The organism is Blautia sp. AM47-4 (genome assembly GCF_003479865.1).
GTDB lineage: Bacteria > Bacillota > Clostridia > Lachnospirales > Lachnospiraceae > Fusicatenibacter > Fusicatenibacter saccharivorans.
Map to the genome: position 1 here is coordinate 115343 of NZ_QUHY01000007.1, position 57328 is coordinate 172670.

Below are 57328 nucleotides of genomic sequence, written 5' to 3' on the forward strand. Positions count from 1 at the left end.
GGCATCCGCCGCTACGGCGACAAAATCCTTCCGATGGACGAGACACTGGTGCTCTCGGCCGTTGACCTCTGCGGCAGACCGTATCTCTCTTTCCAGGCAGAATTTACGCGGGAGAAAGTAGGAGAGATGGAGACCGAGATGGTAAAAGAATTCTTCTACGCCGTTTCCTATGCGGCGCAGATGAATCTGCATATCAAAGTGCTTGACGGCGGAAATAACCACCACATCATCGAGGCGATGTTCAAAGCATTTGCGAAGGCACTCGATGAGGCAACTTCCTTCGATCCGAGAATTGCCGGCGTGCTCTCGACCAAGGGCAGCCTGTAAGAGCAGAAAAAGAGGAGAACAAGAGATGAAACAAGCATTAAAATGTGATTTTACCTGGGCGGATTTTAAGACAAACAGCGACGGCATGGTTCCGGTTGTTGTACAGGATGCGGAAAATGACGAAGTGCTGATGCTCGCCTACATGAATGAAGAAGCGTTTGAGACGACACTGCGCCTTGGAAAAATGACGTACTGGAGCAGAAGCCGCAATGAGCTCTGGACGAAAGGACTGAGCTCCGGCCATGTGCAGTATGTAAAACAGCTTCTGATCGACTGCGACAACGATACAATTCTTGCCAAAGTAGAACAGGTCGGCGCAGCGTGCCACACCGGAAACCGCACCTGCTTTTACCGGACCCTGGCAGAATAAAAATTTTTGATTCAGAGCATAAAAAGAGCTCCTGTTTCACAGAATAAAATCTGTGGGACAGGAGCCTTTTTATGCAGTTCTGTATCGTTAAAAAGCCATTACAGAAGAAGGTATTTTAAGATAAACAGAACAGCCAGGATGTACATGATCACGCTGATCTTTTTTTCTTTTGCTTTTCCGCTCAGGATCTGGATTGCAACGTAGGAGATAACTCCCATGGCAATACCTTCGGAAATGCTGTAGAAGAATGGCATTGCTCCGATGCAGATGTAGCACGGAATCGCCTCGGAAAGATCGCTGAAATCAATGTTGACTACGTTGGTCAGCATGTAGAAGCCTACCACGATCAGTGCCGGAGCCGTTGCAAAGGACGGGATGGCAAGGAAGATCGGGGAGAGGAACAGAGCGAGGCCGAAGAGGATTGCAGTGGTAACAGCGGTAAGACCGGTACGGCCGCCTTCGGAAACGCCGGAAGCACTCTCAACGAAAGTCGTTGTGGTAGAAGTACCAAGAACAGCACCTGCGCAGGTAGCAACAGCATCTGCCATCAGCGCGCCCTTGATGCGCGGAAGTTTTCCGTTTTTGTCGAGCATGTTTGCCTTGGAAGATACACCGATCAGAGTTCCGATGGTATCAAACATATCGACAAACAGGAATGCAAACATGATCACGAAGAACTCGCCTGTTTTCAGAATGGAGAAATCCAGTTTTCCGAAAATCGGGGCAAGGCTTGGAATGGAAAGTCCGTTGGAAAAATCCGGGAACAGGCTGTAGAAGCCGTTTGCCGGGTTCGGAACGTAGAGACCGCATGCCTGGCAGATCATGCCGAGGATCCAGGTTGCAAGAATTCCCCAGAGGATGTTTCCTTTTACATTGCGTACGACAAGAACAGCGGTGAGGATAACACCGATGACTGCGAGCAGAACGGTGATTCCGACATCGTTAAACGTTCCTGCCACATACTCCGTTCCGTTTAATGTGGCTGCAGACTGCAGGTTGGCATTGTAGGAAGACAGGGAATAGAGGCCTGCCACGGTTGAAGAGTTCGGCAGTACAATTTTTGCATTCTGAAGTCCGATGAATGCGATGAACAGACCGATGCCGACGCTGACTGCAGATTTCAGGCTGACCGGAATGGAGTTGAAGATCGCCTCACGGACGTTGGTCAGAGAAAGTACAATAAAGATGATACCTTCTGCAAAAACGGCGGTCAGGGCTGCCTGCCAGCTATATCCGTATCCGAGAACAACGGTGTAGGCGAAATAGGCGTTGAGGCCCATTCCAGGTGCCAGAGCGAATGGATAATTGGCAAAAAGTGCCATGAGCAGGGTGCCAAGGAAGGCTGCCAGAGCCGTTGCGGTAAAGACAGCGCCGTGGTCCATGCCGGTGGAGGAAAGGATGTTCGGGTTGACGGCAAGAATGTACGCCATCGTCATGAACGTGGTGACACCGGCGATGATCTCGGTTTTGACCGTTGTTCCATTTTCCCGCAGCTTGAATGTGTTTTCCATCAGCTTGCTAAACTTTTCCATAGTTTTCTCTCCTTTTGAATTTTGTAGGCGGAAATGTCGCCTCATAATATGGAAACATCCTAAATGTTACAATATTATCAAGTAGAATGCAAGAAAGAAACGAAAAGAATCTGAAAATTTCTTGTCGAAATTTTTAATTTTTCTATAGACAAATGTCATGATTTCTTTTATGATAAAAAAGGTGTCTTGTAAAATCTGCGTTAAGGAAATGTAAAATATTGAGACCAAAACATGAAAATGCTTTGACAGGGATTTTGAAAAGACATCAGAAAAAGACAAGGAAGAAAAAAGAATATGAGTGTAATAGTGTCTTTGATGGGCGGTCTGGGCTTCTTCTTATATGGAATGAAGCTGATGAGTGAAGGACTGCAGAAGGTTGCCGGATCCAAGATGAGAAGCATTCTGGAGGTATTTACGAAGAACCGTGTGATCGGTCTTCTGGTCGGTATTTTCTTTACCGCGCTGATTCAGTCCTCCAACGCTACAACCGTTATGGTGGTCAGCTTCGTAAACTCCGGTCTGATGAAACTGGCACAGGCTCCTGGAATTATCCTCGGAGCAAACATCGGTACGACAGTTACCGGACAGCTGATTGCGTTTGACCTTGCGGATATCGCGCCGCTGTTTGTCATCATCGGTGTTCTGATGGTTATGTTCGTAAAGAACAATCTGACGATCAGCCGTCTCGGCGAGGTTATCTTGGGATTTGGTATTCTGTTTATGGGTATCTCCGGTATCTCAGGAGCCCTGAACGAAGCAAAAGAGATCCCGGCAGTCGTTAACGCCCTCGGATCCCTGACGAATCCGTTTCTTGCGTTCTTAGTCGGCTGGGTGGCTACCGCGATTCTGCAGAGTAACTCTGCAACGGTCGGAATCATCATGCTTCTTGCAAGAGAGGGCTTGATGGGACTTCCGATCTGTCTGTTTATGATGCTTGGATGCAACATCGGATGTACGATGTCCGCTATTCTTGCCAGCTTCGGCTGCAAAAAAGATGCAAAACGTGCGGCATGTGTCCACCTGCTGTTCAACATCTCCGGAACGATTGTCTGCTCCATTATTTTCCTGCTGTTTGGAAATCAGGTAGTTGACTTCTTTATGGGTATTTCCGGAAACGAAGCAGGCCGTATGATCGCAAATGCAAACTCGATCATCAAAGTATGCCAGGTACTCCTGATGCTGCCGTTTACCCCGCTTCTGGTGAAGGCAACGTACTTTATCATCCGCGGAAATGACGAGGAAGACAAAAAGTTCGAGCTTGCCTACATCAGCTCGAAACACGCGATGTCCCCGACGACTGCAGTTCTGCAGGCTGTCCGTGAGATGGAGCGTATGGCACAGATGGCAGAGACCAACCTGATTCGCGCGATGAATACGCTGGTGACCCGCGATCAGAAAGAAATCGATGAGGTCTACCGTGTCGAGGAAAATATTAATTTCCTGAACAAAGAGATTACGAACTATCTGGTTCACTTAAATCAGGCATCGCTGCCGACATCAGACGTTATGCGCATCGGAGCGCTGTTCCATGTGGTCAATGATATCGAGCGGATTGGTGATCATGCCGAGAATGTCGCAGATTCTGCTGTGCAGATGACGAATGACAATGTGACCTTCAGCAAACAGGGCGAACTGGATCTTTCCGAGATGCTGGATATGGTATTAAAAATTCTCGATGAGTCGATCGAAATGTTTGCAAAGAATGATCTGCAGCACCTGCAGGAGATCATTGATATTGAAAATTCCATTGATCAGGAGGAGCGGGATCTGCAGCAGAAGCATGTAGAGCGTCTGACCCGCAACGAATGTACGCCGGAAGCCGGCATGATCTTCTCCGATCTTGTATCCGGACTCGAGCGTGTCGCGGACCATGCAACCAATATTGCATTCTCCATTCTGGATGAAGATCCGGAAGAGAAAGCAGCCCGCGAGGCAGTTGCAGGAGCAGAAAAATAAGAAATGGATTAAGAGAATAGGAGAAAGGCCCCGAAACATTGGAGTTATGTTTCGGGGCCTTTCTTTCATGCTTATGATGTTTTTTATTTATGGATTTCTTTCACGGGAGAGCGGGCAGTCAGATCGAAGGAGTAGCGGAGGTCAGGGTATTTCCACCCTCTGCAGAGCGGGATGAACCCGCATTCTGCTGGGAATCGCTCTGCTGATCATCTGAAGAGCTGGTGCTCGTTCCGAGGGTCAGTGAGAAGGTCTTTGTCTCATAGGATCCGTTGTCTGGAACCTGTACTTCCACCTCAACGGTTTCGCCGGCAGAGTAATACTGCAGCAGGGATTTCAGCTCGCTGGTGGAGGTGATGGAATGTCCGTCAAAGCTGGTCAGAACGTATCCGGATTTCAGACCTGCATTTTCAGCGGCACCGCCGGAGGTTACTTCGGAGATATAGATGCCGGCCGGCATATTGTATGCCTGCTGGATCTGGCTGCTGACATCGAGGCATTTGATGCCGATCGTTCCCTGATCTTCTGCGGCAACCTTTGTTCTGGTCTGCTCATTCATCAGATTTTCAATGATATCGGAAACACGGGAGACCGGGATTGCATAGCCCATGCCCTCTACCTCTGTAGAAGCAAGTTTTGCGGAGTTGATACCGATGACCTCTCCGTTCATGTTCAGAAGAGCGCCGCCGCTGTTGCCAGGGTTGATGGCTGCATCGGTCTGTAAGTAGGTCTTTCCGGTTGTATCAGTGGAAGAAGTATCTGCCGTTGTTCCATCGGAGCTTCCGTCAGAAGAGGAATCGCTGTCGATCACACGGTTTGCAGCACTGATGATACCGGTCGTAACGGACTGGCCGTAGCCGAGTGCGTTGCCGATCGCAACGACCTGCTCGCCGACCTCAACGGAATCAGAATCGCCCATCGTGGCAACAGCGATGCTGCTCATCGTGTCATCCGGGATCTCGGAGAGCGGAACGGCGATGACGGCAAGATCGTTATCGGCATCGGTACCTTTGATATTTGCCTTGCAGACCTGATTGTTTACAAAACTAACAGAAAGAGTATCGGCATCTTCTACTACATGGTTATTGGTGACGATCAGAAGCTCGGTGTCATTCTTTCCGATGATGATACCGGAACCGCAGCTTGTGGTCTCCTCGGTCTGCGGAGTCTGGGCACCGTAACCGAACATGCTGAAGTAGTTCTGTACTTCCTGTACGGACTGGTTTGTGATGGAGACGATCGACGGCATTGCGTTTTTCGCAATCGTGGAAACATCCATCGTTCCGGTGGAAGTGGAGCTTGAGGATGTGGCAGCGGCTTTTAAGAGGCTGCTGTTGGAAGTCGTCTGCTGTGCAGTGGTTGTTGTTGCAGTGGCTGTCGTGCTTCCGGCAAAGTGGTTGACTGCCTGGAAGGTACCGCCGGCAACACCGCCGAACAGAACTGCGCTTAAGGCGATGGCTCCGATTTTTTTTGCAAGCTTAGCAGCTTTTTTGTTTTTGGAAGAAGGTTTCTTTCCGTTGAAGCTGTTCTGCTCTGCTGCCATCATGTTCTCATTATTGGTTTCGTTTTCGTTATTGTAGTTGTTTCTGTAGTCCATCATAATAAATGCTTCCTTTCTGGTATCTGTATTTTAAACTGTGTTCCGGAATCGGCTTCCGGTTTTGTTTGCTTCCTTTTTTGTTTCTATGCTTTGCAGTATAATGGGAATCTGTGATGGAAATGTAGTAAAAATGTGAAAAAAATAAGTTCTCTGGAAAAGAGAAAAGTGCTACAATAAGAAACAGAAAAATGATCAGGAAATGAGGAAGTAATAATGAATAGAGGAATAACACAGAAACAGTATCTGGGGTTGGTCCCGCCGACGGAGGAGGACGCCCGCTCCAGCCAGATGCGGATACTGGATGCATTAAAAGAGAAAGGAATCACCGCATCATTTACCCTTCCAGCGCTGCAGAAACTGTATCCCATCTGCGATGAGGCAGACTATAACATAACGGTTTCCCTCGCATGGAATGGAAGCATCTGGCAGGTGGTTGATCTGGAAGCGGGCGATACAGCAGCAGAGCATTACGGCTATGCCGCTGATCTTGGAAGTACGACCGTCGTTGTGCGCCTGGTAAACTGCAGCGACGGTACTGTGCTTGCCGAGGAGAGCGAATACAACCGCCAGACTGCCTATGGAACCGATATTCTGACGAGAATCTTTGCCTGTAAGGATAAACCGGAGGTACTGCAGGACATCCGTGCGTGTACGATGGAGACATTTACACTGCTCTTTGAAAAACTTCGCCAAAAGACAGGAATTGCGCCGTCGGATGTTCTCTCAATGGTCGTATCCGGCAACACAACGATGATCCATTTCCTGCTGGGACTGGATCCGTTCTGCGTCTTTTCATCCCCGTACGCCGTGCGCGCAGACCGCGTCGGATTCCTTCCGGCGAAAGAGATGGGATTTCCCATGAAGGGATGTGTCTACTGCGTGCCGGGAAAATCCAATTACCTGGGCGGTGATATATTAAGCGGTATGATCGCAACGGAACTCTATAAAAAAGAAACGATCAGCGTTTTTTTTGATATCGGAACGAACGGCGAGCTTGTCGTCGGAAACCGGGAATTTCTGCTCTGCGGCGCAGGCGCTGCCGGTCCGGCGCTCGAGGGCGGCGTGGTCAAAACCGGCATGCGAGCTGCAGAAGGCGCTGTTGATACGGTAAAAATAGAAGACGGGAAAATCCAGTGCCATGTAATCGGAGAGGGTAAGCCAAAGGGCATCTGCGGTTCCGGCATTATCGATCTGCTCGCGGAATTATTCCTAAATGGCTGGATCAACCTGTTCGGTACCCTGCAGCCGGAGCGGTCCGAAAAGATCAAGGAAGACCCGGAGACGGGAGAGTGGTGCGTTGAATATAGTGAAGGGCTGTGCTTCTATCAGAGTGATATCGCCGAATTCCTTCGTACAAAGTCAGCGGCCTACACGATGGTTGAGTACATGATGCGTGAATCCGGCATTTCCATGGAAGAAATTGACCGGTTTTACGCGGCTGGTGCATTTGGAAAGCACGTTTCAAAGGAATCCGCCATCACGATCGGCATGTACCCGGATATGGACCGCAGCCGCCTGATCTGCGCCGGAAATACGTCGCTTGCGGGAGCAGAAAAAATCCTGCTGGATCGGACCTGCATCGACGATATTGACCGCATTCTGGACGAGATGGTCTACATCCAGTTCGGCCAGGTCGCCGCTTTCATCTCTATGATGAAAGCGGCCCAGGCAATCCCACACACGGATCTGGAGCTGTTTCCGAGTGTACAGAAGAAGCTCGAAGAAAAACAAAAAGAGAAATAATGGCAATTGCTTGACCGCAGTCGAATTGTGTCATATACTTACTATTGATAATGAGAATCAATAAGGAGTGAAATATATGACACTGAAAGAACTGCCGATCGGCAAAACAGCGACCGTCCGCACGGTAGGAGGAGAGGGCGCGCTGCGGCAGCACTTCCTAGATATGGGAATCATTCCGGGGGCGGAAGTGACGATGGTAAAGTATGCACCGATGGGAGACCCTGTGGAAGTGCGGATTCACAGCTATGAACTGACACTCCGCCTCGCCGATGCCGGACGGATTGCCATTGATGAGATGCGGGACGCTGTAAAAGAAAAAGAGCAGCCGGATGCGAAAGCAATTCCGCATCCCGGCTTTGGAGAGGGCGGAAAGTACCACAATAAGGCAGAGGAGCATCCGCTGCCGGAAGGAGAGCTGTTGTCCTTTGCGCTGGCCGGAAACCAGAACTGCGGCAAGACCACCCTGTTCAACCAATTAACGGGATCCAACCAGCACGTCGGAAACTTCCCCGGCGTGACCGTAGACCGGAAGGACGGTGAAATCCGCGGCCAGAAAAACACGCTGGTCACCGATCTTCCCGGCATTTATTCGATGTCGCCGTATTCAAGCGAAGAGATCGTCACCCGGAATTTCGTTCTGAACGAGCATCCGCGCGGCATCATCAATATTGTAGATGCGACAAATATCGAACGAAACCTGTATCTGACGATGCAGCTGATGGAACTCGACGTTCCGATGGTACTGGCCCTCAACATGATGGATGAGGTACGCGAAAACGGCGGTTCTGTGCTCGTGAACCAGATGGAAGAGAGACTTGGCATCCCGGTTATCCCGATTTCCGCTGCAAAAAACGAGGGAATCGATGAACTGGTTGCCCATGCTGTCCATGTGGCCAAATACCAGGAAAAACCGGGCAGAAAGGACTTCTGTGAGGCGAATGACCACGGCGGTGCCGTCCACCGTGCGTTGCATGCGATCATGCATCTGATCGAGGATCACGCCGCAAGGGCGGATATTCCGGTGCGGTTTGCGGCGAGCAAGCTGGCAGAGGGCGATGCGCTGATCCTGGAGCAGCTGGCCCTCGATGAAAACGAGAAAGAGATGCTCGAGCATATCGTCTGTCAGATGGAGACGGAGCGCGGCCTGGACCGCGCGGCGGCGATTGCGGATATGCGTTTTAATTTTATTGAAAAAGTCTGCCGTGAGACCGTGGTAAAACCAAAAGAGAGCCGCGAGCATGTGCGGAGCACAAAAATTGACCGTGTGCTGACCGGAAAATATACGGCTCTGCCATGTTTTGCCGGGATTATGGCGGCTGTCTTTTTCCTGACCTTCCATGTGATCGGAGCATCGCTGCAGAGTGTGCTGGAGGTTCTGATCGGAAAACTGACCGAGCTCGTGGACAGCGCCATGACAGCATGGGGCGTCAATCCGGTGCTTCATTCCCTTGTGATTGACGGTATTTTTAACGGCGTCGGAAGTGTCTTAAGCTTCCTTCCGATCATCGTCACCCTGTTTTTCTTCCTGTCCATTCTGGAAGACAGCGGCTATATGGCGCGCGTGGCATTTGTGATGGATAAGCTGCTCCGGAAAATCGGCCTCTCCGGCCGCAGTATCGTGCCGATGCTGGTCGGTTTTGGCTGTACCGTGCCGGGCGTCATGGCGAGCCGCACCCTGCCTTCCGAGCGTGACCGGAAAATGACGATCCTATTAACTCCGTTTATGAGCTGTTCGGCAAAACTTCCGATTTACGCGTTCTTTACCGCCGCATTCTTCCCGAAATACAGTGCCCTTGTGATGGTTCTTCTGTATTTCGGTGGTATCTTCATGGCTGTCCTGATGGCGATGCTGATGCAGGGAACTTTATTCCAGGGGGAAGCCGTTCCGTTTGTCATGGAGCTTCCAAACTACCGCATGCCGGGGGCAAAAAATGTCGGACAGCTTTTGTGGGATAAGGCAAAAGACTTCCTGCAGCGGGCATTCACCGTCATTTTTGTTGCCACGATTGTGATCTGGTTTTTACAGACCTTTGGAACGCATCTCAATGTCGTGGAGGACTCCAAGGACAGCATTCTCGCCGTTGTCTCCGGCCGTCTCGCCCCGGTTTTTCGGCCGCTTGGATTTGGAGACTGGAGAGTATCGACCGCCCTTCTAACCGGATTTATGGCAAAGGAGAGTGTCGTCTCCACACTTTCCGTACTGTTCGGCACGACCGCGCAGCTGACCGAAATTCTGACACCGGTTTCCGCATTAAGCCTTCTGGTTTTCTGCCTCCTCTATACGCCGTGTGTGGCGGCAGTCGCTTCCATCAAGCGGGAGCTTGGCGGCAGATGGGCAGCCGGTGTTGTCGTTTCCCAGTGTGTGATCGCCTGGCTGGCAGCTTTTGTCGTACATGGCTTTGCACTGCTGTTTGGCATGTAAAAAAGAACATTAAATAAGAAAAGCTCTGCAGAACAGAAAATGCAAAATTCTGATCTGCAGAGCTTTTGATATATGGCTGGTAAAAAAATGCCGGTTTTAAATTTTTCGTATCACATGCTTTAAAATTCCTGTCTTGTGGAGCAGAAAGATCGAGCAGTCCATAAACAGATGGGCAAGAAAGGTGCTCAAAATGACGCCATTTGATTTCAGCAGAAAGCCAACATGGAACCCATACCAGCACACGAAACCGGAGTAGGCGCTCATGATGACAAGAAGCGGTAGATTTTCCAACACGCCCCGCATCGTTTCAAGAAAACTCTTGACCGTAAAGTCGAAATACAGGAAGCGGCCGACCGTCAGCGTCAGGAAATAGAGAATCAGCCCGTCATAATTCGTGTCCTCGTAGATAAAGCGGATGTACAGGAGAATCAGTACAATATAGAAGACCGAAATCAGCCGCACCGATGCTTTCTGCTCCGGCTCAAGATGCGTGAGCTTTACGAGAACCACATCGAGCCAGCTTGTCAGAAAGACGGAGAGCACGATAAAGACAAGAAGCACCACATCCTGATACTTCTCCCAGTACATCGAAATCTGCGGCAGACGCTCGTCGATAATGTAGTAGAGGGAGAGGAAGAGAAGAATCGAAGTGCCGGAGAAAACCAGCTCATAAAAGCTTTCCACAATCTGATACTGCCTGCGCTGGTGTTTCTTCCGGCGTATTTTTTTCGCTTTTTCCTCTGTCTCCTCTTTTAGCTGCCGCTGAATCTGCAATTTTGCAATCAGAAGCACAAGGGCAAGCACCAGAATCAGGCCGAGCAGTGAGACAAGCAGAAAACTGCCCACATTGGCGGGATCAAAATAGTGAAGAATATAGTATCGTTTCAAATAAAATCACCTCTTCTGGAAATTCTTTTTTTGATTTCTCTTCACTTTAGTACCAAATCCGGAAAAAGTAAAGTACAAAAATGAGAACAGAAAGAAAGTGTCTGATAAAAAATGACCGAAATGGAGAGAATAAAGTGATCAATGCGTGACAGGGAAGAAAAGATGACGATCAGTCAAAGTCGGTCAAAACAGGGCGATAAACCGGGAAAATCCGTCACAAAACTCTAAACTTATGCAAATGTGATAAAAAGAGAAGGGAAAATTCATGAAATATTAATGATTGATTTTGAATGAATATGACGATATGATAATCTTATCAAAGCAAACACGATCAAAATAAAGCAGGAGGGAAATATGATTTACACAGTGACATTCAATCCGTCTCTGGACTACATTGTATCGGTGGAAGACTTCAAGCTCGGCCTTACCAACCGCACAAGCTCCGAGCTGATGCTTCCGGGCGGAAAAGGAATCAACGTATCGACCGTACTTGGAAACCTTGGAATTGAGAGCACAGCGCTCGGATTTCTGGCAGGCTTTACCGGAAAAGAAATCGCGGGACGGCTCGACCAGATGGGAATTAAAAACGGCTGCATCTGGCTGGAAGAAGGATATTCCCGCATCAACGTCAAATTAAAGAGCATTGACGGAACTGAGATCAACGGACAGGGACCCGAAATCCCGGAGAAAAAAGTGGAAGAGCTGATGAAACAGCTTTCCGCACTCGGCGAGGGCGACGTTCTCTTCCTCGCAGGCAGCATCCCGTCATCCATGGCAGATGATGCCTATCAGAAAATTATGGAAATGCTCGACAGCAAGGGCATCCGCATCGTCGTAGACGCGACCCGTGATCTGCTGATGAAGGTTCTGCCGTACCACCCGTTCCTCATCAAACCGAACAATCACGAACTCGGCGAGATTTTCGGTGTGGAATTAAAGACAAGAGAGTCGGTTGTTCCGTATGCAAAACAGCTGCAGAAAAAGGGCGCACAGAACGTTCTGGTTTCCATGGCAGGCGAAGGAGCCGTTCTCGTTGCCGCATCCGGTGAGGTCTTTGAAGCTCCGGCCCCGAAAGGAAAGCTTATCAACGGCGTCGGCGCAGGAGACTCGATGGTAGCCGGATTCATGGCAGGCTACATGGAAAAAGAAGATTACCTCCATGCGTTCCATATGGGAATCGCAGCGGGAAGTGCAAGTGCTTTTTCTGAAAACCTTGCAACCCGGGAGGAAATTGCATCTGTCTACGAACAGATTACAAAATAAAAGGGAGGACGTCTCATGAGAATCACAGAGTTGCTGGACATCCGCAGTATTGCGCTGGATGCCGCACCGAAAAGCAAACAGGAAACGCTTGATGCAGCCGTAGCGCTGATGGTCAAAAGCGGAAAGATCACAGACGAAGATGCGTACCGTGCACAGGTTTACGCAAGAGAAGAAGAGAGCACCACAGGAATCGGAGAGGGAATTGCGATTCCGCACGGAAAATGTGATGCAGTAAACAAACCGGGCCTTGCAGCCATGGTGATCCCGAACGGCGTTGATTTTGATTCTCTCGATGGAGAGCCGGTCACCCTGCTGTTCCTCATCGCAGCGCCGAACACAAAAGACAACGTTCACCTCGATGTCTTAAGTAAACTTTCCATGATGCTGATGGATGAAGAGTTCACCAAGAGCCTTCGAAACGCAAGGACACCGGAAGAGTTCCTTGCCATTATCGACCGCGCCGATGAAGAGAAAAAGAGCGTAGATGAGCGTCTTGCAGAGCCGGTGGAAGCAAAAGAAAATCAGGTGAAGATTCTCGCCGTTACTTCCTGCCCGACCGGTATTGCCCACACTTACATGGCAGCCGAGGGAATCGAGAAAGCAGCGAAAGCAAAAGGATGCTTCGTAAAAGTCGAGACACGAGGCTCCGGCGGAGCGAAAAACGTGCTGACTGCACAGGAAATCGCCGATGCGGACTGCATCATCGTTGCAGCCGACGCACAGGTTCCGATGGATCGTTTCGACGGAAAGAAAGTCATTCAGCGCCAGGTATCCGACGGTATCAGCAAAGCAGATGAGCTGATCGAGCTTGCGATGTCCGGAAACGCACCGGTTTACAAGAGCGGCAATGCGCAGACAGCCGCAGCAAGCACGAAGAAGAACAGCGGCGGTATCGGCCACCAGCTGTACACCCAGCTGATGAATGGTGTTTCCCATATGCTTCCGTTCGTTGTCGGCGGCGGTATTCTGATCGCAATCGCATTCCTGATCGACGGACTTCTTGTTGATATGAACTCCCTTGATGCCGCAGCCAGATCAAACTTCGGTACGATTACCCCGGCTGCAGCGATGTTCAAACAGATCGGCGGCGTGGCATTCGGCTTCATGCTCCCGGTTCTTGCAGGCTACATCGCCATGGCAATCGGCGACCGGCCGGCACTTGCCCTTGGTTTTGTCGGCGGTATGATGGCATCGAGCGGAACCTCCGGTTTCCTTGGAGCACTCGTTGCCGGTTTTGCAGCAGGCTACATTATCCTTGGCCTCCGCAAAGCATGTGAGAAACTTCCGGAAGCACTCGAAAAGATTGCGCCGGTTCTGATTTACCCGGTAGTCGGCATCCTTGCGATGGGACTTCTGATGCTCTTCATTGTAGAGCCGATCATGGGAACCGTCAACACGGTACTGAACAATGGTCTTGCTTCCATGGGCGGATCCAGCAAGCTGATCCTTGGCATGATCCTCGGCGGCATGATGGCCATCGACATGGGCGGCCCGTTCAACAAAGCAGCTTACGTATTCGGAACAGCAGCCATCGCAGCAGGAAACTACGACATTATGGCATCCGTTATGATCGGCGGTATGGTTCCTCCGTGTGCGATTGCACTTGCAACCCTGCTGTTCAAAGATAAATTTACAAAAGAAGAAAGAGAATCCGGTCCGACCAACTTCATCATGGGACTCGCCTTCATCACTGAGGGTGCGATTCCATTCGCAGCAGCAGACCCGATCCACGTTCTTCCGGCCTGCATCATCGGCTCTGGCCTCGCAGGTGCGCTCTCCATGGCATTTGGCTGTACCTTAATGGCACCGCACGGCGGCATCTTCGTTGTACCGGTTATGGGAAATGCGCTGCTTTATCTGGTGGCAGTTGTCATCGGAACAGTGGTATCCGCAGTTCTGCTTGGAGTTTTAAAGAAAAAAGTTGCATAAAAGAGTAGAAAAAAGGCAGAAAACAAAGTAAAAATAAAAATATCAAAGATCCTATGGGAGGAAAAAATCATGAAAGAATTTAAGTATGTTGTAACAGATCCAGAAGGAATCCACGCTCGTCCGGCAGGAATGCTGGTAAAAGCAGTCAAAGAATTTTCCTGTGATATCAAGATCGCAAAAGACGGAAAAGCCATGAACTGCAAAGCCATCTTCGGCATCATGGGACTGGCTGTAAAACAGGGCGAAGAAGTTACCCTGACCTTCGATGGAGCAGATGAAGATGCTGCATACGAAGCAATCAGCAATTTCATGAAAGAGAACTTGTAATTCTACAGAGCCATGCGGAATGGAAGAAAAAAGTGCGAATCATGCTTGCATGAATGAGTGCTTTTTCTGGAATTCCATATGGCGAGAAGCCACATCGAAATGGAGCGTAAGCGGAATTGAGATGGGGCTCTGGAGAATTACAATATAGTAATCGGCAGGAGCGTGTTTGAAAAACTTTCTGAAACTAAGAAATCCTTTTTAAACACGCTCCGGCTGTCTGGACAGAAAATTCGGATATCGAGAACAAAGGTGGAGAAAACTTATGCAGATTTATCAGGGAAAAAGCGTATTTTCCGGCATTGCGATCGGAAAGATCCGCGTATACAAAAAGAATGAGCGTCAGGTAAAACGTGTGAAAGTAGAAAATCCGGATGCGGAGATGGCACGGTTTGAGGAAGCAAAGGCAAAAGGAATCGCACAGCTTGGCGTTCTGTATGAAAAAGCATGCAAAGAGGTTGGCGAGGCCAATGCAGCGATCTTCGAGGTACATCAGATGATGATGGAGGACGACGGCTACAACGAGTCCGTCGAGAATATTATCAAGAGCCAGGGCGTCAACGCTGAGTATGCCGTTGCAACGACAGGCGACAACTTTGCGCAGATGTTTTCTGCCATGGACGATGATTACATGAGAGAGCGCGCGGCAGACGTAAAGGATATTTCCGAGCGTCTGATCTCCATCTTAAACGGAGACGACACCGACGCATCCTTAAACGACGAACCGGCGATCATCGTGGCAGATGACCTTGCGCCGTCTGAGACGGTACAGATGGATAAGGACAAAGTTCTTTCTTTTGTTACCGTACACGGTTCTTTAAATTCCCACACCGCTATCCTTGCAAGAACCATGGCGATTCCGGCACTGGTCGGAACACCGCTTCCGCTGGATGAGAGCGTAGACGGAAAGCTCGGCATCGTGGACGGATCCGATGGAACCATCTATGTTGATCCGGACGAGGAGACTCTTGCTGCCATGCAGAAGCGTCGCACCGAGGAGGAGGAAAAGAAAAAACTGCTCCTCACCTTAAAGGGAAAAGAAAATATTACACTGGACGGACAGAAAATTCTGCTGTATGCTAATATTGGAAACATCAAAGACCTTGCGGCTGTCATGCAGAACGACGCGGGCGGCATCGGCCTGTTCCGAAGCGAGTTATCTATCTTGAGCAGGATCACTATCCAACAGAGGAGGAGCAGTTCCGTATCTACAAACAGGCAGCAGAGACGATGGCGGGAAAACGCGTCATCATCCGTACCCTCGATATCGGTGCCGATAAACAGTGCGATTATTTCGAGATGGAAAAAGAGGAGAACCCGGCACTTGGCTGCCGTGCGATCCGCATCTGCCTGACGCGGCCGGAGATCTTCAAGACACAGCTTCGCGCGCTGTTCCGCGCAAGCGCATATGGAAAAATTGCCATTATGTATCCAATGATCACAAGTGTCGGCGAGGTTCGCCAGATCAAAGCGATTGTGGAGGAAGTAAAAGCTTCTCTCGCTGAGCAGGGCATTGAGTACGGAAATCCAGAGCAGGGTATCATGATCGAGACCCCGGCGGCTGCCATCATCAGCGATGAGCTGGCAAAAGAGGTTGATTTCTTCAGTATCGGAACGAACGACCTCAGTCAGTACACCCTCGCGATCGACCGCCAGAACACAAAGCTGGATCCGTTCTTTGATCCGCATCACCCGGCGATCCTGCGCATGATTCAGATGGTTGTGGAGAATGCACACAAAGCCGGCATCTGGGCCGGTATCTGCGGCGAACTCGGCGCTGACCAGGAGCTGACAAAAGAGTTCCTTGCGATGGGCGTAGATGAACTTTCCGTTTCTCCGGGAAGCATCCTTCCGCTCCGCAAGATCATTCTGGAAACAAACGTGGCAGAATATAAGGCAGGAAAGAAATGTTAACACAGCAGAGACATGAGATAATTTTGAAACTGTTAAAAGAAAAGGGAAGCATCACCGTGACGGAAGTCCGGGATCTTCTCGATACATCGGAGTCCACGGTACGCCGCGATATCACAGCGCTCGACAAGGAGGGCAAGCTGGAAAAGGTATTCGGCGGCGCCGTGGAAGCCGGCCAGAAGGTGACGGCACACGAGTACACCGTTGCACAGAAAAATGAGCTGAACTGCGATGCCAAACGGAAAATCGCAGAATATGCGGCATCCCTCATCGAGCCGGACGATTTCGTCTTTCTCGACGCGGGAACGACAACGGCGCATATGATCGATTTCATCCGGGCAACCTCCGCCGTTTTCGTGACAAACGCCGTTGACCACGCACGGCGGCTGGCATCACGCGGGTTTAAGGTCATTCTGGTAGGCGGCGAGCTCAAAAGCTCCACAGAAGCCGTCGTCGGAAACCAGGCAATCCGCACGATTCAGGAATACCACTTCACCAAAGGCTTTTTCGGCACCAACGGTGTCACAAGAAGAAGCGGCTGCACAACGCCGGATGTCAATGAAGCAGTAATCAAAAAGACCGCCATGGAGCAGTGCCGCCAGTGCTACGTCCTCTGTGACGCAAGCAAATTTAACAGCATCAGTTCCGTTACCTTCGCAGACTTTGAAAAACCGATTTTTATCACGGACCGGAAAGTTCCCGGGTATGAGAAGAGCAAACATATCATCGTATGCGAGACGGAGCGAAAATAAAAAGCCAACATCTTACACGCACATAAATTGCAAAGCGCCCCGGCCCTGCAGATCATTTGGATGCAGGACCGGGGGCGCCGTTTACAGACTTATTCTTTGATTTCCGCCAGCGTTACATCTGGATGATGATACTGCGGACGATGTTTCAAAAATGGAACTTTAAGCAGGGTAGCATTCTTGGGACACCAGTGAAGACAGGCATAACAGGCTGCACAGGAATGTCCTCCATAAAAATACGATGCAGTAACAAAATCTTCTTTTGGCAGACTTCCGTCAGATGTAAAGTTTGTTTTTTGTTCTTTTATAAAAGATATGATAGATTTTAACCGTTCCGGTGCTTTTTTCAGTCGTTCCAGATTTTCCTGCTCTGAGCTGATTAAACAGTTGCCTGGCATCTGCAGATCAAAGACAGCCGACAGGTTTGCACCGCTGCGGGAAAGTGCCTGACTTAGGCTGACAAAAGAATTTCCGCTTTTTCCATTGTTAGAAGTCATGACGACAAAAGTATAGCAGTCAGGATTGACCGTTAACTTCAATAAAAATTCTTTTACAATCCATGGCAGATCGCTCATGTAGGTAGGAAAGACAAAACCGATTATATCGTTTTTGCAGAAAAAATTGCTTTCTGTTTTATAATATTCTCAACAGGCTGATTCAGCTCTTTTCCAATTTCTTTTGCAGCCCAAAGCGAATTACCAGTTCCGGTAAAATAAAAAATCATAAGTTTTTCCCTCTCTTTTTGAAGTTTATGACGGAGAAAATATTTTTATCCGTTTGCTTTATATTATTTTAAAACTATGATGTTGGGGTCAAAAGCCCCTCTATAGTACCTTGAAAAGTTCATATATTTTGTAGTAAATACAAGCCTAAATGGTTTACTTGCTGTATAATAGAGATATCTTAGTAGGAAAGAAGGCAATCTCTATGTCATTCAAAGAAAATACTTACCAGCAAATGTCATTTACAGATAGTTTTTCTGGATTAACTGCCAGAGAACAAAAAGCATTGGAAAAATCCTGGGCAAAAGTCTTTGCCGATGAAATATTTCCTGCCATTGATGAAAAGCGTTTTTCTGTCTTATACAGCGATAAGGCATCCAGACCGAATACTCCGGTCAACGTGATTGTTGGTGCGCTCATTATCAAAGAGCTTTTTGATTATTCCGATGACGAGATGGTCGAAAATCTTATGCTGGATTTTCGAATTCAGTACGCACTGCACACAACAAGTTTTGAAGAACAGTCTTTGAGTGACAAGACCTTAAGCCGTTTCCCCAAGAGGTGCTATGATTATGAAACACTTCACAACAAGGATCTTTATCATGATTGTGTGAAAGATTTAAGTGCTTCCATTGCAAAACTGGTGGGAATCAGCGGTAAAGTCAGGCGTATGGATTCCATGATGATCGAATCCAACGTCCGCAGGCTCAGCCGAATGGAACTGATATACACCTGCATTGCAAAGCTGGTGATGTATGTGAATAAAATCAATGGTTCCGCTCTGTCTGACGATTTAAAACATTATATCGATCCTAACGATTTTAACAGAGTGATTTATCATCAGCGCAGTACCGATGCAGATGAGCGCATGAAGCAGCTCTTAACGGATGCGGATAAACTTCTTGCCCTGTGTGAGTCTGATTACAATGATTCAACAGAGTATGATCTGTTTGTCAGATGCCTGTCAGAACAGACCATTGTTGAAAATGAAAACCGAAGACTCCGCACGAAAGAAGACGGCGGCATGAAATCAACCATGCTGCAGAATCCTTCTGACCCTGAAGCGACATTCCGGAATAAAGCAGGAAAAGAGCATCGAGGATATGCTGCTAATCTTGAAGAATCCGTTGGAGCCAATGGTTCTGTTGTAACAGAGTACCAGTATGAGCAAAACAACCATAGTGACAGTCAGTTTATCCAGGAGCACCTTGCGCAGATGGATAACCAGGAAGAACGGACTGTTATAGTCACGGATGGAGCATATAGTGGAACAGAAAACACACAACTTGCAGCTCATAAAAACGTAGAACTGATTACCACAAGTCTGACGGAGAAACCGGCTCCGGATATCCTTGCTGATTTTGAATTCAACGAAGAGGGAACAAAAGTCCTCCGATGTCCAGCCGGCCATGCACCGAAAAGCTGTTCTTATATGAAACCAAGCAATCAGTGTGCCGTTTCCTCTCTGCATGAGCAGTGTGCCAACTGTCCGTAGCAGGATCAATGCAAGCCGAAGATCTTTAAGAAGGTTGCAAAAATAGTAACATCCAAAGCAGCGCATGAACGTGCGAAAATCCAACGGAACATGAATAGCAAAGAATTCAAAAATTATACAAGGCTGCGTAATGGAGTGGAAACTGTTCCATCGAATATACGCAAGAATTACCACTTGGAAAAGATACCTCGTGGGAAACAGCGGGGCAAGTTCTTTTTCGGTTCCAAGATAGCAGCATTGAATTTCAGAAAACTCTTTATAGAAATAGAGGACAAAGTTATTTATGGTTTTGACCCCAACATCAAAACTATTGTAGTATAACATAGAAAGAAAAACTTACGGTAAACGACGCAGATAAATCAATTTTTATATATTGTACGAGGAGCACGAATATGGAAAAAGAAACCGTCATTTTGACTTGCAGTTCGCTGGAACGTTATGTGAAACGGGCACAGGAGAAGATGCATACCAATTATCCGATTATAGTCATTGACCGGATCTATCACGTAGAGCCGGCGACTATGAAAACGGTGATCTGGCAGGAACTGGAAAAAAGAAAAAGGAAGCCGGATACGATTCTGGCTGCCATGGGATTTTGCGGAGGAGTTTGGGACCAGGTGCGGGCACAGGTAAGGACTGTGATTCCAAGAGTAGATGATTGTGTGTCCCTGCTTTTAGCCACAGATGACCGGTACATCCCCAACCGCAAGGAGAGCGGGCATCTGTATCTTTATGAGGATGAGCCCGAAAAATTTTCTGTGTTATCACTATTGAAAGATTATCGGAAAGCATCCAAGGAATTTCAGGGACTAGATGAAGAAACGTTGTTCCACATGTGGTTTGACCAGTATTATTTTCTGGATATCATTGATACCGGGTATAATGATTGTTATGAACTTGCGTATGCGGAGCAGGCGCAGAAAAATGCAGATATGATTCATGCAGCGTTGGACTATGTGCAGGGAAGTAACCGAATCCTGGAAAAACTGGTGTCGGGAGAATGGGATGAGCAGTTTCTGGTAGCTGAACCCGGGCATTTGATCCGGCATGGGGATTTTTTCTGAGTGGAAAAGGATGTTCCAGCCCAGAGATCTGGCATTTTTGGAAGGTCTTGTACTATTTTTATGTAAAATGGAAAGATGCTGAGAAATTAGTTTGGCATTGACAGATCAGCAAATCTGTGATATTGTCCAACTATGCATAGAGCATATTTGAAAAATGCTTTTCGAAGACGCTTTAAAGCATGAATAGAAAAAAGAAAGAACATGAACGTGTAAAGGTGAGGGAATGTATCTGAAATAATTTAAGCTGGAAAACACAATTGTATTTTGGTAAGACCTGTTTGAAACGGGTTATTTTGTGTACGCTTAAATTAGATACTTAGACGATTCGTTATGTTCCGACACCAGTGCCATGCACGCTGTGTCTGTTTAGGATGCGGGTCTGTTTTGCGTACGCAAAGCGGGCTCGCTTTTTAAATACTCTAGGCAGAATTTTTTATGCCGTGAGAAAAAGAAAAACAGGCAGAAGGGAGTTTTTATGGCACAGATCAATGTCAGTAATCTAACCTTTGGGTATGAAGGAAGTTATGATACAATCTTTGAAAATGTATCGTTTTCAATCGACACTAGCTGGAAGCTTGGTTTTGTGGGAAGAAACGGAAAGGGAAAGACAACGTTTCTTCAGTTACTCCTGGGAAAATACGAATACCAGGGAGCGATCACCCGATCGGTTGTCTTCGATTATTTTCCGTATCCGGTGAAACAAAAAGATCTGGAACGGACAGCAGCGGAGCTGATGGAAGACTGGAAAGCGGGAGTAGAGAGCTGGAGAGTTCTTTGTGAATTGGAAAAAGTGGATATGGACGCAGAACTTTTGTACAGACCATTTGGTACGTTAAGCTTTGGGGAGCGGACCAGGGTCATGCTTGCAGTCCTTTTTTCCGGTGAAAATGATTTTCTGCTGATCGATGAACCCACCAACCATTTGGATCAGGACGCCAGAGAGATTATCAAAAAATATCTGGCGTCAAAAAAAGGATTTATTCTGGTATCCCACGACAGGGATCTGCTGGACGCCTGTATCGATCATGTGCTGGTTTTAAACCGGGCCTCGATCGAAGTGCAGAGCGGCAATTTTTCCAGCTGGTGGGAAAATAAGGAAAAAGCAGACAACTTCGCCAGAATGGAACATGAAAAACATGTAAAAGAAATTGGAAAACTAAAGGCAGCCGCCGACCGTTCTTCGCGCTGGGCAGAAAAAAATGAAAATACCAAGATTGGGTATGATCCAGCCAAAGAACATGACAGATCGATATCGACACGATCGTATATCGGAGCAAAGACGAAGAAAATGCAGTCGCGCGTCAAAGCGTACGAGGAGAGAATGGACCGGGAGATCGAGAAAAAGGAAGGGCTGTTAAAAGATATCGAAACGGTAAAAGATTTAAAGATTATGCCGCTTTCCCATTACAAAGAACGGCTGATCGAATGCAGGGATTTTTCCTTAAAATATCGGGATGGAAAAGAACATGTGATCACCGGATTGAATTTTGAACTGAAACAAGGAGACCGTGTTTTTCTGAAAGGAAAAAATGGCTGTGGAAAATCCAGCCTGATCAAGTATATTCTGACGCAGAACCTGCAAAATTCTTCCAATGGCGGAATCGAAAAGCGGAAAATTACGATGTCCGGATGCGAAAATCTTTCCGGCGAAAATATAATGGCAACGGGTACCTGTTCGATTGCCTCAAATCTCGTTATTTCCTATATCAACCAGGATACCTCGCATCTGTCCGGAACGCTGAAAGAATTTGCCAAAAAGCAGGAAATTGATGAGCCAATGCTCCTTTCCATGTTGCGCAGCCTGGATCTGGACAGAGAACAGTTTGTAAAAAACATGGAGGAATTTTCCGAGGGACAGAAGAAAAAAGTATTGATTGCTGCCAGCCTTTTAACACCTGCGTATCTCTATCTGTGGGATGAACCGCTGAATTATATTGATGTATTTTCACGGATGCAGATTGAGAAACTGATTGCGCAGTTCCAGCCAACGATGCTGATCGTGGAGCATGATGCAAGGTTTGCCAAAAAGCTGGCAACGAAAGTGGTAGAGCTTTGACCAGAAGAATAAACGGAAAGGTTATGACTGAAAAAAAACGAGACTTCTTATGGAGGTCTCGTTTTGCTATGATTAAAAATAGTAAAAAAAGGAGGAATTCACATTATGACAAAAAGAAAAATAATGCTGATTACGGTTTGCTTTGCTATTTTTGCTATATCGCTTCTGCTATCCAGACAGTTTTTTAAAAGCGCTGGAAAAAGGAATATGGATGTTCCGGCAGCGGGATCTGAACAGATAGAGGATTCAAAGGATACAGAAGAAATGACAGAGCTGGAAGAAACAGAAAGAACAGCAGCATCAGAAGGGGCAGCAGAACCGGAAAAAGTGGAAAATGTTACCATAGGAAGTGAGAAATACCGGGGATTTATCCTGGATTGTGTCCTGCATTCGGAGCAGGAGGGGGATATTCATTATAATGTATATATTCCGGATTCTTATGACGGAACAAAAGAATATGCATTATATGTAACACTGCCCGGCTATCAGGGACTGTACTTTCAAGGTGTGGGGGAAAATATCAGGACAGAGGATTTTGGTTTTGAGGCACAAAAATACAATTCGGAGATAATTATCGTAGCACCGCAGTTAAATGACTGGGGTGAGACATCCGCGGATCAGGCAATCGAGCTGACGTAGTATCTTCTTGAGAATTATAAGATCAATCCGGAAAAGTATATAGTAACGGCTATTCCGGCGGAGGAGAAACGCTGGCGCTGATCCTGGGAAAAAAGCCGGAACTGTTTACTGCAGCGCTCATGTGCAGCTCCAAATGGGATGGAGTATATGAACCGGTGACAGAGGCAAAAACACCGGTCTATTTTGTGATTGGCGAAAGTGATGAATATTATGGATCAGAACCGTTTAAAGAAGCGTATCAGATTTTATATGAGCTGTATGCAGAGCAGGGTTTAGCAAAATCCGAAATAGACAATTTGCTGGTACTGGATATAAAAGAGAAAAATTACTTTGCAGGAACGAAAGTGACTTATCAGCACGGAGGCGGTTATCTGTTCTGTCGGGATGAAAAAATTATGGGATGGCTGTTTGGACATTAAGAGTCATGGAAAAATATATTGCAAAATTCCAAAGAAGTCTATAGTATGATAGTAGAGCGCGTTTGAAAAATCATTTCCGCATTCTGTGCGTTCCATTTTGCGGTATGTTTCACTCTTTTGCCGGCATGATGGCAGCAAAAAGATAAAATAAAAAAGGAGTCGACATGGAAAGAAAAAATCGTGGCATCTTAAAAAACAAGTTATTTTTGTATCTGACAGAATTTTTTTCCGGAATGTCTGTGATGGCGGTAGAACTTGGTGCGAGCAGGCTGCTTGCCCCGTATTTTAGTTCTTCACAGATTGTATGGACGATCATCATCGGAACCATCATGATTGCTATGGCACTGGGAAATATCTATGGAGGCAGAACGGCGGACAAGTCGCCCAATCCGGACAAGCTCTATGGACGTATCATCGTAGCTGCTTTATGGATTGCGTTAATTCCCGTGGTCGGAAAATATATCATTGTTGGCATTTCTGCGGTTCTGATTTTTTCCGTAAATAACAATTTTCTGATCCTGGCTGCGTTTGTGGCCTGTATGGTAATTTTTGTGTTCCCGTTATTTTTACTGGGTACGGTAACTCCGTCGCTGGTCAAATATTCGGTGAGCAATCTGGATGATAACGGAAAAACGGTGGGAACACTGGGAGCATTCAATACGATCGGCAGCATTATTGGTACCTTTGTGCCGACGTTTGTTACGATCCCTGCGGTTGGAACATCGATCACTTTTCTGATCTTTGCGGGAATTTTACTTGCGTTATCCATCGTGTATTTTGTGATGGAAAAGCAGGGAAAAAGAAAGTGATTGCATCGGTACTTATTTTCGCGTTCTGCTGTGGAACAGGTTATTCCGATTCCTTCGCATTCTGGGAAAACAACCTGACATATGAGGGAGAGTCTGTATACAACTATCTTCAGGTGTACGAAAATGATGAGAGAGTAGCATTGTCTACCAATGTTCTGTTTGGCGTACAGTCTGTCTATATGAAGCAGGATGAACTGACCGGAATGTACTATGATTATGCGATGGCGGCGCCGCTTATGCTCAAAGACAAGCCGACAGATCAGATGGATGTGCTGATCCTTGGCATGGGTACGGGAACCTACGCCACACAGTGCAGGAAATATTTTGGGGACATGAATATCGAGGCGTAGAAATTGATGAGAAGATCACGGATCTCTCTCGGAAATATTTCTCACTCTCAGAGGATGTTCCGGTGACTACTTACGATGGAAGAGCGTTTTTAAACGCCTCGCAGAAAGCATATGATGTGATTATGGTTGATGCATATCAGGACATCACAATTCCATTCCAGATGTCCTCGAAAGAGTTCTTTGCGCTGGTGAAATCGCATCTGAAGGACGATGGCGTCATGGTGGTAAATATGAATATGCGAGGAACGAAAGAGGGAAACATCAATCAGTACCTTTCAGATACGATTGGAAGTGTCTTTACTACCGAGGTTATCGTCGATGTGGCGGGATCATCCAACCGGGAACTCTTTGCGTCGGACGATCCGGACATCGGAAAGAATCTGACGAAGCATACAGGCGAACTTACAAATGCAAATCTGAAAAATATGATGCAGGAAGTTGCTTCAAATCTTACAGAATATCAAAAAGGAAATTATATCCTCACAGATGACCAGGCGCCGGTGGAACTGCTTGGCATGCAGGTGATCGATGAATTGATTAAAGATGAGGTCCAATACTATAAAGATATCTATAAAGAACGGGGAATCAAAGGGTTGATGGAGTCTCTCTGATATTTGGGCGCAACATGGAAAAGCGTAAATCATGAAAATCTGGCTTGCGCTTACAAATGGGATTTCGATTTTGGTTATGAGCAAGTAGCGAAAGCGGATTGCGAATATCCGCTTGACTAAAGGAAGAAAGGGAAGGTAAATATAATGAAATTACAATCTATTTTTGACCAGACAGATTTTGTGCATGCAAGCGGCACAAAAGAAGAATTGCAGGTTGCAAATTATTTAAAGGAGCAGTGCGAGACATTAGGAGTCCCGGCAGAACTGGAAAGTTTCCGCGTTGCAATGGGCGAAATCGAAGAGGCACATTTGTATGCAGACGGGATGGGAATTCCATGCAAAGCGCTCACATGCTGCGGAAGCGGAAGCGTGGAAGGCGAACTCTACTATATGCCGGGAACCGATCCGGTTTCCGTTGCCGGTGCAAAAGATAAAATTGTGCTGATGGATACGCAGGGAATCGGATTTTTTGCGTACCAGGATTTGATGAAAGCAGGCGCGAAAGCGATTCTGTTCCAATATGGAAACAGCTATTACCCACATACAGACATTGATCAGAGAGATCTTCGGGAAGCCGTTGTCGGAGAGGAAAAGAAAGTGCTCTGCGCTATGATTCACTCCGCACAGGCAGTAGAACTTGTGAAAAATAAAGTAAAACAGATCCGTCTGGAAATCCGGCAGAAGGAATACGATGGAGAATCCCATAATGTGATTGCAGAATTGCCGGGAAAAAGAGAAGAATGGATCGTTTTAAGCGCGCATTATGATACGACATCGCTTTCGCATGGTGCATATGACAACATGAGCGGATGCGCAGGGCTTCTTGGAATCATGGAGCAGATGAAAGGGAAAGAGCTGAATTATGGTCTTCGGTTTGTATTCTGCGGAAGCGAAGAAAGAGGACTTTTAGGATCAAAAGCGTATGTCAGAGATCATGAAAAAGAACTGAGACAAACAGTACTGAACATCAATCTGGACATGATCGGAACGTATATGGGAAAATTTATCGCCTGTGTATCGGCAGAAGAAAAGCTTACCCATTACATCAGCTATATGGCTGCAGAAGTTGGATTTCCAATTGCGGCAGAAAACGGCGTCTATTCCAGTGATTCCACACCATTTGCCGATCATGGGGTTCCGGCTGTTTCGTTTGCGCGTATTGCCAACGGAAATGTCGCCCCGATTCACTGCCGCTACGATGTCAAAGATGTGATGTCGATGGAGCAGCTGCAAAAAGATATTGATTTCCTGACAGTATTTACCGGAAGATTCGCAAACGCAGCGGTCTGCCCGGTGGCAAGAGAAATACCGGAAACGATTCGGAAACAATTGGATGAATATTTGTTTCGCAAGAGAAAAGAAGCCTGATATACTTCGATCACGGATATGAGCAGCGAGACGAATTGCAAATAGGAAAAAGAACGACAGTGGCAGGAGAGAGAAACCATGAAAAAAATAGAACTGGTAGAAATCAGGCAGGTAAACGATGCCCTTGCAGAAATGGTTGCGCTGTTTCGAGTAGAACTGCGTTCCTATAAAGGAATTGCATCAAAACCGAACGTGGAAGACGGACGGGAAGAAATGAAGGAATACCTTTTAGCAGGATTTCCAGTGTTTGCCGCCACGGTGCATGGCGAATACGCAGGTTATGTTGTCTGTCGTATTGAGAGCGAGGTGGTGTGGGTGGAATCCATCTTTGTCAGAGAAGAGTACCGCCGGCAGGGAGTTGCTGCCGCACTGCATGGCAAGGCAGAAGAAATTGCAGCTTCTTATGGAAACGATACGGTTTACAACTATGTCCATCCCAATAACCACAGGATGATTGAATTTTTGGGAAAGCGTGGTTACACCGTTCTGAATCTAATTGAGATTCGTAAACCGTATCTGAATGAAAAACTGACGCAGACGATTACGGTTGGGGAACATGAATTTGATTATTGAGGGAGTCATTTTCATCCCACAATTCCAGAAAAGCCCGAAGTTCAGACGGAAGGCGCCCCTTGCGCCAGGCAAGCAGGATTTCGGTTGTAAGGTCTGCATCTGTGATGGTGCAGGCCTTTAATTTATGGGTAAGATTCAGCATGGAGGCCGGCAGAAGAGCGATGCCAAGGCCTTTTTCTGCCATTGTCATTGCCGTGCGGGCGTCCTCGCAGGTGAGATAGATATCGCAGAACAGACCCGCCTGCTCGAAAGCGGAGAGCATGTATTTCCGGTAGCGGTTCGACAGAATCAGCGGCTGCTCGGCAAGTTCCGTAAGCGAAAGGGTTTCACGCCCGGCAAAAAGCGGGTGAGAAGGGAGTGCCATGGCGGTGATGCTCTCTTTTAAAAGGGTCTTCGTCTCGCAACCATTTAAAACGATTGGCGTGCGGAGCGTGGTGAGATCCACCATGTGATTTTCGAGCTGGTCTTTTAAAGCAAAGGTAGAACTCGTGGACATCAAAATGGATGTGCGGGTATTTCCGGGAAAATCGCAGGAGATAGTCGGCGAGCAGCGAAACGGTGGATGGCGTCATGCCGATGTGGAGTGTCGCAGACTGACTGGATTTTACGACTTCGCGCCTGGTGAGATCCGCAAGCATCAGAAGCGTTCCTGCCTGTTCATACAGTGTTTTTCCTGCCTCGGTCAGGGTGATTTTCTTTGTACCGCGGATGAGAAGAGGCACCTGAAGCTCTTCCTCCAGCATTTTGATCTGATAACTTAACGGCGGCTGTGTCATATGCAGCACCCGTGCCGCCCCGCTGATGGTTCCCGCGTCCACGATGGCGCGGAAGTATTCGAGTTGTCGAAGTTCCATAAAAATCCTCCTGAAAAAACTATATAAAAATTATTCAATTTCAATATAAAAACAATAATTTACATATAGAATACGCCATGCTATACTGAAAAGCAAGTGAAAAAGAAGGGAATGAGGGAACAAATGAAACGAATTGATTTCGAACATGGAACCGTAACCGGAAACATCTTCGGGGCAGCGCTCCCGATGCTGGTTGCTCAGATTTTGAGTCTGCTGTACAATATTGTAGACCGCGTCTACATCGCGCGGATCCCGGAGGTAGGAACGGCGGCACTCGGTGCAGTCGGTCTGTGCTTTCCGCTGATCGTTATCATCACAGCATTCAGCAACTTGTTTGGAAGCGGCGGCGCTCCGCTGTTTTCGATTGAGAGTGGAAAGAATGATCAAAAAAAGGCGGAACGTATTATGAATACGTCGTATTCCATGGTATGTGTCTGTGCTGTCATACTGATGGTGATCGGCTTTTTGTTTGCTCGTCCACTGCTGTCGCTGTTCGGTGCATCGGCAGATGCGATGGTATACGCGTATCCTTATATGATGATTTATCTGATCGGAACTTTGCCGTCGATGGTGGCAACCGGCATGAACCCGTTCATCAACGCGCAGGGCTATTCGACCGTTGGCATGCTTTCCGTCACGATCGGAGCGGTCGCAAACCTGCTGCTTGACCCGCTGTTTATCTTTGTATTTGGTTTTGGTGTGCAGGGGGCTGCGATTGCAACTGTGATTTCCCAGACACTTTCCGCCGTGTTCGTTCTGTATTTCCTGACCCGGAAATCGGAACTGAAAGTGCGCTTTGTGCGGAAAGATGAAATTTCTGAGTGTGCAGGCTATGCGAAAAATATTGTCAGTCTCGGTACCGCCGGATTTATCATGCAGCTGACCAACAGCCTTGTCACGATCTGCTGCAACAATGTACTTTCTGTGACCGGCGGTGATATTTACATCTCTGTTATGACGATCGTATCGAGCGTGCGTCAGCTCGTCGAGACACCGATCTATGCAATGAATGAGGGAACTTCTCCAATTTTGAGCTATAATTACGGTGCACGCCGTCCGGCCCGCGTGCGCAAGGCGATGTGTGTCATGAGTGCGATGATCCTCGGCTATACCGCAGTGATGTGGAGCGTGATTGTTCTGGCGCCGCATGCGCTGATCGGTATTTTCAGTTCGGATGCGGTACTGACCGCAGATGCGGTTCCGGCTCTGAAGCAGTACTTTGCAGCATTCATTTTCATGGATCTGCAGTACATTGGACAGACCGTATTCAAATCTCTGAATAAAAAGAAACAGGCGATCTTTTTCTCCCTGCTCCGAAAAGTCTTCATTGTTGTACCGCTCACCTATCTGATGCCGTACGTACTCCACATGGGAACGGACGGTGTCTTCCTTGCCGAACCGGTATCAAACGTAATCGGCGGAAGTCTCTGCTTTATCACCATGCTGATTCTGGTTCTGCCGGAATTGAAGCGAATGGAGCAGCAGAAGTAATGTTTTTGAAAAGTTTCTGAAAAAAGGACAGGAAGATCTTTACCGAAACGGTTTTGGCAGATATCTTCCTGTTTTTTATTGCCATACATACAATATGATGCCTCGGACAATCTGATGCGCATTGGAGTCCCGGCGCTCCGCATTCTGGCAGTGGCCTATCTGCTTTCGATTCCAGGCCTGATCTATCAGGCGGCGTTGCAGGGACTTTCCCTTGGAAAAGAAAGTATGTACATATCCATGACACGCCAGGCGATTCTGCCGCTGGTGTTTGCATTTCTTCTCAAAGGATTTGGAAACCTGAATCTGATATGGGGCGCCTTTGTCCTGGCTGAGCTCTGCGGCATCCCGCTTGCAGCAGCTCTCTGGAAACGGAAAGGGGAAAAGCAGATTCAGTTTTAAGTATAGAAAAGAAAAACAAAAAGGCTGTTCTTTGCGAAAGGCAGCCTTTTTTGCATACCATAAGATAAGAATACACAGGGGCTTATGGATGAAAGAGCAGGAAAATCTGACAGGAAAAGGAATTACAGCCGCCGTGCTGGATACAGGGATTTTTCCCCATATGGATTTTGACGGCCGGATTGTAGCCTTCCGGGATCTTGTGTACGGGCGGGAGACGCCTTACGATGACAATGGACACGGAACGCATGTCTGTGGTATCCTTGGCGGAAGTGGAAGAGCGTCCGGCGGAAAATACCAGGGTGCGGCACCGGGATGCCGGTTTGTCGTAGTGAAGATTCTGGACCGAAGGGGAAATGGAAGAAAGCAGGATATCCTCGCGGCGATTGACTGGGTGTGCAAAGAGCGAATAAGACTTAATATCCGCATTTTAAATATTTCAGTGGGAACAACAGAGCAGGAAAAAACGGTGGATGATCTGCTAGTACAGGCGGTGGAGCGCGCCTGGGATGACGGGATCACTGTTGTGACAGCGGCCGGAAATCTGGGGCCCGCTCCGGGCAGTATTACGGCGCCGGGGAACAGCAGAAAAGTGATCACCGTGGGAGCGGGCGATCTGCTGGAGCCAAGAAGAGGAATCTCCGGATGCGGCCCGACACGGGACTGCGTCTGCAAACCGGATCTTGTCGCGCCTGGAAAACGTCTCATTTCCTGCGCGCCTGGAAGAAGCAGGAAGGAATATGTGGTGAAGAGCGGCACCTCGATGGCGGCACCGCGGGTGTCCGGAGCCGTGGCTTTGGCACTTGAACGGGTTCCGGATCTTACAAATGTCCAGGCGAAAATGCTGCTTTGCGAATCGGCGAGAGACCTTGGCCTTCCGCGCAACCGTCAGGGGCATGGGATGCTTCAAACAGACCGTTTTCTGTCTCTTCTGTGAGACACTGTGCGGCAGCATAAAAAAAGAAAAATGAAGGAAAACACCTCTCATCCTGCAAAAATTGTGTGAATTTATGGGAAAATGCCAAAAAATCAGGCGAATTTTGACTTGACAAGCTATAGGATACTTTATACAATAAACGTGAATAGAAAAAGGAGGCCTACTATGGAAAAAATTCAGATGACCACTCCTCTGGTAGAGATGGATGGAGATGAGATGACCAGAATTCTCTGGAAAATGATCAAAGATGAGCTGCTTCTCCCGTTTATTGACCTGAAAACGGAATATTACGATCTGGGACTGGAACACAGAAACGAGACGAACGATCAGGTAACCGTAGATTCCGCAAACGCTACCAAGAAATACGGTGTAGCAGTCAAATGTGCCACCATTACGCCGAATGCAGCGCGTATGACCGAGTACAATCTGAAAGAAATGTGGAAGAGCCCGAACGGAACGATCCGTGCCATGCTCGACGGAACCGTTTTCCGTACCCCGATTGTCGTAAAAGGCATCGAGCCGTGCGTGCGCAACTGGAAAAAACCGATCACGATTGCCCGTCATGCATACGGAGATGTCTATAAAAATGCAGAAATGCGCATTCCGGGACCGGGAAAAGCAGAGCTGGTTTATACGGCTGAGGACGGCACCGAGACAAGAGAGCTGATCCACAACTTCACCGGCGCCGGTGTCATTCAGGGCATGCACAATCTGGATAACTCCATAGAAAGCTTTGCGAGAAGCTGTTTCGAGTACGCACTGTCCACGAAACAGGATCTGTGGTTTGCAAGCAAGGATACGATTTCCAAGAAGTATGATCACCGCTTCAAGGATATCTTCCAGGAGATCTTCGATGCAGAGTACAAAGAGAAATTTGCAGAAGCAGGCATTACCTACTTCTACACTCTGATCGACGACGCCGTTGCCCGCATCATGAAAGCAGAGGGCGGCTTTATCTGGGCCTGCAAGAACTACGACGGCGATGTCATGAGCGACATGGTATCCTCCGCCTTCGGTTCCCTTGCGATGATGACTTCTGTTCTCGTATCCCCGCACGGATATTACGAGTACGAGGCTGCGCACGGAACCGTACAGCGCCACTATTACCGTCACTTAAAAGGTGAGGAGACATCCACCAACTCCGTGGCCACCATTTTTGCATGGACCGGCGCACTCAGAAAACGCGGGGAAATGGATGGAAACGCAGAACTTTCCGCATTTGCAGACCGTCTGGAAAAAGCAACGATCGCAACGATCGAGAGTGGAAAAATGACAAAAGACCTTGCGCTGATCACCACCATGGAAAATCCGACCGTATTAAACAGCCGTGATTTCATCCTGGCCATCCGCGAGGAGCTGGAGAAATAATTAAACGAAGCAAAAAAGAAAGCCGATCCGGCATTCCCGCAAAAAGGGATGCGCCGGACCGGCTTTTTCTGTTTTGAATTTTTCCGGGGAAAACCAGGTCTATTCGGCAAGCTCTTCCCATTTTTCATACAGCTCTTCGAGTTCCGCGGCAATCTCTGCTTTCTCTTTGCTTAATTTCACACACTCTGCCACATTCGTTGCGACTTCCGGTTTCGACATTTCCTCATCAATTTCCGAATCGCGTGTCTCAAGCTCTTCAATTCGTTTCTCCGTCTTTTTCAGCTCGTTTTCTTTCTTGCGGAGACGTGCCTGTTCTTCTTTCTGCGCTTTCCAGTCCAGCTTTGTGGAGGAGGCTTCGGAAGGAGCCGCTGTTTCTTCCGGAGCGGCGGCATCGGCAGCAGGAGCATAGATGCGGGTCAGCTCTTCTTTTTTCTCCAGATAGTAATCGTAATTTCCGATATAGTTGACGAGTGTCTGTCCCGTCAGCTCCAGAATCCGGGTTGCGGTCTGGTTAATAAAATAACGATCGTGGGAGACATATAGCACCGTTCCGGTGTAGTCCTTCAGTGCATTTTCCAGAATCTCTTTAGAGACGATATCGAGGTGGTTGGTCGGCTCGTCGAGGATCAGGAAGTTGGCGTTCGAGAGCATCAGCTTGGCAAGGGAAATTCGTCCGCGCTCACCGCCGCTCAAGGTATGAATCGGTTGGAAGACATCGTCGTTTGTAAACAGGAAGGCGGCCAGCACATTTCGGATTTCGGTGTTTGTCAGATATGGATACGCGTCGGAAATCTCCTGGAAAATGGTCTTTTCCATGTGGAGCACCTGATGCTCCTGATCGTAGTAACCGATCTGTACACGGCTTCCAAGTGTAAAAGAGCCGGCATCCGGGCGGATGACTTCGTTTAAGATCTTTAAGATCGTCGTTTTTCCCGTTCCGTTGTTTCCGATGATTGCCACGCGCTCGCCGCGCTTGATTTCGAAATTCAGATCCTGGAAAAGCGTCTGTCCCGGGAAGGCTTTGGAGAGGTGCTCGACGGTCAGCACATCGTTTCCGCTTGTGATGCGCGGTTCCAGACGGATCCGCATATCGGAGCGTACTTCGGTCGGCTTTTCCAGCACATCCATTTTGTCCAGCATTTTTTCACGGCTCTCGGCGCGTTTGATGGATTTCTCGCGGTTGAAAGATTTCAGCTTTGCAATGACTTCTTCCTGATGGTGGATTTCCTGCTGCTGGTTGACCCAGGCATGGTAAGCGGCTTCACGGAGCATTGCTTTTTTCTGACTGTAGGCGGTATAGTTTCCCTCAAAAGTTGTTACTTTTTTATTGTCCACTTCAACGACTTTTGTGACAACGCGGTCGAGAAAGTAACGGTCATGGGAGACGATCAGGACGGCTCCGCTGTAATTTAAAAGATACGTTTCGAGCCAGGAGATCGAGTCCATATCGAGGTGGTTGGTCGGCTCGTCGAGCAGAATGATGTCCGGTTTGGTAAGCAGCAGTTTACCAAGTGCCACGCGGGTCTTCTGACCGCCGGAGAGGGAGTCCACCTGTTTTTCAAAATCGCTCTCGGAAAAGCCAAGACCTTTTAAAACACCGACGACTTCACTGCGGTACGCGTATCCGTTTTCCAGTTCAAAGGTATGGGAGAGGCGGGTGTAGGTGGAAAGAAGTTCATCCAGCTCTGCACCGGATTTTGTATTCATATCACTTTCCATCTGACGGAGGCGTTCCTCCATATCGATCAGATTCTGTTTCGCGGTCAGCACTTCCTGGTAAATGGAAAGGTGTCCGGTCAGATCCTGATGCTGGGCGAGATAGCCCATCGTCTTTCCTTTGGAGAGGATGACCTCTCCCTCATCGGCCCTCATTTCGCCGATGATGATTTTTAACAGCGTCGATTTTCCAGCACCGTTGATGCCGACCAGTGCGGCTTTTTCGCGTTCTTCTATATGAAAAGATGCATTTTTGATAATTTCCGTTGTCCCGAATGCTTTCGAGATATTCTGACATGCAAGAATCATGTGGTTCCTCCAGATAACATATTTCTGTATTTTGACATAACACACCATCCTTATTATAGAGAGTAATACACAAAATTTCAAGAAATCTTTGACAATTTTCTATCAACCATATATAATATGAATATATGCAGGTGTAAATAAGGAGGAATTTATCTTGGAAGAAAAAGGAATTTCGCGGGCAGTTATCAAAAGACTTCCTAGATATTATCGTTACCTGGGCGAATTGCTGGAGGACGGAGTAGAACGGATCTCTTCCGGTGAGCTGAGCGAGCGGATGAAAGTGACAGCTTCCCAGATTCGCCAGGACTTAAATAATTTCGGCGGCTTTGGCCAGCAGGGGTATGGTTATAACGTGCGGTATCTGTACAGCGAGATTGGAAAAATCTTAGGTCTGGACAGAGTCCACAATATGATTTTTGTCGGAGCCGGAAATCTGGGACAGGCGCTTGCCAATTATGCGGCCTTTGAAAGAAGCGGATTCAAAACGGTCGGTATTTTTGACGTCAACCCGGTATTAAAAGGAATCTCCGTGCGCGGAATTGAAATCCGCATGGCGGACGAGCTTCCGGAATTTATCAAGGAACACCATGTAGAGATTGCGGCTTTGACACTGCCAAAAGCAAAAGCGGTAGAGATGGCAGAGATTCTCGTGGACAACGGTGTAAAAGCAATCTGGAATTTTGCACATACCGATCTAAACTTAAAACTTCCGAAAGATGTGATCGTCGAGAACGTCCATCTTTCCGAAAGTCTGATGCGTCTCTCCTACAATCTGACCAGATATGAGGCGGAGCATCCAAAGAACAATTAAGAAACCAAAACAAAAGCAGGAGAGTCTTCGGGAAACCGGAGACTTTTTCTGTTCACTTTCCGGATAAGGAAGGAAAAGGAGGAAAAGCGATGAAACGGATTCTTACAGCAGCACAGATGAAGCAGGCAGACCGCAATACGATCGAAACCATGGGGGTACCGTCCCTGGTACTGATGGAGCGCGCAGCGCTGTCCTGCGTGGAGGAGCTTCAAAATGGAACATGGGATACAGGAAAAGTCCTTGCTGTGTGCGGTCCCGGAAATAATGGAGGGGACGGTGCGGCAATTGCACGGATTTTAAAGACGAAAGGGGTGGATGCGGAACTGTTCTGTCTTGGAAATCCGGAAAAATACAGTGAAGGCATGAGAGCACAGAAGAAAATTGCGGAAAATTATGGGGTCCGTGAGGTTAAGAATCCGGATTTCCGGGAATATACTGTTATCATAGATGCCATCTTTGGAATTGGCGTATCCCGTCCGCTGGCAGGGGAGTACCGGAGGGCAGTGGAAGCAATCTGCGCAAGCGGTGTTCCTGTTCTTGCCGTGGACATCCCTTCGGGGATCCACACGGATACCGGAGAGGTCCTTGATGCGGCGGTGAAAGCCAGAGCCACGGTGACATTTGCCTGTGCAAAGCCAGGGCTTCTCTTTGATCCCGGAAAACGATATGCCGGAGAGGTCCTGGTCCGTGATATCGGAATCGGCTTTGATGCAGGAGAAGAGGAGACGCCCTGGTACGGTTCAGTGGAAAAAGAAGATCTGGACCGGTTTCTTACCCGCACGCCGATGGGAAATAAGGGAACCTTCGGAAAGGTGCTGGTACTTGCCGGTTCCGGTGCCATGTGCGGAGCCGCTGTTTTGTGTGCCAGGGCAGTCCTTGCATCCGGTGCCGGCATGGTAAAGGTTGTGACAGAGGAAAGAAACCGTACGCCGCTTTTCTGTGCCCTGCCGGAAGCAATGGCGGATTTCTGGAAGGAGGATGAGCCGCTTCCGGAAGAAGCCCTGCTGCAGGATCTCGCCTGGGCGGACGCTGTTGTTGCGGGACCGGGACTTTCCAAAAGCCGGACGGCAAAAGAACTGCTCGTTTTTACGGTGCAGCACACAGAAGTTCCTCTTGTTCTGGATGCAGATGCGCTGAACCTGATTGCAGAAGATGCAGAGATTCTTTCGGGCTGCCGGGCAGAAAAAATTTTAACGCCTCATGTAGGAGAGCTTGCACGGCTGCTGCACATGACCATTGCAGAATGCCAGCGTGACCCGGCAGGAAGCGCCGGAAGGGCAGCCGAAAAATACCAGGCCTGCTGTGTACGAAAGGATTCCGTAACCGTGACAGCAGAGGAAGGGCGTGAGCAGTATTACATAAACACAAGCGGAAGCAGTGCGCTTGCGACGGCGGGAAGCGGCGATGTGCTCGCGGGAATCACAGGCGCCTTTGCAGCAAAACGTCAGTGTGAAAAAAACGAGAAAAAAATCAGCCTTGCCAAAACAGCGGCACTGGCGGCATATGCGCATGGAAAGGCGGGAGAGGCTGCGGAAGAAAAAAGCAGTGCTTCCTATGTAACAGCATCCGAGATTATCAGAGGATTGCAGTCAATCTGAGCAAAGCAGATCAGAATCACGGGTTCCCAAAAAAACTCCGGGCGGACTTTTTTGAAGCGCCGGATGAAATTTGTGAATACCTCCGGAAAAACAGGCAATATTAAATACATGGAAACGATTTTAAAAGGCGTAAAACGCCGGATCGTTATCGTATGGGAAAGCAAAACGGAAAGAATCGGAGAGTGAGCACAAGTGGTAATCAAGCGTGGCGATGTATATTATGCCGACCTGCGGCCCGTTGTGGGAAGTGAGCAGGGCGGTGTCCGTCCGGTGCTGATCATTCAGAATGACATCGGCAACCGGCACAGTCCGACGGTGATCTGTGCGGCGATTACATCGAGGATGAATAAGGCGAAGCTGCCGACGCACATTGAGATCGAAGCGTCCGCCTATGGGATTGTACGGGATTCTGTTATTTTACTGGAACAGCTTCGGACGATCGATAAGAGAAGGCTGAAAGATAAAATCTGTCATCTGACGCCGGAACAGCTGGCCCTTGTGAACGAAGCACTGAAAATCAGCCTGGATCTGCCTACATAAGGGGTATTTTTGGCGCGGTTCACGGTTGACGAATGAGAAAGATCGTGCTATATTCTATATTATATGGGCTTCTGCCGTTTTTCGGGGAAACCTTTTTACAGAAAAGTAATACTTTAAATAAAGGAGACAAAAGAGGTATGTCAGGACATTCAAAATTTGCCAATATTAAGCATAAGAAAGAAAAAAACGACGCAAAAAAAGGTAAAATCTTTACCATCATCGGCCGTGAGATCGTAATCGCTGTCAAAGAGGGCGGACCGGATCCGGCAAACAACAGCAAGCTGCGTGACGTTATCGCAAAAGCAAAAGCAAACAACATGCCGAACGATACCATCGACCGCGGTATTAAAAAAGCTGCCGGAGATGCAAACGCAGACAACTACGAGCGTATCACCTACGAAGGTTATGGCCCGAATGGTATCGCGATCATCGTAGAGACTCTGACCGACAACAAGAACCGTACCGCAGCAAACGTAAGAAGCGCTTTCACCAAAGGAAACGGAAGCGTTGGAACACCGGGATGCGTATCCTACATGTTCGACAAAAAAGGCCAGATCATCATCGACAAAGAAGAGTGCGAAATGGATGCTGACGATCTGATGATGCTTGCTCTGGATGCAGGCGCAGAAGACTTCGCAGACGAAGAGGACAGCTACGAAATCATTACCGATCCGGATGACTTCTCCGCAGTACGTGAGGCTCTGGAGAAAGACGGTATCGCCATGGCAGAGGCAGACGTTACCATGATCCCACAGACCTACGTAGAGCTGACCGATCCGCAGGCATTAAAAGATCTGAACCGTACCCTGGATCTGCTGGATGACGACGACGACGTACAGTACGTATACACCAATCTGGACGAGTAATTTCGCTGGAAATTACATAGAATCATAAGAATCTGCGCATACTGATGAAGCTATTTTGGAATAGCAGAAAAGAGGAAATCCGTATGGCAGAATCACAGAAAAACCAGACAGAAAAAGAAAATATTGTAGAACTGAAGACCAACATTTATCTGCTGTCCATCATCGGCGAGGTGGAGGGGCATGAATCACTCGGCGAGCGCACGAAAGCGACGCGCTATGAGCACATTCTCCCTGCTCTTGCCCGTGCCGAGGAGGACAAAAGTATTGATGGTCTTCTGATTCTCCTGAATACCGTAGGCGGAGATGTGGAGGCCGGTCTTGCAATTGCAGAGATGATTGCGTCCATGCGAAAGCCTGCGGTATCGCTCGTTTTAGGGGGTGGTCATTCGATCGGTGTCCCGCTCGCCGTTGCAGCAGACTATTCGCTGATCGTGCCGAGTGCCACCATGGTCATTCACCCGGTGCGTACAAACGGCATGTTCATCGGTGTTGCACAGACGTACCGTAATATGGAAAAGACGCAGGATCGGATCACAGGTTTTGTATCGGCCCATTCTAAAATCACCAAGGAACGGCTCGAGGAGCTGATGCTCGATACGAAAATGCTGGTCAAGGATGTCGGAACAATGCTGGACGGCCCGCAGGCAGTGGAAGAAGGCCTGATCGACGAGGTCGGCGGCATTGCCCGCGCGCTCGAAAAGCTGAATGAGCTGATGAAAAAGGCAGCAGGGACAGAAAATTGACTTCACGGCGCGGCTTGTGTTTCAGGGGATTTTGTGTTAGAATGAGTTCGCTGTGAAAATTCGAACGGAAGTTTTGTCCGGACTTTCACAAAAGAGAAAAATAAGGGAACAGGATAAAAAAATGACAGTAATAGAAGCTTTATTTCTGGGCCTGATCCAGGGAATCACGGAATTCCTGCCGATCAGCAGCTCCGCACATCTGATTATCTTCCGTCACTTTATGAAGATCGAAGATACGCAGACGGTGTTTTTCAATGTGCTTTTGCACTTTGGCTCCATGATTGCAATTCTGCTCACATTTTCGAAGGAATGGAAACGTCTCTTCCTCGCGCTGTGCGGAATCATAATCGATCTGTTTCATAATTTAAAGGAACACTTTTCCAGTCAGCATCAGGAGAGAAAGCAGTACCGGAAGGTACTCGGCAGCAACTACCGTATGCTTGCTTTCCTGCTGATTCTGACCACCATCCCGACTGCTGTAATCGGCGGCATGATTCAGAGCCTTGTCACACTGACCTCCTCGAATCTGCTGGCACCTGGCGTTGGTCTGTATCTGACGGCGATTCTGCTTGTGGTGGCAGATATGCTTCCGGAGGGAGAAAAAACGCAGAAAAATTTGAAGCCGAAAGATGCACTGATTGCCGGATTCTTCCAAGGCTTTTCCACGATTCCGGGTCTTTCCCGTCTTGGTTCGACTATTTCTGCGTGTGTGATCGGCGGCATGACCCGTTCGTACGCTGTGAAATACTCTCTGATTGTGAGTGTTCCGGCGATTATCGGGGCAACGATCGTTGAAATTGCGACCATGGGAAAAAATAAAATTGTTTTTCATCCGGTATATCTGGTCGGCGTTTTCATGGCGGCACTTGCCGGTTACTTTACGATCCGCATTCTGATGCGTGTGGTGAAAAAACGGAAACTGAAATATTTTGCTTTGTACTGTCTTCTTGTCGGGACATTCTCCATTGCAGGATATTTTCTGCTGTAATACGAGAAAGGGGAGAAGTTCTGCATGGCAAATACAACAAAGGGAAGCGGGAAGACAAAGAAAAAAACTTCTGCTTCCGGAACAGCAAAAAAGAAACAGACCCAAACAACGGCCAGAAAAACAACGGCGAAAAAGAGCAGTACCGCAAAACGTACCTCCGGCACAAGGAAAAACACAGTCCGTGAGCCGATGGACGAGGGAGTGCGCGCAGAAATTATTCTGCTTTCCGTGCTTGCTGTTTCGATTCTGCTGATGCTCAGTAATTTCGGTATGGGCGGCGTGATCGGACAGGCTGTCTGCGACTTCTTTTTCGGCCTTTTCGGCGTGACAGAGTGGGCAGCACCGGTTCTGATCTTCTTTGGAACAGCATTTTACATAGCAAACAGACAGAACTTTTTAATTGTGCGGAAAACCGGGGGAGCGATCAGCTGCTTCGTCTTTTTCTGCGCTTTTATGCAGCTTCTGGCGTCCGGCTATACGAGAGATACGACATTTCTGGATTACTATTTTGACAGCGCCTACGATCATCTCGGCGGAGGAATCTTAGGAGGGTCTGTCGTGAAAATTCTCGGCATGGGATTCGGCCAGATCGGTGCGTGGGTGATTATTGTGATCGCCATCGTGATTTCCGTGATCGTGATGACGCAGAAGCCGATTCTCGCGCCGATCCATGAAAAGACGAATGACCACCGCCGGATGGCGGAGGAGCGCCGCCAGGAGCGTCTGGCGCGCCAAGCTGCGATGGAGGAAGAGGAAGGAAAAGAGCTGATTCTTGAGCCAGTGGAGGAACCGAAAAAAGCCGGGAAGAAAAAGAAATCCCGCCTTCTTTCTCATGTGGAATCGAAGGCTGATTTAAACGAAAACGACGATACCCATCAGATGGAGATGCCGGAGCTTTCGATTCACCGTGGTTCTGTGCCGGCTGAAGAGCCGGAAAAGACAGGACCGGAGATGACACGGCAAGCTGCAGAAGAGGCGAAAAAAGAGAAAACGTCTGCGGATCATACGAGAAATCCGCGGTCTTCCTGTGAAGAGATCGAGGCGGATATAGACGGCATTCGTCAGGAAATCGGGAAAAAAGCAGAGGAAAAGCGGCCGGAGTACAAAACACCGCCGATGAATCTTCTGAAAAAAGGGATGCGCGGTGCCATGGGCGATTCCGATGCGCATTTGCGGGAAGTAGCGCGGAAACTGGAGGAGACGCTGGACAGCTTCGGTGTCAAAGTTACAGTCAATAACGTAAGCTGCGGACCGACCGTCACACGGTATGAGCTGATGCCGGAACAGGGCGTGAAAGTAAGCCGGATTGTCGGATTGACCGACGATATCAAGCTGAGTCTTGCAGCAGCAGATGTCCGCATTGAGGCACCGATCCCGGGAAAATCCGCAGTCGGAATCGAGGTTCCAAATAAGACGAACACGGCCGTGATGCTGCGTGATCTTCTTGAAACACCGGAGTTTAAGAACTTTTCTTCGAATCTGGCCTTTGCTGTCGGAAAAGACATCGCCGGTCAGCCGGTCATCGCAGATATCGCGAAAATGCCTCATCTTCTGATCGCCGGTGCGACCGGTTCCGGTAAATCGGTCTGCATCAACACACTGATTATGAGTATTATTTATAAGGCAAAACCGGAAGACGTCAAACTGATCATGATCGACCCGAGGTCGTTGAGCTTTCTGTTTATAACGGCATTCCGCACCTTTTTATTCCTGTTGTCACAGACCCGAAAAAGGCTTCCGGAGCTCTGAACTGGGCGGTTGCGGAGATGACAGACCGTTATAACAAATTTGCGGAATTCAACGTGCGCGATATGAAAGGCTACAATGCAAAAGTTGCCGAGCTGCCGCCGGATGAAAACGGCAAAAAACCGGAAAAACTGCCGCAGATCGTCATTATCGTGGATGAGCTTGCCGACCTGATGATGGTTGCGCCGGGAGAAGTGGAGGATGCGATCTGCCGTCTGGCACAGCTTGCCCGTGCGGCCGGCATCCATCTGATTATTGCAACACAGAGACCTTCCGTCAATGTCATCACTGGTCTTATCAAGGCAAATATGCCGTCCCGTATTGCATTCTCGGTTTCTTCCAGCGTAGATTCCCGTACGATCCTCGACATGGGAGGTGCGGAAAAACTGCTTGGAAAAGGCGATATGCTCTACAAGCCGCAGGATTACCAGAAACCGGCCCGTCTGCAGGGATCCTTTGTTTCGGATAAAGAGGTCAGCGATGTCGTTGCCTACTTAAAAGATCACTACGGCGAGAACGCTTATGATCCGGATATCGAAAAACGGATTCACACCGTAAGCCTGGATGGCGGTTCTGCCGCAGGCGGCGGAGATAACCGCGATAATTACTTCGTGGAAGCCGGAAAATTTATCATCGAAAAAGATAAGGCATCGATCGGCATGCTCCAGAGAGTGCTGAAAATCGGTTTCAACCGCGCGGCCAGAATCATGGACCAGCTCGCGGATGCCGGTGTCGTAGGACCGGAGGAAGGAACCAAGCCGAGAAAAGTTCTGATGTCCATGGAACAGTTCGAAAATTATCTGGAGGAACACGGATGATGGGAAAAGATGTTGTCCGTTGTTTACAAATAACCGGAAACGTGATAAAGTATTAACATAAAATGCGCGAAAATCCAAGTCGTGCTTTTGTTAAAATATTTCTAACAAGATTAGGAGGATATTATGTACAAGATTCAAGAAGCGGAAATGCTCGCGAATAATATCTACCGTATGGTAGTAGAAGCACCGCGAGTAGCACAGCACTGCCTCCCTGGACAGTTTGTTATTGTCAAGGCAGATGAAGAAGGAGAAAGAATTCCTCTGACCATTTGTGATTACGATAGAGAAGCAGGAACTATCACCATCGTATTCATGCCGATCGGAGAATCTACCAAAAAAATGAAAGATCTCAAAGCGGGAGATGCTTTCATGGATTTCGTAGGACCTCTGGGGCAGCCGTCCGAGTTCTGCAGCGAAGATATCGAAGAACTGAAGAAAAAACGGATCGTATTCGTAGCCGGCGGTGTTGGAACTGCACCGGTTTACCCGCAGTTAAAATGGCTGCATGAGCATGGAATCACTGCTGACGCCATTGTCGGAGCAAAGACAAAAGATCTCGTTATTCTCGAGAAAGAAATGTCAGCTGTCAGCAATCTGTACATAACCACAGACGATGGTTCTTACGTAAGAAAAGGTATGGGTACCGATGTACTCCGCGACCTTGTACAGAACCAGGGCAAACAGTATGATGTCTGTGTTGCCATCGGACCGATGATCATGATGAAATTCGTATGTCTTCTGACAAAAGAACTGAACATCCCGACCGTTGTCAGCATGAACCCGATCATGGTAGACGGAACCGGTATGTGCGGTGCCTGTCGTCTAATGGTAGGCAATGAAGTAAAATTTGCCTGCGTAGACGGACCGGAGTTTGACGGTCATCTGGTAGACTTCGACCTGGCTATGAAACGTCAGCAGATGTACAAGACAGAAGAGGGAAGAGCTCTCTTAAGATACCAGGAAGGCGCAACCCATCACGGTGGATGCGGCCAGTGCGGAGGTGACAAATAATGGCAAAGGGATTAAATAGAGTACCGGTACGTGAGCAGGAGCCGAAGGTACGTGCCACAAATTTCGATGAGGTATGTCTTGGATACAACAAAGACGAAGCAGTAGAAGAAGCACAGCGCTGCCTGGGCTGCAAAAATGCAAAATGTATCACAGGATGCCCAGTTAATATCAACATTCCGGCATTCGTTGCACAGGTAAAAGAAGGAAATTTCGAGGAAGCATACAAGATTATCGGTGAGTCCAGTGCGCTCCCAGCAGTCTGCGGCCGTGTATGTCCACAGGAGAGCCAGTGCGAGGGCAAATGTGTCCGCGGAATCAAAGGCGACGCTGTTTCCATCGGTAAACTGGAGCGTTTCGTTGCTGACTGGGCAAAAGAAAACGGTATCAAACCGGTTCCGGCAGCAGAGAAAAACGGCCACAAGATCGCAGTCATCGGTTCCGGCCCGGCAGGACTTACCTGCGCAGGAGACCTTGCAAAACTTGGTTACGATGTAACCATTTTCGAGGCACTTCACAAAGCTGGCGGTGTATTAAGCTACGGTATTCCGGAGTTCCGTCTTCCGAAAGACAAAGTAGTTGCTGCTGAGATCGAGAACGTAAAATCTCTCGGTGTTAAAATTGAGACCAACGTTATCATCGGAAAATCCGTTACCATCGACGAGCTGTTAAAAGACGAAGGATTTGAAGCAGTCTTCATCGGTTCCGGTGCTGGCCTTCCGATGTTCATGGGAATCCCGGGTGAGAACGCAAACGGCGTATTCTCTGCAAACGAGTTCCTGACCAGAAACAACCTGATGAAAGCATTCCGCGATGATTACGATACCCCGATCGCACACGGCAAGAAAGTTGCTGTAGTCGGCGGCGGCAACGTAGCTATGGACGCTGCAAGAACCGCACTTCGTCTCGGCGCAGAGGTACACGTTATTTACCGTCGTTCTGAGGCGGAGCTTCCAGCCCGTGCAGAGGAAGTTCATCATGCAAAAGAGGAAGGTATCATCTTCGACCTTCTGACCAACCCGGTAGAAATTCTGACCGACGACAAAGACTGGGTAACCGGTATCCGCTGCATCCGTATGGAACTTGGCGAGCCGGACGCTTCCGGAAGAAGAAGACCGGTTGAGATTCCAGGATCTGAGTTCGAAATCGAAGTAGACGAAGTTATCATGTCTCTTGGTACTTCCCCGAACCCGTTGATTTCTTCCACCACCTACGGTCTGGATGTCAACAGAAGAAAATGTATCGTAGCTGAGGAAGAAACCGGAAAGACCAGCAAAGAGGGCGTTTACGCCGGCGGTGACGCTGTAACAGGTGCAGCAACCGTTATCCTTGCTATGGGTGCCGGAAAAGCCGGAGCTAAAGGAATTGATGAGTATATCAAAAGCAAAAATGCATAAGGCATTGCTTTTCTAAACTAAAAGCCATATAGACGCGGACAAAAAGTGATCTATATGGCTTTTGGTGTTTTTGACAGATATCCGAAAGGGTTTTAAGATTACAGAATGAAAATTACAGTATTGACAGTAGGAAAAATCAAAGAAAAATATCTACGGGATGCGATTGCCGAGTATTCCAAGCGCCTCAGCCGCTATGCAAAGCTGGAAATTATCGAGGTGGCGGATGAAAAGACACCGGACAACGCGAGTGAAACCGTAGAGACAAATATCAAAAACAAAGAAGCAGAGCGCCTTCTCAAATATATCCGGGATGACGCTTATCTGATTACATTGGAAATTAAGGGAAAACAGCTCACATCCGAGGAGCTGGCCCAGAAAATAGATACGCTCGGCGTGCAGGGAACGAGCCATATTATTTTTGCGATCGGCGGTTCCTTAGGGCTTGGCGAGGAAGTTCTGAAGCGTTCGAACTATGCGCTCAGTTTTTCAAAAATGACATTTCCGCATCAGATGATGCGGGTTATTCTGCTGGAACAGATTTACCGGAGCTACCGCATTAACTGCGGGGAGCCATATCATAAATAGCTGCGAATAAGAGAGGTGTGATTGCGATGCGTGAAATGCGTTTAAAAAAGCGGGAGATTACAGATCCTGAAATTTTAAGAGAAATTCTGGAAAGCTGCGAGGTTGTGCGGATCGGGGCGATGGATGAGGAAGGCATGTTTATCGTGCCGATGAATTATGGATATGATGTCCGGGAAGAAGATGGAACTCTTCACGTCTGTCTGTACCTGCATGGGACAAAAGAAGGGCGGAAGGCGGCTGCATTTGCAGCGGATCCGCGCGTGGCAGTGGAGATGGATTACAACCATGAAGTGATTACAGGTGACTATACGTGTGCGTATTCCTATGCGTACCGCAGTATCATGGGAAACGGAACCATCACGGAGGTGACAGATCCGGAGGCAAAGAAGAAAGGCCTGGAAAAAATCATGGCGCATATCGCACCGGAGGCGAAGATCGCTTTTCTGCCGGAGATGGTGGAGCGCGTTGCCGTATGGCGCATAGACATCGATACATTTACCGGCAAAGAGCGCAGACGAAAATAGAGTGTTCGAAGCTTCGCAGGCTGCAGACGGAAAAAGACAGCAGAAAGGACAGCAGAAATGATTAAAATTGATCTGATTACAGGCTTCCTTGGCTCAGGGAAGACGACTTTTTTGAAACAGTACGCAAAGTATCTGATGGCGCAGGGAAAGAACATCGGCATCCTGGAGAATGATTTTGGGGCAGTCAATGTGGATATGCTGCTTCTGCAGGAACTGCGCGGCGATCAGTGCGAGCTGGAGATGATTTCCGGCGGATGCGACAAAGAGACACACCGCAGACGGTTCCGCACGAAACTGATCTCGATGGGCATGAGCGGCTACGACCGCATTCTCGTGGAACCGTCGGGGATTTACGATGTGGATGAGTTCTTTGACACGCTGTACGACGAGCCGCTGAACCGCTGGTATGAGGCGGGAAGCGTCATCACGATTCTGGATGCCGGGCTCGATGAGAAGCTGTCGGAGGAAGAAGAGTATCTGCTGGCTTCCGAGGCAGCGAACGCTGGTAAAATCGTGCTGAGCAAAGTACAGAATGTTTCGGAGGAAAAGAAAGAAGAAACGATTGCCCATCTGAACCGCACGCTCGAGCAGGCAGGCTGCAGAAGACAGTTTTCTGATGCAGAAATTTTACAGAAAAACTGGGATGATCTGACAGAGGATGATTTCAAAAGGCTCTCCGAATGCAGTTACCGTTCGGAGGATTACCGGAAGCTGGATTTCGGCGAGCAGCAGACATTTGATTCGCTCTGCTTTCTGGAGCCGAAGATTACGGAAGAAGCGCTGAAAAAGGCAGCAGAAGCAATCTTTGCGGATCCATCATGCGGCAATGTATTCCGGATCAAAGGAATTGTAAAGACGGGCGAAACTGTGTGGAGCGAAATCAATGCGACGCGGGAACAGATGACATTCCAGGCAGTGCCGGAGAGCCAGGAAGTGCTGATTGTAATCGGCGCGGGGCTTTCGAAAGAGCGGATTAGTGGAATTCTCGGAATTGAGTAAAAATGGAGCATGACGGAAAGGGGTTTTTTCCATCATGCTCCTGCTGGCTGGGCTAAATAGCAGTTACTGTGAAATGCGCTGCCGTTCTGACAGTGTGGGGAACGGAATGATTTTGGAATCCCGTGCATCATCCGTTGTACAAAGAGCAGTCAACGGCTGCGGCTGATTTTCCATGGTCTGGAAGGAGAGAATGCCATCTTTCCATAAAACGACATCATCCGGTGAATGGACGGCAAAATAGCGGTGCAGCACATCGAAAAGAGAGGATGGAACTGCCGCAAGATCGTGCTCGGGATCGCTGGAATATAGAAAGATCCGGCTTCCCGGAAAACGACGGGAATGGATACCGGCAGAGGGAGCGGTAAAATCCGGGTTTTCGGTAAAATATAAGGATCTTTCTGCGGGTCCGGAAAACGGAATAGACAGCGTTGTGGAAACAACTGGCGCTTCTTCTGCAAGGGCTGGCTGCTTCTGAAATTTGCACAGGAATGGAATATTTTGAAAAAATGTATATTTCTTTCTCATAAGACTCACCTTTCAGCCGGAAAAGATCTGGCATTTGGCAGGGTGGATGTTATCGTTTACTTTAATTTTATCTTATCAGAAGTGCAGAAATAACAGGGTTAAACATTTGTAAAAAGCGTGTAAAACATCTTAAAGAGAAAGAAAAGAGAGGGGGAATCATATGGAACAGGAAGTAATGCAGGCCATTCGGGCAGAAATGGAAAGCAATATAGATGCAAAATACCGGGAATTTCACAGCTCTCTTGTTCCGGGACAGAACTGTCGGATTCTTGGTGTCCGCATTCCGGTTTCGCGACGGATTGCAAAAGCGACAGCAAGAGACCATTATGAAGTTTATACCGAACAGTTTAATCCGGAAGTCTACGAGGAGCTTCTGATCCGCGGAATGATGATCGGCTACGGAAAGCTGACCCGTGAAGAACAGACGGCAGAACTGGACCGCTTCGTGCCGATGATCAACAGCTGGGGAATCTGTGACAGCTCCTGTGCAACGTGCCATTTTATGAAGAAAGACCAGGAGTATTGGTATGGATATCTGCAGAAATGGCTGAAAAGCAGCCGGGAATATGAAATCCGGTTTGGTGTTGTGTGTCTGCTGGACTTTTTTATCAACGAAGCGTATATCGATGCTGTGCTGGAGGAGATGAAAAAGATTCATCACGATGGCTATTACGTAAAAATGGCCGTCGCCTGGGCAGTATCGATCTGTTATATTCATTTCCGGAAAAAACACAGAAACTGCTGAAAGAAAACAGTCTCGATGACTGGACACATAACAAAACAATTCAGAAAATCAGAGAGTCGCTGCGGATCAGCAAAGAAGAAAAAGAGATGCTGAAAACCTGGAAGAGATAAAAAGAAAACCGTATCGCCGCGTTTCGAATATCGCAGCAATACGGTTTTCTTTCTCTTTTTTGAACTTATTCGTCCCATCCCTCAAAAAGCCGGATGTTGACGGCAATATTTCTTGCAATTTCACCTTCGCTTTTCCCGAGATCTGCCACATCCGATACCGGCGGAAAATCAGGTTCTTCTTCCGTCAGTTCCAGAGAGATCCAGTCATAGGCGGAGTGAATGGCATCTTCCAGCGCCTCGTCGAGGGTATCCCCTTTTGCATAGCAGCAGGCGAGATCTGGAAAATAACCTTCGTAGGTTCCCTGTTCGGTTTTATGAAAAACGGCTGGATAAGTAAATTTCATAGTGTTTCTTCCTTCTTCCTTTTCTTTTTCACGGAAATTCTTTTTTATCGTAGCACTTTTTCTCAAAAGATACAATGCCTAAAATACAATTGATCGTATTTGTAATCTATGCTAGAATGAAAAACAGATAATTGGAAAATACAAATGAAACCAAGGGAGGATTTCTCTTTGATAAAAGTAATTTTGTGGGACATCGACGGAACACTTCTGAATTTTAAGATGTCGGAACGATATGCAATTGAGTACTGTTTCAACAAGTTTCATATGGGAACCTGCACGGACGAAATGCTGCAGCGCTACAGCGTGATCAACCGCGGTTACTGGGAGCGGCTGGAGACGGGAGAGCTTACGAGAGAACAGGTGATGCTTGGACGATTCCATGAATTTTTTGAATCGGAAGGACTGCCGACGGATCAGGTAAAGGTATTCAATGATGAATATCAGATCCGCCTCGGCGATAAGGCTTTCTTCTGCGATCACGGAGATGAACTGGTAAAACAGCTGAAAGCTACCGTAAAACAGTATGCAGTAACAAATGGAACCACTGTTGCACAGGAGCGTAAACTCCGCTTTTCCGGGCTTGATCAGCTTCTGGACGGCGTTTTTATCTCGGAACAGGTCGGTGTGGACAAGCCGCAGAAGGATTTTTTTGATGCGGTATGGAACGAAATCGGAAGTTATGCACCGGATGAGGTTGTGATCGTCGGCGACTCCCTCACAAGTGATATCCGCGGCGGAAAAAATGCAGGAATCCTGACCTGCTGGTACAACCCGGATCATCTTCCGAACAAAATTGAAGTTACACCGGACTGTACCATCGACAATCTTCAGGATATCCTTTCGTATCTGGATGAAAGCAGGTGATTTGCTAATGAGAACACGCGTATTACAGGAAAAAAATTATGCGGAGCGGATGCAGAATGGTGTGGAGCCGTACCTCGCCGCTCATGCAGAAGAATTTTACTGGGAAAGGGAGAGCGGTCATCCGATTCATGTTCTTCGTTACCGCGCATTCCGCCCGAGAGGTGTTGTTGTAATTTCACACGGTTTTACGGAAAATGCAGAGAAATATAAAGAGATCGTGTATTATTTTATCAAAGAGCATTTTCATGTTTATCTGCCGGAACACTGCGGCCACGGAAAGAGCTACCGTCTGGTGGATGATCCGTCGCTTGTTTATGTCGATTCCTACCATCGTTATGTAGAAGATCTGCTCTTTGTTGCACGAAAAGCAAAAGCAGAGGCATGCGGTCTTCCGCTCGTTCTCTATTCTCACTCGATGGGCGGCGGAATCGCAGCAGCAGCGGCCGCCAAAGCGCCGCATCTGTTCCGGAAAGTGGTCTTGAGTTCGCCGATGATCCGTCCGCTGACCGGAAAAGTGCCGTTCGCCGATGCAAAACGGATCGCAGCTTTTGCCTGTGCCACAGAACGAGGCACACAGTATGTGGTAGGACAGAAACCATACCAGGGAATCGAAAGCTTTAAACAAAGTTCGTCCCTCTCCCGTCCGCGCTTTCTCTATTACCAGCAGAAGCGGGAAAAAGAGCCGCTGTATCACCTAAATGCCGCTTCTTACGGATGGCTCCATGCCGCCGCACATCTGTACCGCGATCTGATGCGGAGCGGATGGAAACGGATCGAGGCTCCTGTCCTTTTATTTCAGGCGGAGAACGATCATCTTGTGTCCAACCGTGCCCAGGAGCGGATGATCCGGAAAATGGCAGAACGCCGTCCCGGCATGGCAAAAATGGTAAAAGTACCGGGCGCAAAGCATGAATTGTTTGGAACCAGAGGGCGCATGCTCCAGACGTACTGGAATATGGTATTTGCTTTTCTGGAAAAAGATCTGTAACAAAAGAGAAGGGATGACAAAATGACACAGACAGAAATCGAAGAATATATTACCCAGTTTCCTATCTATCAGTATGCATTTGTAAAACCGGAGGACATCGAATTCAATGACCGGGTCCGCCAGATCTGCAAAAAGGAGTGCTCCCGCTACGGAGCCTCCTGGTCCTGCCCGCCGGCGGTAGGCACTGTTGAAGTCTGTAAGGAGCGTTGCATGAACTACGATCACGTTCTGTTCTTCTCCAGCATCGCAGAAGTGGACAACATCATGGATATGGATGAGACATTAAAAACAAAATCGGAGCACGAAAAAATCACACGCGAAATCGAGCAGCATTTAAAAGACAAAACCCTGCTCACCTTCGCCCTTTCCTCCGATTCCTGCCAGCTCTGCGATAAATGTACCTACCCGAGAGGCGGCTGCCGCCATCTTGAACTGATGCATCCATGCATCGAGAGCCACGGCATCGTTGTTGCAAACCTGATTGAAAAAAACATGATGGATTATTACCTCGGCGAGCATATGGTCATATGGTTCAGCATGATTTTCTATAAAGAATCGTAATCTGTGATGTAATTTTCCATTCTTTCAAACGTATTTACAGTAGAGGATTTCGCTGTAAGAAATTCAGAAAATACACAAGAGGGGGAATGAAATATGCTGAGAAAGGCAGGAAATTTTCTCAGGTATCTGTTCGGTATTCTGATGATGCTGGCGGGAGCCGGTTACTGGAAAGAGGAGAAGGCATATGCATTGTCACTGCTGCTGCTTGGAATCTTTTTGCTTCCGGTTACCTGGAATACGATAAAGAAACGGTTTCATGTGGCGAAAGCACTTCCTGTGCTGCTTCCTGTGCTGCTGCTGGTTTCCGCCTGTGCGCTGACACCTGTGACGTACAGCAGTAAGGAAACACAGAAGGCATCTGCAGAGTCTGTTTCCGTCAGCGTTACGGCAGCGCCGACGAAAAAAGCGACGCCGACCCCGACTGAAACATCAACACCAACGCCGACAGCAACACCGACCGAAACACCAACGCTGACCGCTACCCCGACTCCGACTGCTACCCCAACTCCAACGGCTGACCCGACCGAGACGCCGACACCTGAGCCAACCATAGAAGCTGCGGCGGAAGAAACCGTCGAAACGCAGGCAGCGGAAGAATCACAGCCGGCAGTGACTGCCGAAGAACCGCAGGTAACGGAAGCACCGCAGGAATCGGATCCGTATGGAGGACAGCTCGTGTGGATTTCAGAGACCGGATCGAAGTACCATAACAAAAATAACTGCGGCAGAATGAATCCGGATCGGGCATATCAGATGACGAGAGAAAATGCAGAAGCCCAGGGGTATGAACCCTGCAAAAAATGTTTTTAAAAAAGAGAAATGAAACCCCGCAGCCTGATCGGGCAGGAAACCCCAGCGGCTGTGGGGTATTTTTGTGCTTTTTTCTGCATAAAATAGCGATAGAACAAAAAGCAGACCCGCAAAGCGGAGGAGGTTTTGGATGCGAAAAAAGAAAAAGCAGAAAAAATCACTCCATCCGCCGGGCGGGGAGCTGCTTTCGGCGATGCAGGTTCCGTCAGATCTTGCTTTTGGCGAGCCGGTTGTGACGTTTTACGGCGGGAGAGAAGTGCAGATTGAAAATTTCCGCAGGATTCTGGAATATAATGCGTGCCGCCTCTGCGTGCTTACACAATATGGCAGGCTGCTCCTTGTGGGAGAGGGAATCCGGATTGTTTCGTATTCCGGGGAGGAGATGCGGGTGGAAGGGAGAATCGATCAGGCGACGTTTCAATAAGTGTAATGATTCCAATCATTCCAATGCTGAAAAGGGGGTGTGCGTTTGCAGAGGGGAAAGGTTTTCTGGAAAGGCAGTGTGCGGATTCGTGTGACGGGCCGTGAACCGGAGCGTTTTTTCAATCTGTGCGGGCACCATAACATCACACTGTGGGACGTGACAGAACATCAGGCTGCTTTGAGATGAGCCTTCTGCCGGAAGATTTTTTCCGCCTCCTGCCGATCCGCCGCAAGAGCGGTGTGCGCATCCGAATACAGAAAAAACAGGGACTGCCTTTCTTTTACCGGCGAAGTTTAAAAAGAAAGGCATTTTTTATTGGTATTTTTCTCTGCCTGGCGGGACTTTACACGCTGTCGCAGTTCATCTGGAATATTCATGTGGAAGGAAATTACGCGAACAGTACGCAGACGATCTTAAACAGCCTTGACGCGGCCGGGATTCATCATGGAAGCTGGAAAAAACGTGTGGACTGCAGCCAGACCGCATCGTATTTGCGGGAGCAGTTTCCGAATCTGACCTGGGTGTCCGCAAAAATAGAAGGGACGCAGCTTGTCCTTGCGGTAAAAGAAAACGTAGACGGCTATGTGATCGAAGAAAAAGCAGATGATCCGCAGAATCTTGTGGCGAAAAAAGAAGGGACGGTCGTGCGTATTATCACACGGAACGGCATTCCGCAGGTGCTCCCCGGTGATACATGTCAAGCGGGAGACATTCTTGTAAAGGGCGAGATTCCGCTTGTGAATGACAGTGGGGAAACGTATGATTATTCTTATGTTCACGCAGACGCGGATATTGACCTTGAGACGACGTGGTACTATTATGATACCTTTCCGCTTTCCCATACGGTACGGACATATCAGAAAGCAGAGAAAAAAACGCCGGTATTCCAGATTTCTGCTTACCGATTTTTCCTTGGAAATCTGCTGCCGGAGAATTTTGTGGAGAGTTTGCGGAGCATGACCGGAACGGCGGATCAGAAAACAGAGAAAAGGGAAAATGGAGCAGACGAGGAAGTATCCCTTCAGCAGCTTTATCTGACAGAAAACTTTGCCCTTCCGTTTTATTTCGGCTACCGTCAGAAATTTCCTTTTGAAGTTCAGAAAGAAACTTACTCAGAACACGAGGCAAAAGAAAAAGCCTCGCAGAATTATCAGAAATTCCACAGAAATTTATCAGAAAAAGGACTTCAAATATCGGAGAATCATGTTACAATAGAACTTAACGATACGTCATGTATCACAAAAGGGACACTTCGCGTGATAGAACGGGCCGTAGAAGCACAGCCCTGCGAAATGCAGAAGATGTCGGATGGAAAGGAAACAATGGTAGATGAACAGCAATAACAACATGATAGAACTGCAGATGGAACTGCCCATCGAACATGAAAAGAAAGTATTCGGCCAGTTTGATGAACACATCAAAATCCTGGAGAGATCCCTGGCGGTTACGCTGATCTCCCGGGACGGCGTTTTAAAAATTGTGGGCCCGGCATCGAATGCAGCGCGCGCAAAGGAATGTCTGACACAGCTTCTGGAGCTCTCACGCCGCGGAAATGATATCAACACACAGAACGTCAATTATGCAATCTCACTTGTTATGGAGGACAGCGGAAGCAGCCTTGCTGAAATCGACAGTGACTGCATCTGCCACACGGTCGCAGGCCGTCCGGTCAAACCGAAAACACTCGGTCAGAAAGCGTACGTGGATGCGATCCGGGAAAAGATGATCGTCTTCGGCGTCGGCCCTGCCGGAACCGGAAAAACGTACCTTGCGATGGCGATGGCGATCACGGCATTCCGAAACGATGAGGTAGGCCGTATTATCCTGACGCGTCCGGCGATTGAGGCGGGTGAAAAACTCGGTTTCCTGCCTGGCGACCTGCAGAGTAAAATTGACCCGTATCTGCGGCCGCTCTACGACGCGCTGTATCAGATCATGGGAGCAGAGAGCTTCCAGAAAAACATGGAAAAAGGCCTGATTGAGGTTGCGCCGCTCGCGTACATGCGAGGCCGTACGCTCGACAATGCGTTTATTATCCTTGATGAGGCACAGAATACGACACCGGCGCAGATGAAGATGTTCCTGACCCGTATCGGTTTCGGTTCCAAAGTCATTGTAACCGGAGATGCCTCTCAGAAGGACCTTCCTTCCGGTACACGCTCCGGCCTTGATGTGGCAATGCAGGTACTGAAAAAGTAGACGGAATTTCCTTCTGCGAGCTGACAAGCAAGGACGTTGTCCGTCATCCGCTGGTGCAGAAGATTGTACAGGCTTACGATGAATATGAAAAGAAAGCAAAGCCGGAAAATCACAGCGGCAGAGCAAAAAGTACGACGAGAAAACGGAGGGAAAATAAATGACACTGACGTTTGAAAATGAACAGGATTTTGACCTTGGATTTGATCCGGAAGAGGTTGCAGCAGCGGTAATCAATGGTGTGCTGGATCAGGAAGCGTGCCCGTATGAGGCAGAAGTAGAACTGATTCTGACTGATCCGGAAAATATCCGCACCATGAACCGGGAACACAGAAACATTGACCGGGAGACAGACGTGCTTTCTTTCCCGATGGTAGATTATCCTTCTCCGGCTTCGTTCGATTTTCTGGAGACGGAAGAGGGAGATGACTGTTTTAACCCGGACAGCGGTGAGCTGATGCTGGGTGATATTGTGATTTCTGTTGCGCGCGCAAGAGCGCAGGCGGAGGAATACGGTCATTCTTTAAGACGCGAATTTGCTTTTCTTGTTGCACACAGTATGCTGCATCTTCTGGGTTATGATCATATGACACCGGAGGAAGCAGCCGTGATGGAGGCAAAGCAGGAAGAGGTGCTGCAGCGTCTCGGTATCACAAGAGACTGATTGAAAGAAGAAAAGGAGGGGTCTTTATCAAAAAGAGAGGGTTTTACACATTGGGGATTGCTCTGCTGGGAAGCATGATGCTGTTCGGATGCCGGAAAATTGGGGAAACGGCACCGGAAACTGCATCGGCAGGAACTTCTTATGTCTCAGAAGAGACAGCAGGGGAAAGCAAGACAGAAACGAAAGCTACGGAACCACCGGCCCCGACCGAAGATCCGGCACCGGAACCGCTGGTTCCGGAAGCGATTGAGCCGACACCCGCGGAGGATGCGCTGCCGGAAGGTATGGTGAAAAGTTATCTGACAGGAGAACCTGTCGCCGAAGTACAGGGAAGAAGGCGCCCGGTGGCGGTTATGCTGAGCAATATCATCAGCGCCTGCCCGCAGAGCGGTATCAGCCGTGCGGGAGTGATCTATGAAGCGCCGGTCGAAGGCGGCATTACGCGCCTGATGGGGCTGTTTGAAAACTATGATGATCTCGAAAAGATCGGATCGGTGCGGAGTTGCCGCGAATATTATGTGTATCTGGCAGCGGGATTTGACGCTCTGTATTACCACTATGGACAGGCGGCGTATGCGATTCCGCTGCTCGAATCGGATCACATAGACAATGTGAATGGCATGGAGTATTCGGAACAGGTGTATTACCGGACGTCGGATCGTCCGTCGCCGCACAATGCGTATTTGGACGCGGCCGGGATTGCAGCGGGAATCGATCTCTGCGGCTACCGGACATCTTACAAAGACGGTTATGACGGATTTTTCCAGTTTGCATCCGAGACAGAACCGGAAACGCTGGAACAGGGACGAAATGCCGCCTATGTGGCACCGGGCGGATATTTCCACAATAATCCATGGTTTTCGTACGATGAGGCGAGCGGCACGTATTTGCGTTATCAGTTCGGGGAACCGCAGATCGATGAGATGACACAGGAACAGCTTGCGGTGAAGAACATTATCGTGCAGTACTGTTCCTGGAAAAAGTATGATGACAATGCGGAATATCTCGATATTGATGTGGTAAACGGCGGAATGGGAACGTATATCACAAGCGGAAAGGCCATCGACGTGACATGGAGCAAGGATGATCCGTGGGGTGTCACAAAGTACCGGGACAGCAATGGAGAGAAGATTAAACTGAATCTTGGAAAACATGGGTTCTGATTGTTTTAGATAATTATGCAGATGAGACTGAAATCCGGTGATAAAGCTGGATTTCAGGATTTTTCTCAGATCGGCTGGACAGATCCTGTGTTTTGCGGTAAGATAAAAAGAAAATCCGGTCATTTAACCGAATCAAGCAAGTCCCTCGCTTCTAAAGCGGTGGGATGAATTGTTAAAAGAAACATAACGGTAGTGGCAGGCGGAGAGAAATCGGTATCCTCCACTGACATGAGGCGAGTCACAGTCGAACTATTTTCGACATGTCAGACTCTGTGAAAATACCGACTGTGAGTTGAAACAAAGGAGAAAAATACAGAAAATGGAAATTAATATACAGAGAATCAACGAACTTGCCCGCAAGGCGAAAGCAGAGGGGCTGACACCGGCGGAGAAAGAAGAGCAGCAGAAGCTGCGGAGAGAATATATTGCAGCCGTGAAAATGAACCTCCGTACCCAGCTCGACAATATTGATGTGCAGGAGAAAGACGGAACAATCGTAAATCTGGGGGAGCGCTATGGAAGCAAAAGGAAACATTAGAAAAGAAGTTTTTGCCCGAAGAAGAGCAGCCACACAGGAAGAAATTCAGGAAAAGAGCCGTATGATTTATGAAAAAATCACGGCTCTGCCGGAGTTTCTGGATGCGGACTGCTTTTTTGCGTATATGGACTTCAAAAAAGAAGTCATGACACGGGATCTGATCGAGAAGGCCCTGCAAATGGGAAAGACGGTCGCTGTGCCGCGCGTGGAAGGCGATGATATGGTTTATTATGAGATCAAAGATTTCTCCACGCTGAAATCCGGCTATTTTGGCATTATGGAGCCGGACGGCGGAAAGGTCTGCACGCGGGAAGAGGGCTTTCTGCTGGTACCCGGTGTGGCCTTTGATCCGGCGCGCCACAGAGTAGGATATGGAAAAGGATTTTATGACCGCTTTCTTGCCGCACATCCAGGGTTTACAACGGTTGCAGCGGCGTTTGAGTTTCAGCTGTTTGATGCGGTGCCGTTTGAAGAGACGGATGTTCTGCCGCAGATGCTGGTGACAGAGCAGAAGATTTACCGTTAAGCCAATTACGATAAGACAACACGAGGAGGAGACGAGTATGATGAAGCTGGAAGAAATCG

Annotated in this window: 58 protein-coding genes and 5 pseudogenes (2 of these 63 cut by a window edge); 52 read left to right on the plus strand and 11 right to left on the minus strand. The window is 48.3% G+C overall.

Annotated elements, in window-relative coordinates:
* Positions 1-327: the 3' portion of an imidazoleglycerol-phosphate dehydratase HisB gene (gene hisB, locus DW965_RS06845; protein WP_242991106.1), read on the plus strand. Its footprint begins 210 nt before the window's first position; the window shows 327 of its 537 coding nt (coding positions 211-537); its start codon lies beyond the left edge, outside the window; it ends in the stop codon at positions 325-327.
* A gap of 55 nt (positions 328-382) precedes the next feature.
* A pseudogene (gene hisI, locus DW965_RS06850) lies at positions 383-694 on the plus strand (phosphoribosyl-AMP cyclohydrolase); the annotation flags it as partial.
* A gap of 101 nt (positions 695-795) precedes the next feature.
* On the opposite strand, the gene DW965_RS06855 reads toward hisI, so the two are convergent.
* Positions 796-2211, minus strand: coding sequence for an NCS2 family permease (locus DW965_RS06855; protein ID WP_117509154.1), 1416 nt, complete (start codon positions 2209-2211; stop codon positions 796-798).
* 312 nt (positions 2212-2523) lie between these two features.
* Here DW965_RS06855 and DW965_RS06860 point away from each other — a divergent pair, with 312 nt between their 5' ends.
* A complete protein-coding gene (locus DW965_RS06860; RefSeq protein WP_117508987.1) occupies positions 2524-4185 on the plus strand; it encodes a Na/Pi cotransporter family protein in 1662 nt (553 codons plus the stop codon).
* A gap of 118 nt (positions 4186-4303) precedes the next feature.
* Here the strand turns inward: DW965_RS06860 and DW965_RS06865 are convergent, their stop codons facing one another.
* Positions 4304-5782 (minus strand): S1C family serine protease, encoded by a 1479-nt coding sequence (locus DW965_RS06865; RefSeq protein ID WP_117508986.1) that lies wholly within the window; start codon positions 5780-5782, stop codon positions 4304-4306.
* A gap of 213 nt (positions 5783-5995) precedes the next feature.
* Between DW965_RS06865 and DW965_RS06870 the strand changes: the two genes are divergently transcribed.
* Positions 5996-7525: an ASKHA domain-containing protein gene (locus DW965_RS06870; protein ID WP_117508985.1), complete on the plus strand. Its 1530-nt coding sequence runs from the start codon at positions 5996-5998 to the stop codon at positions 7523-7525.
* Positions 7526-7601: 76 nt separating this feature from the next.
* A complete protein-coding gene (gene feoB, locus DW965_RS06875) occupies positions 7602-9947 on the plus strand; it encodes a ferrous iron transport protein B (RefSeq protein WP_055265179.1) in 2346 nt (781 codons plus the stop codon).
* 96 nt (positions 9948-10043) lie between these two features.
* On the opposite strand, the gene DW965_RS06880 is transcribed toward feoB, so the two are convergent.
* Positions 10044-10835: a hypothetical protein gene (locus DW965_RS06880; protein ID WP_117508984.1), complete on the minus strand. Its 792-nt coding sequence runs from the start codon at positions 10833-10835 to the stop codon at positions 10044-10046.
* A 354-nt stretch (positions 10836-11189) separates the two neighbouring features.
* Between DW965_RS06880 and pfkB the strand changes: the two genes are divergently transcribed.
* From pfkB to DW965_RS06905, 5 genes and pseudogenes are all read left to right on the plus strand, one after another.
* On the plus strand, positions 11190-12098 hold the full coding sequence (gene pfkB / locus DW965_RS06885) for a 1-phosphofructokinase (protein WP_055265175.1): 909 nt from the start codon (positions 11190-11192) through the stop codon (positions 12096-12098).
* 15 nt (positions 12099-12113) lie between these two features.
* Positions 12114-14027 carry a PTS fructose transporter subunit IIABC gene (locus DW965_RS06890; RefSeq protein ID WP_055265173.1) on the plus strand — a complete coding sequence of 638 codons (1914 nt, stop codon included), beginning with the start codon at positions 12114-12116 and terminating at the stop codon, positions 14025-14027.
* Between the two features lie 69 nt (positions 14028-14096).
* On the plus strand, positions 14097-14354 hold the full coding sequence (locus tag DW965_RS06895; protein WP_022463097.1) for an HPr family phosphocarrier protein: 258 nt from the start codon (positions 14097-14099) through the stop codon (positions 14352-14354).
* A gap of 262 nt (positions 14355-14616) precedes the next feature.
* A pseudogene (gene ptsP, locus DW965_RS06900) lies at positions 14617-16265 on the plus strand (phosphoenolpyruvate--protein phosphotransferase).
* A complete protein-coding gene (locus tag DW965_RS06905) occupies positions 16259-17014 on the plus strand; it encodes a DeoR/GlpR family DNA-binding transcription regulator (RefSeq protein ID WP_055265168.1) in 756 nt (251 codons plus the stop codon). The pseudogene ptsP and the gene DW965_RS06905 overlap by 7 nt, the downstream one beginning before the upstream one ends.
* Positions 17015-17103: 89 nt before the next feature.
* Here DW965_RS06905 and DW965_RS06910 read toward each other — a convergent pair whose 3' ends face one another.
* Both DW965_RS06910 and DW965_RS20385 read right to left on the minus strand, forming a co-directional pair.
* On the minus strand, positions 17104-17550 hold the full coding sequence (locus tag DW965_RS06910) for a hypothetical protein (RefSeq protein WP_117760316.1): 447 nt from the start codon (positions 17548-17550) through the stop codon (positions 17104-17106).
* A gap of 59 nt (positions 17551-17609) precedes the next feature.
* The gene (locus DW965_RS20385; RefSeq protein WP_256359687.1) at positions 17610-17735 is read right to left on the minus strand and encodes a hypothetical protein; all 126 of its coding nucleotides are present in this window, start codon (positions 17733-17735) and stop codon (positions 17610-17612) included.
* Between the two features lie 203 nt (positions 17736-17938).
* On the opposite strand from DW965_RS20385, the gene DW965_RS19820 reads away from it, so the two are divergent.
* From DW965_RS19820 to DW965_RS19830, 6 genes and pseudogenes are all read left to right on the plus strand, one after another.
* Entirely contained in the window at positions 17939-19228 is a 1290-nt protein-coding gene (locus DW965_RS19820) for a transposase (protein ID WP_243004525.1), read from the plus strand.
* Positions 19229-19243: 15 nt separating this feature from the next.
* Positions 19244-19549, plus strand: a pseudogene (locus tag DW965_RS22065) (hypothetical protein); the annotation flags it as partial.
* Positions 19550-19620: 71 nt separating this feature from the next.
* Positions 19621-20292, plus strand: coding sequence for a DUF1638 domain-containing protein (locus DW965_RS06925; RefSeq protein WP_055227877.1), 672 nt, complete (start codon positions 19621-19623; stop codon positions 20290-20292).
* 475 nt (positions 20293-20767) lie between these two features.
* Complete coding sequence (locus DW965_RS06930; RefSeq protein WP_117508980.1) at positions 20768-22348, plus strand: ATP-binding cassette domain-containing protein; 1581 nt, start codon at positions 20768-20770, stop codon at positions 22346-22348.
* 105 nt (positions 22349-22453) lie between these two features.
* Complete coding sequence (locus DW965_RS19825; protein ID WP_227093459.1) at positions 22454-22987, plus strand: hypothetical protein; 534 nt, start codon at positions 22454-22456, stop codon at positions 22985-22987.
* Positions 22988-23142: 155 nt separating this feature from the next.
* The gene (locus DW965_RS19830; RefSeq protein WP_227093461.1) at positions 23143-23406 is read left to right on the plus strand and encodes a hypothetical protein; all 264 of its coding nucleotides are present in this window, start codon (positions 23143-23145) and stop codon (positions 23404-23406) included.
* Positions 23407-23444: 38 nt separating this feature from the next.
* Here DW965_RS19830 and DW965_RS22495 read toward each other — a convergent pair whose 3' ends face one another.
* A complete protein-coding gene (locus DW965_RS22495) occupies positions 23445-23519 on the minus strand; it encodes a DUF6783 domain-containing protein (RefSeq protein WP_373141018.1) in 75 nt (24 codons plus the stop codon).
* A gap of 51 nt (positions 23520-23570) precedes the next feature.
* Here DW965_RS22495 and DW965_RS21040 point away from each other — a divergent pair, with 51 nt between their 5' ends.
* From DW965_RS21040 to DW965_RS06950, 5 genes are all read left to right on the plus strand, one after another.
* Positions 23571-24215: a fused MFS/spermidine synthase gene (locus DW965_RS21040; RefSeq protein ID WP_330420978.1), complete on the plus strand. Its 645-nt coding sequence runs from the start codon at positions 23571-23573 to the stop codon at positions 24213-24215.
* Positions 24212-24565, plus strand: a complete 354-nt coding sequence (locus DW965_RS21045) for a hypothetical protein (RefSeq protein WP_330420979.1) — start codon at positions 24212-24214, stop codon at positions 24563-24565. The genes DW965_RS21040 and DW965_RS21045 overlap by 4 nt, the downstream gene beginning before the upstream one ends.
* Positions 24526-25176, plus strand: a complete 651-nt coding sequence (locus DW965_RS21050) for a fused MFS/spermidine synthase (RefSeq protein ID WP_330420980.1) — start codon at positions 24526-24528, stop codon at positions 25174-25176. The genes DW965_RS21045 and DW965_RS21050 overlap by 40 nt, the downstream gene beginning before the upstream one ends.
* 144 nt (positions 25177-25320) lie before the next feature.
* A complete protein-coding gene (locus DW965_RS06945) occupies positions 25321-26544 on the plus strand; it encodes a M28 family metallopeptidase (RefSeq protein WP_055227880.1) in 1224 nt (407 codons plus the stop codon).
* A gap of 78 nt (positions 26545-26622) precedes the next feature.
* Entirely contained in the window at positions 26623-27117 is a 495-nt protein-coding gene (locus DW965_RS06950) for a GNAT family N-acetyltransferase (RefSeq protein ID WP_055267834.1), read from the plus strand.
* On the opposite strand, the gene DW965_RS19835 is transcribed toward DW965_RS06950, so the two are convergent.
* Positions 27086-27562 (minus strand): LysR family transcriptional regulator substrate-binding protein, encoded by a 477-nt coding sequence (locus DW965_RS19835; protein ID WP_243036475.1) that lies wholly within the window; start codon positions 27560-27562, stop codon positions 27086-27088. The genes DW965_RS06950 and DW965_RS19835 overlap by 32 nt on opposite strands.
* The gene (locus DW965_RS19840; RefSeq protein WP_243036470.1) at positions 27444-27971 is read right to left on the minus strand and encodes a LysR family transcriptional regulator; all 528 of its coding nucleotides are present in this window, start codon (positions 27969-27971) and stop codon (positions 27444-27446) included. Before DW965_RS19840 ends, DW965_RS19835 begins: the two co-directional genes overlap by 119 nt.
* Positions 27972-28094: 123 nt before the next feature.
* Here DW965_RS19840 and DW965_RS06960 point away from each other — a divergent pair, with 123 nt between their 5' ends.
* The 4 genes from DW965_RS06960 (at position 28095) to DW965_RS06975 (ending at position 32163) form a co-directional block, all read left to right on the plus strand.
* Positions 28095-29462: an MATE family efflux transporter gene (locus tag DW965_RS06960; RefSeq protein ID WP_117508978.1), complete on the plus strand. Its 1368-nt coding sequence runs from the start codon at positions 28095-28097 to the stop codon at positions 29460-29462.
* 114 nt (positions 29463-29576) lie between these two features.
* Positions 29577-29861: a hypothetical protein gene (locus DW965_RS06965; RefSeq protein ID WP_117508977.1), complete on the plus strand. Its 285-nt coding sequence runs from the start codon at positions 29577-29579 to the stop codon at positions 29859-29861.
* 88 nt (positions 29862-29949) lie between these two features.
* Complete coding sequence (locus DW965_RS06970) at positions 29950-30795, plus strand: S8 family peptidase (protein WP_117508976.1); 846 nt, start codon at positions 29950-29952, stop codon at positions 30793-30795.
* A 165-nt stretch (positions 30796-30960) separates the two neighbouring features.
* The gene (locus DW965_RS06975) at positions 30961-32163 is read left to right on the plus strand and encodes an NADP-dependent isocitrate dehydrogenase (protein ID WP_055217983.1); all 1203 of its coding nucleotides are present in this window, start codon (positions 30961-30963) and stop codon (positions 32161-32163) included.
* A gap of 99 nt (positions 32164-32262) precedes the next feature.
* Here the strand turns inward: DW965_RS06975 and DW965_RS06980 are convergent, their stop codons facing one another.
* Complete coding sequence (locus tag DW965_RS06980; RefSeq protein WP_117508975.1) at positions 32263-34188, minus strand: ABC-F family ATP-binding cassette domain-containing protein; 1926 nt, start codon at positions 34186-34188, stop codon at positions 32263-32265.
* A 154-nt stretch (positions 34189-34342) separates the two neighbouring features.
* On the opposite strand from DW965_RS06980, the gene DW965_RS06985 reads away from it, so the two are divergent.
* From DW965_RS06985 to DW965_RS07040, 13 genes and pseudogenes are all read left to right on the plus strand, one after another.
* On the plus strand, positions 34343-34999 hold the full coding sequence (locus DW965_RS06985; RefSeq protein ID WP_022462574.1) for a redox-sensing transcriptional repressor Rex: 657 nt from the start codon (positions 34343-34345) through the stop codon (positions 34997-34999).
* Between the two features lie 89 nt (positions 35000-35088).
* Positions 35089-36597 (plus strand): bifunctional ADP-dependent NAD(P)H-hydrate dehydratase/NAD(P)H-hydrate epimerase, encoded by a 1509-nt coding sequence (locus DW965_RS06990; RefSeq protein WP_022462573.1) that lies wholly within the window; start codon positions 35089-35091, stop codon positions 36595-36597.
* Between the two features lie 63 nt (positions 36598-36660).
* Entirely contained in the window at positions 36661-36783 is a 123-nt protein-coding gene (locus DW965_RS20390) for a hypothetical protein (protein WP_256372849.1), read from the plus strand.
* Between the two features lie 6 nt (positions 36784-36789).
* The gene (locus DW965_RS06995) at positions 36790-37137 is read left to right on the plus strand and encodes a type II toxin-antitoxin system PemK/MazF family toxin (protein ID WP_022462572.1); all 348 of its coding nucleotides are present in this window, start codon (positions 36790-36792) and stop codon (positions 37135-37137) included.
* Positions 37138-37274: 137 nt separating this feature from the next.
* Positions 37275-38003, plus strand: a complete 729-nt coding sequence (locus DW965_RS07000) for a YebC/PmpR family DNA-binding transcriptional regulator (protein WP_022462571.1) — start codon at positions 37275-37277, stop codon at positions 38001-38003.
* An 83-nt stretch (positions 38004-38086) separates the two neighbouring features.
* Complete coding sequence (locus DW965_RS07005) at positions 38087-38746, plus strand: ClpP family protease (RefSeq protein ID WP_022462570.1); 660 nt, start codon at positions 38087-38089, stop codon at positions 38744-38746.
* A 121-nt stretch (positions 38747-38867) separates the two neighbouring features.
* Positions 38868-39734 carry an undecaprenyl-diphosphate phosphatase gene (locus DW965_RS07010; protein ID WP_022462569.1) on the plus strand — a complete coding sequence of 289 codons (867 nt, stop codon included), beginning with the start codon at positions 38868-38870 and terminating at the stop codon, positions 39732-39734.
* 189 nt (positions 39735-39923) lie between these two features.
* Positions 39924-42298, plus strand: a pseudogene (locus tag DW965_RS07015) (DNA translocase FtsK 4TM domain-containing protein).
* 123 nt (positions 42299-42421) lie between these two features.
* Entirely contained in the window at positions 42422-43309 is an 888-nt protein-coding gene (locus DW965_RS07020) for a sulfide/dihydroorotate dehydrogenase-like FAD/NAD-binding protein (protein WP_055217977.1), read from the plus strand.
* Positions 43309-44703, plus strand: coding sequence for an NADPH-dependent glutamate synthase (gene gltA / locus DW965_RS07025; RefSeq protein WP_117760310.1), 1395 nt, complete (start codon positions 43309-43311; stop codon positions 44701-44703). Before DW965_RS07020 ends, gltA begins: the two co-directional genes overlap by 1 nt.
* Positions 44704-44808: 105 nt before the next feature.
* Positions 44809-45288 carry a 23S rRNA (pseudouridine(1915)-N(3))-methyltransferase RlmH gene (gene rlmH / locus DW965_RS07030; RefSeq protein ID WP_117760309.1) on the plus strand — a complete coding sequence of 160 codons (480 nt, stop codon included), beginning with the start codon at positions 44809-44811 and terminating at the stop codon, positions 45286-45288.
* Positions 45289-45314: 26 nt separating this feature from the next.
* Positions 45315-45812 carry a pyridoxamine 5'-phosphate oxidase family protein gene (locus DW965_RS07035; RefSeq protein ID WP_117760308.1) on the plus strand — a complete coding sequence of 166 codons (498 nt, stop codon included), beginning with the start codon at positions 45315-45317 and terminating at the stop codon, positions 45810-45812.
* A gap of 57 nt (positions 45813-45869) precedes the next feature.
* Positions 45870-46811, plus strand: coding sequence for a GTP-binding protein (locus DW965_RS07040; protein ID WP_119198177.1), 942 nt, complete (start codon positions 45870-45872; stop codon positions 46809-46811).
* 63 nt (positions 46812-46874) lie between these two features.
* Here the strand turns inward: DW965_RS07040 and DW965_RS07045 are convergent, their stop codons facing one another.
* Entirely contained in the window at positions 46875-47336 is a 462-nt protein-coding gene (locus DW965_RS07045; RefSeq protein WP_119198178.1) for a hypothetical protein, read from the minus strand.
* A gap of 160 nt (positions 47337-47496) precedes the next feature.
* Between DW965_RS07045 and DW965_RS07050 the strand changes: the two genes are divergently transcribed.
* Entirely contained in the window at positions 47497-48081 is a 585-nt protein-coding gene (locus DW965_RS07050) for a DNA alkylation repair protein (RefSeq protein ID WP_243036472.1), read from the plus strand.
* 175 nt (positions 48082-48256) lie between these two features.
* Here DW965_RS07050 and DW965_RS07055 read toward each other — a convergent pair whose 3' ends face one another.
* A complete protein-coding gene (locus DW965_RS07055) occupies positions 48257-48535 on the minus strand; it encodes a type II toxin-antitoxin system HicB family antitoxin (protein ID WP_055228190.1) in 279 nt (92 codons plus the stop codon).
* A 168-nt stretch (positions 48536-48703) separates the two neighbouring features.
* On the opposite strand from DW965_RS07055, the gene DW965_RS07060 reads away from it, so the two are divergent.
* From DW965_RS07060 to DW965_RS07115, 13 genes and pseudogenes are all read left to right on the plus strand, one after another.
* Complete coding sequence (locus DW965_RS07060; RefSeq protein WP_158582815.1) at positions 48704-49399, plus strand: YjjG family noncanonical pyrimidine nucleotidase; 696 nt, start codon at positions 48704-48706, stop codon at positions 49397-49399.
* Positions 49400-49406: 7 nt separating this feature from the next.
* On the plus strand, positions 49407-50387 hold the full coding sequence (locus tag DW965_RS07065; protein WP_055267855.1) for an alpha/beta fold hydrolase: 981 nt from the start codon (positions 49407-49409) through the stop codon (positions 50385-50387).
* Positions 50388-50408: 21 nt separating this feature from the next.
* The gene (locus DW965_RS07070; RefSeq protein WP_055217961.1) at positions 50409-50948 is read left to right on the plus strand and encodes a DUF2284 domain-containing protein; all 540 of its coding nucleotides are present in this window, start codon (positions 50409-50411) and stop codon (positions 50946-50948) included.
* Positions 50949-51041: 93 nt separating this feature from the next.
* Positions 51042-51758, plus strand: a complete 717-nt coding sequence (locus DW965_RS21060; RefSeq protein ID WP_055217959.1) for a hypothetical protein — start codon at positions 51042-51044, stop codon at positions 51756-51758.
* A 130-nt stretch (positions 51759-51888) separates the two neighbouring features.
* Positions 51889-52182 carry a YabP/YqfC family sporulation protein gene (locus DW965_RS07080; RefSeq protein WP_055267857.1) on the plus strand — a complete coding sequence of 98 codons (294 nt, stop codon included), beginning with the start codon at positions 51889-51891 and terminating at the stop codon, positions 52180-52182.
* A gap of 45 nt (positions 52183-52227) precedes the next feature.
* Positions 52228-52368, plus strand: coding sequence for a sporulation protein YqfD (locus DW965_RS22500; RefSeq protein ID WP_158580094.1), 141 nt, complete (start codon positions 52228-52230; stop codon positions 52366-52368).
* A complete protein-coding gene (locus DW965_RS07090) occupies positions 52365-53525 on the plus strand; it encodes a sporulation protein YqfD (RefSeq protein ID WP_119188718.1) in 1161 nt (386 codons plus the stop codon). The genes DW965_RS22500 and DW965_RS07090 overlap by 4 nt, the downstream gene beginning before the upstream one ends.
* A pseudogene (locus DW965_RS07095) lies at positions 53512-54542 on the plus strand (PhoH family protein). Before DW965_RS07090 ends, DW965_RS07095 begins: the two are co-directional and overlap by 14 nt.
* Positions 54539-55042: an rRNA maturation RNase YbeY gene (ybeY, locus tag DW965_RS07100; RefSeq protein ID WP_055228185.1), complete on the plus strand. Its 504-nt coding sequence runs from the start codon at positions 54539-54541 to the stop codon at positions 55040-55042. The pseudogene DW965_RS07095 and the gene ybeY overlap by 4 nt, the downstream one beginning before the upstream one ends.
* A 50-nt stretch (positions 55043-55092) precedes the next feature.
* The gene (locus DW965_RS07105) at positions 55093-56205 is read left to right on the plus strand and encodes a DUF3048 domain-containing protein (protein WP_119198180.1); all 1113 of its coding nucleotides are present in this window, start codon (positions 55093-55095) and stop codon (positions 56203-56205) included.
* Between the two features lie 319 nt (positions 56206-56524).
* A complete protein-coding gene (locus DW965_RS19315) occupies positions 56525-56743 on the plus strand; it encodes a DUF896 domain-containing protein (RefSeq protein WP_055267865.1) in 219 nt (72 codons plus the stop codon).
* The gene (locus DW965_RS07110) at positions 56721-57269 is read left to right on the plus strand and encodes a 5-formyltetrahydrofolate cyclo-ligase (RefSeq protein ID WP_055228183.1); all 549 of its coding nucleotides are present in this window, start codon (positions 56721-56723) and stop codon (positions 57267-57269) included. The genes DW965_RS19315 and DW965_RS07110 overlap by 23 nt, the downstream gene beginning before the upstream one ends.
* Before the next feature lie 40 nt (positions 57270-57309).
* Positions 57310-57328 carry the beginning of a glutamate-5-semialdehyde dehydrogenase gene (locus DW965_RS07115; protein ID WP_117760579.1) on the plus strand. It continues 1226 nt past the right edge of the window, so only the first 19 of its 1245 coding nucleotides appear in the window; its start codon is at positions 57310-57312; the stop codon falls past the right edge of the window.

Coding starts and splice junctions, on each gene's coding strand:
- DW965_RS21040 (WP_330420978.1), top strand. CDS start 23,571: ATGGAAAGAAAAAATCGTGGCATCTTAAAAAACAAGTTATTTTTGTAT.
- DW965_RS20390 (WP_256372849.1), top strand. CDS start 36,661: ATGAAATTTGTGAATACCTCCGGAAAAACAGGCAATATTAAATACATG.
- ybeY (WP_055228185.1), top strand. CDS start 54,539: ATGACACTGACGTTTGAAAATGAACAGGATTTTGACCTTGGATTTGAT.
- DW965_RS07090 (WP_119188718.1), top strand. CDS start 52,365: ATGAGCCTTCTGCCGGAAGATTTTTTCCGCCTCCTGCCGATCCGCCGC.
- DW965_RS06925 (WP_055227877.1), top strand. CDS start 19,621: ATGGAAAAAGAAACCGTCATTTTGACTTGCAGTTCGCTGGAACGTTAT.
- DW965_RS07045 (WP_119198178.1), bottom strand. CDS start 47,336: ATGAGAAAGAAATATACATTTTTTCAAAATATTCCATTCCTGTGCAAA.
- DW965_RS07035 (WP_117760308.1), top strand. CDS start 45,315: ATGCGTGAAATGCGTTTAAAAAAGCGGGAGATTACAGATCCTGAAATT.
- DW965_RS06930 (WP_117508980.1), top strand. CDS start 20,768: ATGGCACAGATCAATGTCAGTAATCTAACCTTTGGGTATGAAGGAAGT.
- DW965_RS20385 (WP_256359687.1), bottom strand. CDS start 17,735: ATGATTTTTTATTTTACCGGAACTGGTAATTCGCTTTGGGCTGCAAAA.
- DW965_RS06960 (WP_117508978.1), top strand. CDS start 28,095: ATGAAACGAATTGATTTCGAACATGGAACCGTAACCGGAAACATCTTC.
- DW965_RS19315 (WP_055267865.1), top strand. CDS start 56,525: ATGGAAATTAATATACAGAGAATCAACGAACTTGCCCGCAAGGCGAAA.
- gltA (WP_117760310.1), top strand. CDS start 43,309: ATGGCAAAGGGATTAAATAGAGTACCGGTACGTGAGCAGGAGCCGAAG.
- DW965_RS19820 (WP_243004525.1), top strand. CDS start 17,939: ATGTCATTCAAAGAAAATACTTACCAGCAAATGTCATTTACAGATAGT.
- DW965_RS07000 (WP_022462571.1), top strand. CDS start 37,275: ATGTCAGGACATTCAAAATTTGCCAATATTAAGCATAAGAAAGAAAAA.
- DW965_RS06945 (WP_055227880.1), top strand. CDS start 25,321: ATGAAATTACAATCTATTTTTGACCAGACAGATTTTGTGCATGCAAGC.
- DW965_RS21060 (WP_055217959.1), top strand. CDS start 51,042: ATGCTGAGAAAGGCAGGAAATTTTCTCAGGTATCTGTTCGGTATTCTG.
- DW965_RS07010 (WP_022462569.1), top strand. CDS start 38,868: ATGACAGTAATAGAAGCTTTATTTCTGGGCCTGATCCAGGGAATCACG.
- DW965_RS07080 (WP_055267857.1), top strand. CDS start 51,889: ATGCGAAAAAAGAAAAAGCAGAAAAAATCACTCCATCCGCCGGGCGGG.
- DW965_RS07110 (WP_055228183.1), top strand. CDS start 56,721: ATGGAAGCAAAAGGAAACATTAGAAAAGAAGTTTTTGCCCGAAGAAGA.
- DW965_RS07040 (WP_119198177.1), top strand. CDS start 45,870: ATGATTAAAATTGATCTGATTACAGGCTTCCTTGGCTCAGGGAAGACG.
- DW965_RS06950 (WP_055267834.1), top strand. CDS start 26,623: ATGAAAAAAATAGAACTGGTAGAAATCAGGCAGGTAAACGATGCCCTT.
- DW965_RS06860 (WP_117508987.1), top strand. CDS start 2,524: ATGAGTGTAATAGTGTCTTTGATGGGCGGTCTGGGCTTCTTCTTATAT.
- DW965_RS19825 (WP_227093459.1), top strand. CDS start 22,454: ATGACAAAAAGAAAAATAATGCTGATTACGGTTTGCTTTGCTATTTTT.
- DW965_RS07005 (WP_022462570.1), top strand. CDS start 38,087: ATGGCAGAATCACAGAAAAACCAGACAGAAAAAGAAAATATTGTAGAA.
- feoB (WP_055265179.1), top strand. CDS start 7,602: ATGACACTGAAAGAACTGCCGATCGGCAAAACAGCGACCGTCCGCACG.
- DW965_RS06870 (WP_117508985.1), top strand. CDS start 5,996: ATGAATAGAGGAATAACACAGAAACAGTATCTGGGGTTGGTCCCGCCG.
- DW965_RS06990 (WP_022462573.1), top strand. CDS start 35,089: ATGAAACGGATTCTTACAGCAGCACAGATGAAGCAGGCAGACCGCAAT.
- DW965_RS07050 (WP_243036472.1), top strand. CDS start 47,497: ATGGAACAGGAAGTAATGCAGGCCATTCGGGCAGAAATGGAAAGCAAT.
- rlmH (WP_117760309.1), top strand. CDS start 44,809: ATGAAAATTACAGTATTGACAGTAGGAAAAATCAAAGAAAAATATCTA.
- DW965_RS19840 (WP_243036470.1), bottom strand. CDS start 27,971: ATGGAACTTCGACAACTCGAATACTTCCGCGCCATCGTGGACGCGGGA.
- DW965_RS06890 (WP_055265173.1), top strand. CDS start 12,114: ATGAGAATCACAGAGTTGCTGGACATCCGCAGTATTGCGCTGGATGCC.
- DW965_RS06975 (WP_055217983.1), top strand. CDS start 30,961: ATGGAAAAAATTCAGATGACCACTCCTCTGGTAGAGATGGATGGAGAT.
- DW965_RS07020 (WP_055217977.1), top strand. CDS start 42,422: ATGTACAAGATTCAAGAAGCGGAAATGCTCGCGAATAATATCTACCGT.
- DW965_RS06895 (WP_022463097.1), top strand. CDS start 14,097: ATGAAAGAATTTAAGTATGTTGTAACAGATCCAGAAGGAATCCACGCT.
- DW965_RS07055 (WP_055228190.1), bottom strand. CDS start 48,535: ATGAAATTTACTTATCCAGCCGTTTTTCATAAAACCGAACAGGGAACC.
- DW965_RS06905 (WP_055265168.1), top strand. CDS start 16,259: ATGTTAACACAGCAGAGACATGAGATAATTTTGAAACTGTTAAAAGAA.
- DW965_RS06865 (WP_117508986.1), bottom strand. CDS start 5,782: ATGATGGACTACAGAAACAACTACAATAACGAAAACGAAACCAATAAT.
- pfkB (WP_055265175.1), top strand. CDS start 11,190: ATGATTTACACAGTGACATTCAATCCGTCTCTGGACTACATTGTATCG.
- DW965_RS06980 (WP_117508975.1), bottom strand. CDS start 34,188: ATGATTCTTGCATGTCAGAATATCTCGAAAGCATTCGGGACAACGGAA.
- DW965_RS06970 (WP_117508976.1), top strand. CDS start 29,950: ATGAAAGAGCAGGAAAATCTGACAGGAAAAGGAATTACAGCCGCCGTG.
- DW965_RS07070 (WP_055217961.1), top strand. CDS start 50,409: ATGACACAGACAGAAATCGAAGAATATATTACCCAGTTTCCTATCTAT.
- DW965_RS06965 (WP_117508977.1), top strand. CDS start 29,577: ATGCGCATTGGAGTCCCGGCGCTCCGCATTCTGGCAGTGGCCTATCTG.
- DW965_RS07065 (WP_055267855.1), top strand. CDS start 49,407: ATGAGAACACGCGTATTACAGGAAAAAAATTATGCGGAGCGGATGCAG.